Here is a 53,985-nt window from a genome sequence, read left to right on the forward strand (position 1 = left end):
TGGCTTCAGATCGTAGCGGCCAACGCGGGCGTCGGCGGGGGATTTTTCAACGGCCTGTTAAAGCCGCTGTTGTCCTACTGCGGTTTCGGTCCTCTCCGACCGGCTCGGTAGCCAGTGCTTTCTACAGTGGACCCCGTACCCACTGGAAGGAGATATGCCCATGACAACCCCTCTTTTTCGAGCGTCGCGCTGGACCGTTTTCGCCGCTGCTGCTGCGCTGGCCGCCGGGCTGAGTGCTTGTAACAAGGCCGAGGAACCCACGGCCGGGCAACGCCTGGATTCCGCCATCAACAAGACCGAGCAGGCGGCCCAGGATGCCAAGCAAAAAATGGAATCCGCGGCGCAGGAAGCCGGGCAGGCTTCACGCAACGCCACGGCCGACGCAGCCGCCCTTATGGACGATGCAGGCATCACCACCAAGGTGAACGCGGGCCTGGCGCAAGACCCGGACCTCAGCGCCATCAAGATCGACGTGGACACCCGTGCGGGCGTCGTCACGCTCAATGGCCCCGTGAAAAGCGAGCAGGCCCGTGATCGCGCCAGCCAGATCGCGCAGGCTGTACCGGGCGTGACCTCGGTGGTCAACAACCTCACCATCTCCAGCGGCGGCTGAGCCTGGGCGGGGGACAGGCTCTACCATCGGCGCATGAAGCAGCCCTCCACACCCGACCTGTCCACCCGCCTCATTCACCACGAGTACACACCGCCGCAGGGTTTCCATGCTCCGCAGCCAGCGGTGCACAAGGCGTCCACCGTCATCTTCCCCAACGTCGCCGCAATGCGCGCGCGCGAGTGGAAGGACAAGAGCAGCTACACCTACGGGCTGCACGGCACACCCACGACCTACCAGCTGGAAGAGCGCCTGGCCACGCTGGAAGGCGGGCTGCAGTGTCTGCTGGTGCCCAGCGGATTGGCCGCCATTTCCACCGTATCGCTGGCGCTGCTGCGCCAGGGTGACGAGGTGCTGATCCCGGACAACGCCTATGGTCCTAACAAGGCACTGGCCGAGGTAGAGCTGCGCCACTACGGCATCCGCCACCGTATCTATGACCCCTTGGACCCGGCGGACCTCGCATCCAAGATCACCGACGCCACGCGGCTGGTGTGGCTGGAGGCGCCGGGCTCCGTCACGCTGGAGTTTCCCGACCTGGTGGAGCAAGTGCGCATCTGCCGCGCACGCGGCGTGGCTACGGTGCTGGACAACACCTGGGGCGCGGGCCTGGCTTTCGCACCCTTCGACCTGCTGGGCCGTGGCGCGGGTGCCGAGGGCGCGCTGGGCGTGGACGTATCCGTGCATGCGCTCACCAAGTACCCCAGCGGCGGCGGCGACGTGCTGATGGGCAGCATCACCACCCGCGACGAGGGGCTGCACCTGCGCATCAAGCTCACGCACATGCGGCTCGGGCTGGGGGTGGGGGCGAACGACGTGGAAGCGGTCTTGCGGGCGCTGCCCAGCATGGCGCTGCGCTACCACGCGCACGATGCGGCCGCGCGCGACCTGGCCCGATGGATGGGCTTGCAGCCCGCGGTGGCCCAGGTGCTGCACCCGGCGCTGCCCGGATCGCCCGGCCATGCGCAGTGGAAGGCGCTGTGCGGCGCAGCCAATGGCGGGCAGGGCGCTGCCGCCGGCCTGTTCAGCGTGGTCATTGACGCACGCCACAGCCAGGCGCAGGTGGATGCCTTTTGCGACGACCTGCGCCTGTTCAAGCTGGGCTACAGCTGGGGCGGGCCGATGAGCCTGGTGGTGCCCTACGACCTGCCCAGTATGCGCACGGGCGCCACCGCGCATCTGCGGCCCGGCACCGTGGTGCGCTTCTCCGTGGGGCTGGAGGCCGTGGACGACCTGCGTGCCGACCTGGCGCAGGCTATGCACCAGGCCTTTGGAGCTGCCTGATGCGTTGGCGGCTGGCGCGGCGAGGGTGGTAGTTTCCTTGATGGTGGTCAGGCAGTCAGGTGGTTAAGGTGGCAGCAACGCCACTGCCGCAGCGATGCCGACCACCATGTCTGATTCTTCCGCGCCAGTCACCTCCGCGCCGGTGTCCGCACCGGTGACTCTCAACCCCTTGCGCTGGCCGGACCCGCTGCGTTGGCTCGTGCTGGGGGCGCGCGACATGATGGCCGCGCCCGGCGTGGCGCTGTTCTACGGTACGTGGTTCTGGGGCATGGCACTCCTGCTGGGCTGGGTGTTCCAGGCGCGGCCGGAATACACCATGTCGTTTGCCAGCGGCTGCCTGCTGGTGGGCCCCTTCCTGGCCATGGGGCTGTACGACACCAGCCGCCGGCGCGAACAGGGATTGGCACCCGATCTGGGCGAATCGCTGACCTGTTGGGACCGCCACCTGGGCAGCATGGGCATGCTGGTACTCGTACTTGTGGTGCTGGAACTGCTGTGGGGCCGCGCGTCGCTCGTGGTGTTTGCCGTGTTCTTCAACACCGGCATGCCGTCCACCACGGGGGTGGTGCAGGCGGTGTTCAACCCGGGCAACTGGCAGTTCGTCGCCGTGTACCTGTTGGTAGGCAGTGTGTTCGCGGCCCTGGTGTTCTCCAGCATGGTGGTGTCCATTCCGATGATTCTGGACCGCGACACCGATGCGCTCACGGCCGGCATTGCGAGCATGCGGGTGGTGGTGGAAAACCCCGGCGTGATGCTGCTGTGGGGCCTGCTCATCACGGCGCTGGTGGCGTTGTCGCTGTTCGCCTGGGGCGCGGGCTTGCTGGTGGTGGGGCCGGTGCTGGGGCATGCCAGTTGGCATGCCTACCGCGCGGCGGTGGCGGCGCCCACTGCGCCCCTTGCGTCCGCGCAGGCGCCGCAGAGCGCCGGCTGATTCTCTGACGGTGGTTTACAGCAACGCGCGCAGCGCGGGCCACACGTTGTCCAGCATGCGCGGGTGCGCCTGGGCCGTGGGGTGGATGCGGTCGGGCTGGAACAGCGCCGTGGGATCGGGCCCATCGGCCACGCCCTTGAGCAAGAAGGGCACGAGCGCTGCCTTGCGCTCCTGGGCCACGTTCTCGAAGACCTCGGCGAACTGCCGGGTGTAGTTGGCGCCGTAGTTGGGCGGCACCTGCACACCCACCAGCAGCACGCGCGCGCCCGCGGCCTGGGCCTGTTCGGTCATCCACGCCAGGTTGCCCTGGGTGCTGGCCAGCGGCAGGCCGCGCAAGGCGTCGTTGCCGCCGAGTTCGATCACCACATGCGTAGGCCGGTGCTGCTGGAGCAGTGCGGCCAGCCGCGCACGGCCGCCGGCGGTGGTGTCGCCGCTCACGCTGGCGTTGACCACCGTGGCGGGGATCTTCTCCTGCGCTAGCCGCTTGTCCAGCAGCGCCACCCAGCCGGTGCCGCGCGGAAGGCCGTATTCGGCGCTGAGCGAGTCGCCCACCACCAGGATCACGGGGGCGCGGGTGGGCTTCTTGCCACCGGATTGCGCAAGGGCGGGCGCCGCGCCCCACAGGGCCAGGGCGCCCGCCACGATAAAGTCACGCCGAACCATATGCTTCACTGCCGAGAACCTTTCATGTCCGAAACCTCCGCCGCCACGGCCCCTGCTGCCTCCAACGACCGCATGCCGCCCGAATCCATCATCGCGGTGGAGCATGTGTCCAAGTCCGTCACGGACTCCACGGGTACGCTGGAGATTTTGCGGGATATCGATTTCCGCCTGGCGCCGCGGGAGACTGCGGCCATCGTGGGCGCCTCGGGATCGGGCAAGAGCACGCTGCTGTCCATCATCGCCGGGCTGGACACACCCACGCGCGGCACGGTGCGGCTGGGTGGGCAGGACCTGTTCGCACTGGACGAGGACGACCGCGCCGCACTGCGCGCGCGGCAGGTGGGCTTCGTGTTCCAGAGCTTTCAGCTCATGGGCAACCTCACGGCGCTGGAGAACGTGATGCTGCCGCTGGAGTTGGCTGGCATCCGCGATGCACGCCGCCGCGCGACCGACATGCTGGAGCGCGTTGGCCTGGGCCAGCGCCTGACGCACTATCCCAAGGTGCTGTCGGGCGGCGAGCAGCAGCGCGTGGCGCTGGCGCGCGCCTTCGTGGTGGAGCCCGCCGTGCTGCTGGCCGACGAGCCCACTGGCAGCCTGGACTTCGCCACGGGCGAGACCATCATGGAACTGATGCTGGCCCTCAACCGCGAGCAGGGCACCACGCTGGTGCTGGTCACGCACGACCGCGGCATTGCCGCGCGCTGCGACCGGCGCATCACCATTGAGGCCGGACGGCTGGTCGATAACTCCTGAAAGAATAGCTGCCAGCGCTTGATGGTAGCTGGTTTTCAATGAATTTCATATTGAAACCCTTGCATAGCATGCGCTGACAGCTCTCGTATCGATAGCGAGCTGGTGGTGAATCAGAGCTGCGCCTTGCGCTCCTGTGCCAGGCAGGCGGCGGCGGTGAAGATCACGTCGGTGGAGGAATTCAGCGCCGTCTCGGCCGAATCCTGCAGGATGCCAATGATGAAGCCGATGGCCACCACCTGCATCGCCACGTCGTTGCCGATGCCGAACAGGCTGCACGCCAGCGGAATCAGGAGCAGCGAGCCGCCGGCCACGCCCGATGCGCCGCAGGCGCACAGCGACGCAACCACGCACAGCAGCAGCGCGGTCGGCAGGTCTACCTGGATGCCCAGGGTGTTGGCCGCGGCGAGCGACAGCACGCTGATGGTGATGGCCGCGCCGGCCATGTTGATGGTGGCGCCCAGCGGAATGGCAATGCTGTAGGTGTCCTCGTTCAGGCGCAGGCGCTTGGCCAGGGCCAGGTTGATCGGGATGTTGGCGGCAGAGCTGCGCGTGAAGAACGCCGTCACGCCGCTCTCGCGCAGGCACATCAGCACCAGGGGATAGGGGTTGCGGCGGATCGCCACGTACACGATCAGCGGGTTGACCACCAGCGCCACGAACAGCATGCAGCCCAGCAGCACGCCCAGCAGTTGGGCATAACCCCACAGCGCCTGGGCACCGGCTTCGGCGAACGTGCTGGCCACCAGGCCCAGGATACCCAGAGGCGCCAGGCGGATCACCAGCTGGATCACCTGCGTCACGGCCGTGGCGCCGTCCTGCAGCATGGCGCGCGTGCCCGCGCTGGCGTGGCGCAGCGCCAGGCCCAGCGCAATGGCCCAGGCCAAGATGCCGATGTAGTTGGCCTCCAGCAGCGCTTTGACCGGGTTTTCGACCACGCTCTTGAGCACGTTCATCAGCACCTCGGACACCGACCCCGGCCCCGCGGCGGCCTGTGCGGGCGCCTGCAGCGTGAGCGTGCTGGGAAACCACACGCTGGCCACCACACCCACGGTGGCCGCGGCCAGCGTGCCCACCGCGTACAGCACCAGTACCGGGCGGATGTGCGTCGTCTCGCCCGGTGTGTGGTTGCTGATGGCGGCCATCACCAGCACGAACACCAGCACCGGCGCCACCGCCTTCAGGGCCGAGATGAACAACGAGCCCAGAATGGACAGGTGGGGCGTTGCGGCGGGCCATACAGCCGCCAGCACAATGCCGACGACCAGCGCGATGGCGATCTGGGTGACCAGGCTCGTGCGCTGCACCCAGCGCAACAGGGGAGAGAGGATCATGATCTGAACAGAAGGAGGGCCTGAGCCGCTGCGCAGGCCGCGCAGCGCGGCGCCTTGTGGCAGGCGCGGCCGCCACAGGGACGGCCATGAAGGCGGTCAGGCAAGCGGCGCCGCTTGTGGCAGCGGCCCGTTTGTCAAGGGAAGAAACGCGGATTTTAGCGGCTGCCCGGCGGTGGCCTGCGCCGCGCCACGGTGCCAGTGGGGTCGCTGGCGGGATAATCGCCACCCATGTCCTCCCCCAAAGTCCTCTTCGGCTTTCACGCCGTGGGCGTGCGCCTGAAGACCGCGCCGCAAAGCATCATCGAGATCTATTACGAGCCCACGCGCCGCGACGCGCGCATGCGCCAGTTCCTGGAGCGCGCACGCGAGGCGGGGGCGCGCCTGATCGAAGCCGACGGCCTGCGCCTGGCCAAGCTGGCCGGCAGCCATGGCCACCAGGGCGTGGCTGCGCGGGTCGAGGCCGTGGCGCAGGTGCGCACGCTGGACGAGCTGCTGGACGAGCTGGAGGCCCGTGGCGTGAAAAATCCGCTGCTGCTGGTGCTGGACGGCGTGACCGACCCGCACAACCTGGGCGCCTGCTTGCGCGTGGCCGATGGCGCGGGCGCGCATGCGGTGATCGCCCCCAAGGACCATGCGGTGGGCATCAACGCCACCGTGGCCAAGGTGGCCAGCGGCGCGGCCGAGACGGTGCCGTACTTCATGGTCACGAACCTGGCGCGCACGCTGAACGAGCTCAAGGAGCGCAACATCTGGGTCATCGGCACCAGTGGCGATGCCGACAAGACGCTGTACCAGGTGGACCTGAAAGGCCCGGTCGCCCTGGTGCTGGGCGCCGAGGGCCCGGGCATGCGCCAACTCACGCGCAAGACCTGCGACGAACTGGTGGGCATCCCCATGCAGGGCGCTGTCGAGAGCCTGAACGTCTCGGTGGCCAGCGCGGTGTGCCTCTACGAGGCGCTGCGCCAGCGCGCCTGAACGCGGAAGGCGCCCGGCCCCTAGCCGCGGCGCGCCGCCTCGATGGCGGCAATGTCGATCTTGCGCATCTGGATCATCGCGTCGAACGCGCGCTTGGCGGCGGCGCGGTCGGGGTCGGTCACCGCGCGGGTCAGGGCCACGGGCGTGATCTGCCAGGACAGGCCCCATCGGTCCTTGCACCAGCCGCAGTCGCTTTCCTGGCCGCCGTTGTTCACGATGGCATTCCAGTAGCGGTCGGTTTCTGCCTGGTCGGCGGTCGCCACCTGGAACGAGAAAGCCTCGCTGTGCTTGAAGGCCGGGCCGCCATTGAGCCCCAGGCAGGGGATGCCCAGCACCGTGAACTCGACCATCAGCACATCGCCCTCGTGGCCTGACGGAAAGTCCCCCGGCGCGCGGTGCAGCGCGCTCACGGATGAGTCGGGAAAGGTTGTCGCGTAGAACCGCGCGGCTTCCTCGGCAGTGCCGTCGAACCACAGGCAGACGGTGTTTTTGGCGGGTTGCGTCATGGGGTGCTCCTGCTGAGTCGGGACTGCTGGGCCTTTAACCCGGGATGTCGGGCTCCACCAGTGCGGCCAGCTGGGTGAGAGATTCTTGCCAGCCCAGGTAGCACATTTCCAGCGGAATGGCCTGCGGAATGCCGGCCTGGGTGATGCTCAGCTCAGTGCCGCAGCTCACAGGCGTGAGCCGGATGGTGACCTCCAGCGTGCCGGGCAGGTTCGGGTCGTCGAACCGGTCGGTGTAGCGGATGAGCTCCCCCGGCACCAGCTCCAGGTACTCGCCGCCGAAGGCGTGCGACTGGCCCGAGCCGAAGTCGTGGAACGACATGCGGAAGGTACCTCCCACGCGGGCGTCGAGTTCTTGCACCCTGCAGGTAAAGCCGTGGGGTGGCAGCCATTTGGCCATGGCGTCGCCCTCCAGGAAGGCGCGATACAGCTTGTGCGGCGTGGTGCGCAGCACCCGGTGCAAACGAACGGTGCGGTCGGACATATGGCCTCCTTGGGTGTGGAGCATCAGGCCTGTGCCGTCACGTTGACCATCCACGGCGTGCCGAAGCGGTCGCGCGCCATGCCGAAGCCGGGCGACCAGAAGGTCGCGGCAAATGGCATGACGGTCTCGCCGCCGGCGCTGAGCGCATCGAACAGGCGGCGCCCCTCGGCCGCGTCGGCGGCCTGGATCGACACCCACAGGCCCTGCGGCAGTTGGTAGCCGCCACCACAGGCATTCGGGTCCTGCCCGGGAATGGCCGGCATGGCGTCCGATCCCATCAACGACTGGTCCTTGATCTGCAGTTGCACATGCATGATGCGGCTCTTGGCGGCCTCGGGCAGCGGGGGCATGTTTTCGGAGGGAGGTATCTCCCCAAAGGTGCTCTGGTGGACGATGGTGCCGCCGAACAGCTTGGCGTAGAAGGCAAATGCCTCGGCACAGTTGCCGTCGAAGTTGAGGTAGGGCGTGAAGTGCATGGTGTCTCCTTGGGGTGGTTTGAGTGGAGTAGAAGGGGAAGAGGTGCGCGCCGTTTACGCGTGTACCAGCACGCGAAACCCGCCATAAATCACACGCTGGCCGTCGAAAGGCATGTCCTTGGGGCAGAGCGGGTCGTCCATGACGGCCTGCATGCCGGCATCGCGCACCGCGCGCGAGGGCCACACGACCCAGGAAAAGACCACGGTCTCGTCGTCCTTGCGCTGCACGGCCAGGGGCATGGAGGTGAGCTTGCCCTCGGGCACGTCGTCGCCCCAGCATTCCACGATCTCCAGGGCGCCGTGCTTCTTGAAGATCTGCGCGGCCTCGCTGGCGTGCTGGCGAAATGTCTCCTTGTTGGCAGTGGGGACGGCAAGCACGAAGCCGTCGATGTAGCTGTCGGGTTCCATGGCGCAACTCCTTTGTGGACAATGTACACTTGCAGTGTATTCGGGCTGCGTCGATAAATGTGGACGGTGTATCTGTAAAAACTCGTAAATGCCGAATGAAGACCTGAGCCCCGCGCGTGCCACGTACCGCCATGGGGATTTGAAGCGCGCGCTGCTGGACGCGGGCGTGGCGCTGGCGCGCGAAGGCGGCCCTGCCGCGGTGGTGCTGCGCGAAGCCACGCGCCGTGCCGGTGTCGTGCCCAATGCGGCGTACCGGCACTTTCAGAACCACCAGGCGCTGCTGGAAGCCGTGCGCGCGGAGGCGCTGTCGGAACTGGCGCGCGCGATCGAGGCCGAGATCCATGCCACGCGCCGGCTGCGCGATCCGCGCCAGCGTGCACGCGCCGCGTTCCGCGGCGTGGGCCTGGGCTATCTGCGCTTTGCGCGGCACGAGCCGGGCCTGTTCCGCACCGCTTTCGTGGCGCGGCCCTTTGATGTGGACGAGCGCGCGCCGGACGATGATGCGGCGCGCGGGGCCAGCGGCATGGATCCGTTCGAACTGCTGGGGCACACACTCGACGGCATGGTGCAGGCCGGTCTGCTGCCACCCGCACGCCGCCCGGGCGCCGAGTTCATGGCCTGGTCCGCCGTGCATGGCATGGCGATGCTGATGCTGGACGGCCCCTTGCGCGGCCTGGACGAGGCCGGCTGCCAGGCGCTGGCCGAGCGGCTGGTCGCCATGGTCGAGCAGGGCCTGCTGGCCGAGGCCGCGGCATGACGGACGATGCCGGAACGTCCGGCCCCTGCACCCCGCTGGACGAGGTGCGAGCGTGGGTGCGCGATGCGCGCCGCATCGCGGTGCTGACAGGCGCAGGCATCAGCGCCGAGTCGGGCGTCCCCACGTTCCGGGATGCGCAGACGGGCTATTGGGCGCAGTTCAACCCCATGGAGATGGCCAGCGAGACCGGTTTCAGGGCCCAGCCCGCGCGGGTGTGGGACTGGTACGCCCACCGCCGCGGCTTGCTCGCGGGCGTGCAGCCCAACGCGGGCCACCGGGCGCTGGCGGCGTTTGCGCAGCACGGGCGCGGGCGGCTGACGCTCATCACCCAGAACGTGGACGGCCTGCACCAGCGCGCCGGCAGCCCGGATGTGCTGTGCCTGCATGGTGACCTGACGGCCGACCGCTGGCTCGACCGTCCGCGTGCCTGCTGCGATCTGGCCCACGCCGCGCCCGGCCACCCGCCGCGCTGTCCCACCTGCGGCAACCTGGTACGCCCTGGCGTGGTCTGGTTCGGCGAGGCCTTGCCGCTGCCGGTGCTGGCCGCGGCGCAGCAGGCGGCGCAGTCCTGCGAGCTGATGCTGGTGGTGGGCACCGCGGGCGCCGTGTACCCGGCCGCAGGGCTGGCGCACCAGGCGCGCCATGCCGGTGCGCGCGTGGTGGTGGTCAACACCGCGGCCAGCGAACTGGACGGTATCGCCCACGCCGTGCTGCGCGGCCCGGCGGCGCGTTTGCTGCCATTGCTGCTGGACGGGCCGCCGATGGTTGGGGCGCCATAATCGGCAGGTCTTCAGGGCGGGGTGGAATTCCCCACCGGCGGTAGGCGGCGCATGGAGGTTTTCTTGCACCGCGAGCCCGCGAGCGCCCCGGTTGCCATCAGTGCGGCCGGGGGTCAGCAGACCCGGTGCGGGGCGGCGCAGGCCACTCCCAGTCCGGGGCCGACGGTCATAGTCCGGATGAAAGAAGACGTGTCGCGACCGGGGCCCAGTGCCCTGGGCGCGGCCGTGTGCTTCGCGCGTGCCGGGCCCCGGGCCCATGGCGCGCGTGGGTGCTTCTTGCATGCCTTGAGGCGTTTCTTCATTTCAACCGAGGAGCGTTTCATGTCTTTTCCCGCCACTTTCTTGTCCGCCCCTGGCGATCTCCCACGGGAGGTCACGCTCGCGCCCCTGCCCGCGGTGATCGCCGCGATCGCGGCCGGCCGCCCGGTGCTGGTGCTCGATGACGCCGACCGCGAAAACGAGGCCGACCTGGTCTGCGCCGCCGCCAACATGACCGAGGCCACCATGGCACTCATGATCCGTGAGGGCAGCGGCATCGTTTGCCTGTGCCTGACGCCCGCGCATGCCAAGGCGCTGGGGCTGCGGCCCATGGTGGAGGTGAACCGCTCGGCGTTCTCCACCGCGTTCACCCAGTCCATCGAAGCCGCGCATGGCGTGAGTACCGGCGTGTCGGCGGCCGACCGTCTGCAGACCGTGCGGTGCGCCCTGCGCATTCCGGCGCCGGGGTGCGCGCCCGAGGTCGTAAGCCCGGGCCACGTGTTCCCACTGGTGGCACGCGCGGGCGGGGTGCTGGAGCGTGACGGCCATACCGAGTCGGCCGTGGACCTGGCCGTGCTGGCCGGCCTGCCGCCTGCGGGCGTGCTGTGCGAGCTCATGAACCCCGACGGCAGCATGGCGCGCGGCGCACAGGTGGCCCGCTTTGCCCGTGCGCATGGCTTGCTGTGCACCACGGTGCGGGCGCTGGCGGACTACCGTCGCGCGCGCCAGCCCTGACACCGCGCTAGACCCAGCCGAACGCGCCCAGCAACGCCCCCGCGCCCAGCAGCCATAACAGGTGGATGCGCGTGCGCCACACCAGCAGGGTGGTGGCCGCGCTCAGCAGCCACAGTGGCCAGTCTTGCGCGGGCTCGCCATGGGCGCTGCCCAGCACCCAGGCCGTGGCCAGCAGCAGGCCGATCACCAGTGGTGCCATGCCTTGCTTGAAGGCGCGCACCGAGCGGCGCTCGCGGTTGCGGTGTGCCCAGCGCGTGGCGGCCCAGGTCAGCAGGCTGCTGGGCAGCAGCACCCCCAGCATGCAGACCGCCACGCCCAGCGCGCCGAAGGCCCAGGCCGCATGCGTGCCGGTGCCGGCCGCGTTCAGGCCCACGTTCCAGCCCAGCAGGGCGATGAACAGTACGTTGGGCCCGGGAGCCGACTGTGCGATGACGATGGAGGTGTTGAACTGCACCTCGGTCAGCCAACCCTGGCGCTCCACCAGGAAGCGGTGCATGTCCGGTGCGGTGGCGATGGCGCCGCCCACGGCCAGCAGCGACAGCGACAGGTAGTACAGGAACAGGTTCAGCCAGTCCAGCGGCTGCAGGTGCAAGGTCAGCGGTGCGGCCATGGCTGCGTCAGTGCCCCGCGGGAGCGAGCTTGCGCCAGGTGAGGGCGCAGGCCGCGCCGCCCACGACGGGCAGCACCCAGGCCAGCGGCAGGCGCAGCACGCTCATGGCGACGAAGGTGGCGGCCGCGATCGCGCCGCAGGCCCAGGGCCCCAGCGGGTGCTTGCGCAGCGATGCGGCCAGGCGGCAGCCCACGCCCGCCACCAGGCCTGCGGCCACGGCGCCCATGCCGCGCAGAGCGCCGGCCACCATGGGCTGGTCGGCAAAGCCGGCGTAGACCACGGCCAGCACCACCACCAGCAGCATGGGCAGCAACAGCATGCCCGCCACGGCCACCAGCGCGCCGCGCAGGCCGAAGTAGCGGTCGCCCACCATGATGGACAGGTTCACCACATTCGGGCCCGGCAGGATCTGCGCGGCGGCCCAGTCCTCGACGAACTGCTCGTTGCTCATCCAGCGGCGGCGTTCCACCAGCTCGCGCTGCACCACGGCCAGCACGCCGCCAAAGCCCTGCAGCGCCAGCCAGGTGAAGGCCCAGAACAGCTCACGCAGGCTGTGCGGGCGTGGGTGGTCGTCCTCGGCGGTTCTGGCGGGTGATTCGGGGATGTGGGGGTGCATGGCGGGGCGGCGAAGCTGCGCATCGTACGCGTGCCGCGCGGCGGCCGTGCCGGCCTCGCCATCGCCAAACGCGATGCGGCCATCAGTCGATGCGATGGATGAACGGGATGGCATGCATAAGATCGTCCCGATCAAACCCACGGAGACACCCATGAAACTCGTCCGCCACGGACAACCCGGCGCGGAGCGCGCCGGCCTGATCGACGCCCAGGGCGTGCTGCGCGACCTGTCCATGCTGCTGCCGGACATCGGCCCCACGCAGCTGGCGCCGCGCACGTTGGCCGCGCTGGCCGCCATCGACGCCGCGCGCCTGCCCGCGGTGGAACCCGGCACACGCCTGGGCTGCCCCGTGGGCGGTGTCGGCAAGATCGTCTGCGTGGGCCTGAACTACGCCGACCATGCGGCCGAGGCCGGCTTGCCCGCGCCCGCCGAACCCGTGCTGTTCATGAAGGCGACCAGCGCGCTCAGCGGCCCCACGGATGCCGTGCGCATCCCGCCCGGCGCGCTCAAGACCGACTGGGAGGTGGAGCTGGGCATCGTCATCGGCACGCGCATGCAGCAGGTGGCCGAAGCCGATGCGCTGGCCCATGTGGCGGGCTACGTGCTGGCCAACGACGTGTCCGAGCGCAGCTACCAGATGGAGCGTGGCGGGCAGTGGGACAAGGGCAAGGGCTGCGACACCTTCGCGCCCGTGGGCCCCTGGCTGGTGACCACCGACGAGATTCCCGACCCGCACGCCATCGGGCTGTGGCTGGAGGTGAACGGCCAGCGCATGCAGGACGGCCACACGCGCAATTTCATCTTCGGCGTGCCCCGTGTGCTGGCCTACATCAGCCAGTTCATGACGCTGGAGCCGGGCGATCTGGTGCTCACCGGCACGCCCGCCGGCGTGGGCCTGGGACAGAAGCCCACGCCGCGCTTCTTGCGCGCGGGCGACGTGATGCGGCTGGGCGCGACGGGGCTGGGCGAGCAGCGGCTGGTCTGCACGGGCGGGTAGGGTGTAGCGTGGGAATTTCAAGCCAAATATGCCAGGAGCGCTTTCCCATCAAGCGCGAGCAGCTATCATTTTGATAAATCTCGCACGCACCGCACTTTCTTACCCATGCATCCGTACCTTCTGCTCGGCATCTCCATCGTGGCGGAGGTGGTGGCCACCTCGGCGCTCAAGTCCTCGCAGGGGCTCACGCGGCTGGGGCCCAGCGCGCTGGCGGTGCTGGGCTACTGCGTGGCGTTCTACCTCGTCTCCAAGGTGATGAACCACATGGCCACGGGCGTGGTGTACGCCGTGTGGTCGGGGCTGGGCATCGTGCTGATATCGCTGGTCGGCTGGCTGCTCTATGGGCAGAAGCTGGACCTGCCGGCCGTCGTCGGCATGGCCATGATCGTGGGCGGCGTGCTGGTGATCCAGCTGCTCTCCAAGGCCACGGGGCATTGACCCGTGCGGCCTGTCAAGCTATCGAAGCCATAGCGCAAATGCGCGGCGGGGCAGGGTGCCGGTTCCTACAATGGCTCACACCTCGACGCTGGAGAACCCCATGACCGCCACGCCCGAACGCCCCGCCCTGGATGAAGCCACCCTGGCCTTTGCCGAGAAGGTGTTCGACGCCGCGCGCCAGGGCGACGCCGCGCGTCTGGCGCTGTGGCTGGACAACGGCCTGCCGCCCGACCTGCGCAATGCCCAGGGCGACAGCCTGCTGATGCTGGCCAGCTACCACGGCCATGCCGAGGCCGCGCGGCTGTTGCTGGCGCGCGGAGCCGACGCGGGGCTGGTGAACGGCCGCGGGCAGACGCCGCTGGCCGGCGCCGCCTTCAAGGGCGACGTGGACATGGTGCGCCTGCTGCTGGACGGTGGTGCGGCCGTGGACGGGCCTTCGCCCGATGGCCGTACGCCGCTGATGTTCGCCGCCCTGTTCAACCACCCGGCCGTGGTCGAGCTGCTGCTGTCACGCGGCGCCAACCCGCGCGCGGCCGACCTGCAAGGCAACACCGCCTTGGGCTGCGCCCTCGCGATGAAAGCCGACGCGGCAGCCGCCCTGCTGCGCTCGGCAGGTGCCGAAAATTCTGAGTGGAAAGACGAGCTGGCGCGGGTTGGATAAGCGGTTGAAGCTACTTTATTGATAGCAAAATGGGTGGCATATGCCCGGCAGCGGATGCCACCGCTGGGGCAATGCGCTTTGGTGCCCAAGCCGTTAACCACCCCACAACTGCAACACCACCTGCGTATACAGCGGGATGCCCAGCAGGATGTTGAGCGGAAACGTCACACCCAGCGACAGGCTGACGTACAGCGAAGGATCTGCCTCGGGTATCGCATAGCGCACCACGGCGGGCACGGCGATATACGACGCACTGGCGGCCAGCACCATCAGCAGCACGGCGTCGCCCGCGGGCACCTGGGCAAGCCACGCCAGGCCGACCGCCACGCTGGCATGCACCAGCGGACCCCACACTGCGTAGGCCAACAGCCAGGGCGACTGTTTGCGCACGGCGGGCAGATTGCGCGCGGCAGACAGGCCCATGTCCAGCAGGAACAGGCAGAGCATGCCCTTGAACAGGTCACCCGAAAACGGCTGCATGGCAGCCTTGCCTGCCTCGCCCGTGACAAGGCCGATGAGCATGGCGCCCAGCAACAGCAGTTGGGTGCCATCGGTGAACGATTCGCGCAGGATCTTCCCCACCGACAAGGCCGGACCGCCCTTGCCCGCTGGGGTGGGGCCCGCGGCACCCAGCCCGCCGGGGCCGGCCAGGGCCGCGACGCCTGAAGGAGAAACGGCCAGCACGGGCGCAGCAGCTGCGGGCACCGCCTGGCGCTGGCGCAGCGCATTGGCCAGCATCACGGCCAGGAGGATGGCGGGCGACTCCATCAGCGCCATGGCCGCGGCCATGTAGCCGCCGTAGGAGATGGATTGCGATTCCAGGTACTGCGTGGCGGTCACGAATGTCACCGCGCTGACCGATCCGTACGTGGCCGCCACGGCCGCCGCGTTGAAGCCCGACAGCACCCGCCGCAGCAGCGCGTAACCCACCAGGGGCACCACCACGGCCAGCAGCACCGCCAGCCCCAGGCTGCTGGCCACGCTGGCCGTGAAGCCCGAGGCCGCCAGCGCAAAGCCGCCCTTCAGGCCCAGCGCCGTGAGCAGGTAAATCGACAAGAACTTCGAGATGGCCGCAGGCATCTCCAGGTTGGACCGCACCAGGCCCGCAAACGCGCCCAGTGCAAAAAAAAGGACCGCAGGGTCCAGCAAGCTTTGCATTCTTCAACTCCACATGGGTGATGGGAGGCGATGCTAGAGAGGGCAAGGGGTAAAGTAAAATCGATTCGAATGCGGTTATCTATAGATAAAAGTCTATGAATATCACTTTTCGCCAACTGCGCCTGTTTCTTGCGCTGGCCGAGACCGGCAGCGTGAGCGCCGCCGCCAAGCTCATGCACGTGACCCAGCCCACGGCTTCGATGCAGTTGCGCGAGGTAGCGCAAGCGGTGGGCGTGCCGCTGTACGAGGTGGTGTCGCGCCGCGTGTACCTGACCGAGGCGGGCCAGGCCCTGGCCCGCACCGCCCGCGCCATCGCCAGCGAGTGGGATGCGTTTGAGCAGGGCATTTCGGGCGCCAAGGGCCTGACCAGCGGCCGGCTCAAGGTGGCGGTGGTGAGCACCGCCAAGTACTTCGTTCCCCGCCTGCTGGGCAGCTTTTGCAAGCTGCACCCGCAGATCGATATTTCGCTGGAAGTTCTCAACCGCGACCATGTCATCACCCGTCTGCGTGCCAACCAGGACGACCTTTACGTGATGTCCATGCCGCCGGGCGATCTGCCGCTGGAGGACCACGTGCTCATGCCCAACCCGCTGGTGGTCATCGCTCCCGCGGGGCACCGGCTGGCCACCAAGAAACGGGTGGCCTTGCCGCAGTTGCAGAGCGAGCGGTTCATCCTGCGCGAGAAAGGCTCAGGCACACGAATGGCGACGGACGCCCATCTGCGCCAGTTGGGCTTTGCGCCCGCTGCGGTACTGGAGCTGGGCAGCAATGAGGCCATCAAGGAGTCGGTGCAAGGGCAACTGGGCGTTTCCATCGTTTCGCGGCACGCGCTGGGTCCGCACCTCGATGGCCTGGCCATTCTGAACGTGCAGGGTTTTCCCATCCAATCGCAGTGGCACCTGGTCTGGCCCAAGGGCAAGCGGCTGTCGCCCATTGCCGAAGTGTTTCGCGGGCATTTGATGGATGAGGCTGCTGGATGGATGCAGAGCCGCTGAGGGCTGCGGCGGCGCGCGGCTTATCCCTTGGCCAATGAAGGCGCGGTCGCCGCCGCCTCATGGCTGTGACTGACGATGGTGGCCAGACTCGGGGCAGGCACCGGTTTGCACGTCCATCTAGGCAGCACCCTGTGGCAAAGGCTGTCGGGCACCGAGCTGCTGCGGGGCGTGGCCCCACAGGCTTTTCACCGACGGGGGCGGCTGCCGCACCCGGCTGGACCGGGCCCGACTGTTATGGGTGCGTGAGTGCGACGCCACCCGCCAGCCGCGCCTGCACGGTGCGCTGCAGCGTGGAGGGGGCGTCAGCCAGCAGTGCGGGCCAGTCGGCCTGCGCGCGGCGTACCAGGTCCCGCAGCAGTGCCAGGTGGCGCGGTATGCGCAACAGGCCGGCGGTCTTGATGAGGGCCTGCAGTGCGTCCCAGTCCAGCGCGCGCATGCTGCGGTCGATGGCGCGGTTCACCGCGTACTGGTGCTCGGTCGCTCCCTCGAAGAACGCAGCCACGCACACCGGGTCGTACAGCGGCGCCAGGCGCGGCGTGTGCCCGTCGGGGTAGACCAGTGCCCAGTTCTTCAGGTGCGCGTCGGTGTTGCCCATGAGGATGAACGCCACCATGCGCGCCAGGAACTCGCGGGTGTCTTGCACCGGCTGGTCGCTCAGGCGATCGACCACGCGCAGCATGGTGGCCCAGTCCTGCAACAGGCCCTTGCCGTACTTCTGGCGCGGCGCGTAGCCCAGGGCCTGGTTGAACTCCTCCATGTGCACGCGGGTGCCGTCGGCCAGATGGTCGAAGCGTTGCACGGCCAGGATGTCGTCTAACGGCACGGCCTCGGGCAGCTCGGCCTCGGCGCGGGTGATGATGCGCGCCTGGGCGCAATGCAGGCCCAGGCTACCGGCCAGCTGGTAGCAGGTGAACTCGTTGGCCACCAGGTCCGGGTGGGCGGTGGTGGGCAGCTTGAGGATCACGCTGCCGGCGGCGCCGCGGCGCTTGACGAGGTAGCGGCGCCCGTCCTGCACGGCGCTGAACTTGGTGACCACACCGGGCAGTGAGGCGGCGTCTTCCACCGGGTATTCGACAAACCCGGGCTCCAGCACGTCCAGGCCCTGCGTGGTGTGCCAGTAGCGCACCACGTCGGGCACGCCCTCTTGGGCGGGCACGGGTTCGCCCTCCAGCGCGCCCATCAGGTCGTGGCCGGCGGCGGCCAGCAGCTCGAATTCGTCGTCGGGCGCGCAGCCGCGTTCGCGCGCCAGGCGGTCGCGGTTGTGGCCCTCGGGCAGCAGGTTCTGGAAGTACGCCGGCCAACGTCCGTCGGTGCGCACCAAGCGGGCGTCACGCGCCGAGCGCAGGATCCGCTGCGTGTCCGCCTCGTTCGCGCCGCGGTAGCTCAGCGACAGGGTGGGGCGCTGCGGGTCGGCGATGTAGTCCTCATCGAAGGACACGCGCAGGATGTCGCCGTACTGGGACAGGTAGCCGATGCCGCGCCGCCCGCCCCCCTGGGCCGCTGGGCGGTGCAGGTACAGGCGCAGGTAGCGGATGGCGGTGCTCATCGTGCGTCTTGATCAGCGACCCAGGCTCTCCACCACCGAGGGGGGCGCATCCGCCCCCGAGGGCTGGCCCAGGAACTTGCCCCCCGACTGGATGAAGGCCTGCAGCGCGGGGCCCAGTTCGGCCGGCACTGCAATCAGTTCCATGCCGAGCACGCGGGCCATCTCGGCCAGGGTGGAAAAGCGCGGGTCCACGTCCCCCGTCTCGGTGCGTTGCACGGCCATGCGCGACAGGCCGGCTTGTGCGGCCAGATCGGCCTGCGTGATGCGCCGGGCTTTGCGCACTTCTGCCAATGTGGTGATCAACGAATGCGTCATGCCATCCTTTATACGCTTTTTTATTAAAAAGCGCTTTATAAGTTCCTTTTTTCAAGCGGGAAACGGCAGCAGAGCCCCGCGCAACTCCGCAAAGCGCTGTGCCTGCAGCGCCAGCCATTCCTTGACCAGCAGCATCGGCGGGCTGGGATGCGCCGTGGTGACGAAAGAGTACGACGCCCGCGAGCGCACGCTGCACCCGAACAGCGGTACCAGCCGCCCGTGCCGTACGTCTTCCAGCACGAGGGCCGCGCGCCCGATGGCAATGCCTTGGCCCGCCAGGGCGGCGCTCAGCGCCAATTGCGACAGGTTGAACTGCTGCCCGGCGCCCCAGGCGGGCGGCGCTGTGTCCGTGCAGGCGCACCAGTGTTGCCATTCCTCGAACGGCTCGGCTCCCTCCCAGGCACTGCTGTCGTGCAGCAGCCATTCACCGCGCAATTGCGAGGGTGACTGCAGGTCAGGATGGGCGGCCAGGAAGGCGGGGCTGGCCACGGGAATCAGCCACTCATCCAGGAACACGCTGGCGCGCAGGTCGGTGTAGCCGCCCAGGTCGAAGCGCACTGCCGCCTCGACCCCGTCGCGCACCATGCGGGTGCGGTCCAGCCGGTGGAACTCGCCAAACACGCGCAGGCCCACGTCCGGGTGCTCACGAAAGAAATCCCCCAGCCGCGGCGTGAGCCACTGCATGGCAAACGAGGGGGAGCAGCTCAGCGTGGCCACCGGCGTATCGTCGGTCACACGCATCTGCGACAGGGCGTCCTCGATGGCGCCGAAGCTCTCGCGCAGCACCACGGCCAGCCATTTGCCCTCGGGCGTGGGCATGAGGGTGCGGGGCGTGCGCACGAAGAGGGGGCGCCCCAGCCAGGTTTCCAGCTGCTTGACCTGCTGGCTCACCGCGCCCTGGGTAATGCACAACTCCGCCGCCGCGCGCGTGAAGCTGCCGTGGCGTGCGGCCGCTTCAAAGCAGCGCAGCCACGCGAGCAGGGAAGGAAAAAGCCGTGAATTCATTATTCAAACTAATGCACTCGTCAATATAAATGCGTTGTATCGGTGCCGGGGCATGCCAAGAATGCCGTCGATACCCACCTTCCACCGACCGCAGCCCATGCCCTCCGTTGTTTCCCCCCAGGATTGCTTGCAGGACGACGCCCCGGGCGCACAACTGCGCCGCGCCGAGCCCTGCCTATGGCTCAACCCGCACAGGCAGCCCATACCCGCCGCACGGCAGGCCGTGGCCGGTGATCACATTAGTCTGGATGATACGGAGAAGGCAGCGGCACGCTTCGCGCGCTTTGCGCCGCTGCTGGAGGGCGTGTTCCCCGAGTTGCAGGCGACGGGTGGCGTGATCGAGTCGCCCCTGTTACCCGCATCCAGCCTGCATGCCGCGGCGGGGCTCGTCGCGGGCCAGGGCGCGCTGTGGATCAAGGCGGATCACCGGTTGCCCGTGGCTGGGTCCATCAAGGCACGCGGAGGCATCCATGAAGTGCTGGAGCTGGCCGAGCGCCTGGCACTGCAGCACGGCCTGCTGACGCCGCGGTCCGGTGCCGACGACTACCGCGCCCTGGCAAACCCCGCTGCGCGCGCCGTGTTTGCGCGCTACACCGTGGCCGTCGGCTCCACGGGCAACCTGGGCCTGAGCATCGGCGTGGCGGCATCGGCGCTGGGCTTTCGTGCCGTGGTGCACATGTCGGCCGATGCCAAGGAATGGAAGAAGCAGCGTCTGCGCCAGCGCGGCGTGCAGGTGGTGGAGCACGCGGGTGACTACGAGGGCGCCGTGGCCGCGGGGCGTGCGCAGGCGGCGCAGGACCCGTTCAGCCATTTCGTGGACGACGAACGCTCGCTGTCGCTGCTGCTGGGTTACAGCGCCGCGGCGCTGCACCTGCGCCAGCAGTTGCAGGACGCGGGCATCGCCGTGGACGCGCAGCACCCCCTGTTCGTCTACCTGCCCTGCGGGGTGGGGGGGGCGCCGGCGGGCATCACCTTCGGCCTGCGGCAGGTGCTGGGGGCGCATGTGCACTGCTTCTTCGCGGAGCCCGTGCAGTCGCCGTGTTTCATGGTGCAAATGATGGCCGGACAGGGCGCACACCCCTCGGTGTACGACTGGGGCCTCACCAACCGGACGGAAGCCGACGGCCTGGCCGTGCCACGCGCGTCCCTGCCCGCGGCCGAGCTGATGGCGCCGCTGCTGTCGGGCTGCTTCACCGTGCGCGACGACACCCTGTTTCGCCAATTGGTACAGGTGCTGGATGCCACGGGCGAGCGCATCGAGCCGTCCGCGGCGGCGGGCCTGAGCGGCCCCGGTTTCCTGACGGGCACCGAGACGGGCCGCACCTGGCTGCACGCGCAAGGGCTGTGGCCCCACCTGGCACATGCCACGCACCTGGTGTGGACCACCGGCGGGCTGTACGTGCCGCCCGAGGCCTACGCGCGCTTCGAGGAACGTGGCCGGGCCCTGGGTTGACGCGCCTTCGCCGAGTCCTGGCCCCGCGAAAGGATCTGTTTTTTTGACTGGCTTGACTGGAGAGACCGCCATGAACCGCAAGACGATGTTGTCCATGCTGGCCTGCGCCCTGGGTGCCGCCGCTTTCGCCCCCGCCCATGCGCAGGAGGCGTTTCCCTCCCGCCCCATCACGCTGGTGATTCCGTTCCCCGCGGGTGGAGCCACCGACGTGCTGGGCCGCTTGATCGGCAAGAAGCTCGGCGACAAGCTGGGGCAAAGCGTGGTCATCGACAACCGCGCCGGCGCGGGCACGGTGATTGGCGCGAGCTACGTGGCCAAGGCCGCGCCGGACGGCTACACGCTGCTGCTGAGTTCGGGCACCACCTTTACGGTGAACCCGGCAGTGCGGCCCCGGCTGCCGTATGACCCCGTCAAGAGCTTCGATCCCATCGGCATCACCGGGCGCACGGGGCTGATCCTGCTGGCCAGCAAGAGCGTGCCGGTTAACGATGTGAAGCAGTTCGTCAGTGCCGTGAAGGCCGCGCCCGATAAGTATTCCTACGGCTCCTTCGGCGCGGGCACGACCTCGCAGTTCGCGGGCGAGATGTTCTTTCATGCCGCGGGCCTGAAGATCCAGCACGTGCCCTACGAAGGCAGTGCGCCGGCCATGGTGGACCTGATCGGCGGGCAGATTCCGTTCACCGTGGACACGGTGTCGGCCGCGCTGCCCCAGCTCAAGGAGGGCAAGGTCAAGGCGATTGCCGTCACCACCGAGAAGCGCTCGACCCTGCTGCCCCAGGTACCCTCGCTGGCCGAGAGCGGCTACCCCGGCCTGAACATGGACACCTGGCTGGCCCTGGTGGCGCCCGCAGGCCTGCCCACTTCGGTGAAGGCGCGGCTGGAGAAGACGCTGGCCGAGGTGGTGGCCGACCCGGACACGCGCGAGCGCCTGCTCGCCCTGGGCTTTGAGCCCGCATTCGCCTCGTCGGCCGAGCTGGCTGCCCTGATCGAGCGGGAGCTGCCGCTGATGCGTGCCATTGCGCAGCGCGCGGGCATCACCGCCGACTGAGGCGCGGCTCATCCACAATGGCCCCTGGACCTTCTTCACGACCATGACTGCTGATCCCACGCTGGTGGAACTGTCCGCCAATGAGCTGCGCCACCGCATCGGCACGGGCGAAATCTCGCCCGTCGAGCTGCTGCAAGCCTGCATCGACCGCATCGAGGCGGTGAATCCGTATGTGAACGCCGTCACCGCCACCTGCTACGACCGCGCCCGCGCCGAGGCGCAGGCCGCCGAGCGGGCGGTGCGCGCTGGCGAGCCCCTCGGCCTGCTGCACGGGCTGCCCATGGGCGTGAAGGATCTGGAGGCCACCGCCGGCCTGCTGACCACCTACGGCTCGCCCATCTACCGCGAGAACATCCCTGCGCAGGACAACGTGTTGGTGGCGCGCCTGCGCGCGGCCGGCGCCATCGTCACGGGCAAGACCAATATTCCCGAGATGGGCGCGGGCGCCAATTCGCGCAACGTGGTCTGGGGCGCTACGGGCAACCCGTTCGATCCGCGCCTGAACGCGGGCGGCTCGTCCGGCGGGTCGGCCGCGGCGCTGGCCTGCGACATGTTGCCGGTGTGCACGGGCTCGGACACGGGTGGCTCGCTGCGCATCCCCGCGGCCAAGTGCGGCGTGGTGGGCTTTCGGCCGTCGCCCGGCGTGGTGCCCAGCTCGCGCAAGCTGCTGGGCTGGACGCCGATCTCCGTGGTCGGCCCCATGGGCCGCACGATGGCCGAGGCTTGCCTGCAGCTGGCCGCATCGGCCGGCCTGTCGGCGGGCGACCCGCTCACCTACCCGCTGGACCCCCACAGCTTCCTGCACCTGGAGCCGGCCGACCTGGGCGGCCTGCGCGTGGGCTACACCGAAGACTTCGGCGCCTGCGCGGTGGACGACGGCATCCGCGCCGTGTTCCGCGCCAAGATCGGCGCCATGCGCCACCTGTTCCGCTCCTGCGAGGAGATCTGGCTGGACCTGGGCGACGTGCACCGCTGCTTCGACGTGCTGCGGGCCGAGAGCTTCGTGGCCGGCATGCGCGAGGCCTACGAGCGCGACCCCGCCAGCCTGGGGCCCAACACGCGCGCCAACTACGAGATGGGTGCGGCCATGTCGCTGCTGGACAGCGCCTGGGCACAGGCCGAGCAGACGCGCATCCTGGCGCGCTCACAGGAGGCGTTTGCCAACTTCGACGTGATCCTGGCACCCACCACGCCGGTCTCGCCCTTCCCGTGGACCGCGCTGTACGCGAGTCACATCAACGGGGAACCCCAGGCCAACTATTACCGCTGGCTGGCGCTGACCTACGTGACCACGCTGACCACGCACCCCGCGCTCAGCGTGCCCTGCGGGCGCGACACGGCCGGCATGCCGTTCGGCCTGCAGGTGGTGGGGCGCTTTCGCGACGACCATCGCCTGCTGTCCATCGGCCTGGGGCTGGAGCAGGCCTTCGCCCGCATCGATGGCCTGCAGCGCCCGCGGCCCGACCTGGCCCGGCTGGGGCCGGTGCAGCCCGCGCTCACCTCCATCGTCACCCACGCGCCGGACCCCGATGACGCGCGCGGCGTGCCGCGCCTGGGCGCGCGCGGTGCCGCGGCGCAGGCGTCGGCGGTCTGACAGTGATTGGCGAGGGAACCCATGCAACCCTATGACTTTGTGATCATCGGCGCGGGCATTGCCGGCGCCTCCGCCGGTTGGGAACTGGCCGCGCACCGCCGCGTGCTGCTGCTGGAGCGGGAGGCCCAGCCCGGCTACCACACCACCGGCCGGTCGGCCGCGCTGTACTCGGCCACCTACGGCACGCCCAACATCTGCGCACTCACACGGGCCAGCCGCGCGTTCTACGATGCGCCGCCGCCCGAATTCGGCAGCGCCCCCATCCTCACGCCGCGCGGCGTGGTGTACCTGGCGGGGCCCGACCAGCTCGACCTGCTGGAAGCCGCGTACGCCGAGGCGCTGCCGCGCAACCCGCAGGTGCGCCGCCTGACGCGCGAGGAGCTGCTGGAGCAGGCCCCGTGCCTGCGCCCCGAGGCCGTGGCCGCGGGCATGAGCGAGCCCGGCGCCGCCGACATCGACGTGCATGCGCTGCACCAGGGCTACCTGCGCGGCTTGCGCCAGCGTGGTGGCGAGATCCGCACCCATGCCGAGGTGACGGCCCTGCAACGGGGCGAGGAGGGCTGGCACATCACCCTGGCCGATGGCGAGGTGCTGCACGCGCGCGCCGTGGTCAATGCCGCAGGCGCCTGGGCCGACGTGGTGGCAGCCCAGGCGGGCGTGCCGCCCATCGGGCTGGAGCCGCGCCGGCGCACGGCCTTCACCTTTCCCGTGCCGGCCGGCATGCAAGCGGCCCACTGGCCAGCCGTCATCGGCATTGCGGAGGACTACTACTTCAAGCCTGACGCGGGGCAGATGCTGGGCTCCCCCGCCAATGCCGATGCCGTGGCGCCGCACGACGTGGTGCCTGAGGAACTGGACGTGGCCCTGGGCATCCACCGCATCGAGCAGGTGACGTGCTTTCAGATCCGCCGCCCCTCGCATACCTGGGCGGGGCTGCGCTCGTTCGTGGCCGATGGCGACCTGGTCATTGGCTGGGACAACCATGTGCCCGGCTTCTTCTGGCTGGCCGCGCAAGGCGGCTATGGCATCCAGAGCGCGGCGGGCGCGGCGCTGCTGACGCGGCAGTTGGCACTGGGCGAGCCGCTGGCCCCGGAGCTGGCGCGCGAGGGTGTGGACGTGGCGGGCCTGTCGCCTGCGCGGCTGCGCTGAGCAAGGCCAGGGCTGAAGCCGGCCTGAGCCGGCGAAAAAAAGCCAGCGCGCCGTGCGCGTCAGGCGTAGGTGTTGAGCTGCGTGCCCAGCGGGCCCTCGGTCGCCAGCGGTGGCTGGGGCAGGGCGGCGAGCAGGGTGGCCGCGGCCGTTTCCTGCGTGTCCAGGGCCTTCTTCAGCACGGTGACCTGGACGGCATCGGCCGTCTCGCGGCTGGCGAGGGCGCTGGCGGTGCTGACGATGGATTGGGTGAGGGCGACGTCCATGGCGATCTCCGGTGTACCTCTTGTTATCGGCCAGTTCACCGCGGATTCAAGGGTGCTTCTATAAACATAGCTGTTGGCGCTTGATACGTAAGAATTTCAAGCTGTTTTGGTGCTGAAAATTCATCCTGGCAAGCGCAGCCAGCTATTGTTTTTGTATCAGTCCAGCGCGCTCGCGCCGTAGGCCTCGCAGGCGGCGAGGTCGGAATCGCTGGCCTTGGGCAGGCGCGAGGCCGCGTCGCGCAGCGCCGTGCGCAGGCCTTCCTCCAGCACCGGATGGTAGAAGGGCATGCGCAGCAGGTCGTGCACCGTCAGCCGCTGCTCGACGGCCAGCGCCAGCAGGTGGGCCATGTGTTCGCCCGCTGGCGCGCACAGCTCGGCGCCCAGCAGGCGGCCGCTGCCGTGTTCGGCGTACACGTTCAGGCGCCCGTGGTTGCACTGCGCCACGCGCGCGCGGCCCTGGCGCGCAAAGTCCACCGTGCCCCCCACCCATTGCCCCTCGGGCAGATCGGCATGGCGCTGCCCCACCACGGCGGCCTGAGGCTGGCTGAAGGTGATGGCCAGCGGCGTGCGCCGGGCGAAGCCGCGCGGCGTGGGCGCCAGGGCGTTCAACCCCGCAATGTGACCCTCATCCGCGGCCTCATGCAGCAGGGGGCGGTCGCCATCGGCATCGCCCGCGATGAAGACGGGCAGATCGCCCACCTGCAGGGTGCACGGATCGATGGGCGGGCGGCCCTTGTCGTCCAGCGCCACGCCCAGGGTGTCCAGTCCCAGGTGCTCAAGATTCGGGCGCCGGCCCATGGCGGCCACCACCTGGTCCACCACCACGGTCGCGCTGCCGTTGGTGACCTGTATGCCGCCGGCCACCTCGCGCAGCTCGGCCTTGTCGCCCACGTTGACGATGAATTCGTCCTTCAGCCGCGCCAGCAGCGCGTCGTTGATGGCGGGGTCGCTCAGGCCGGCCACGCTCTTGCCCGTCGCGAAGGCCATCACCTCCACCCCCAGCCGCGCGAGCGCCTGCGCGATTTCCACCCCCAGCGGCCCCAGCCCGATGACGGCCACGCGCGGGCCGAGCGTGGGCTGCTCGAACAGCGTGTCGGTGGTCAGGATGCGGTCACCAAAAGCCAGCCAGTCCTCCGGCACGATGGGGCGCGAGCCCGTGGCGATGATGATGCGCCGCGCGGTGTGCACCTGGCCGTTCACTTCCACACGTTGCGCGTCCAGCAGCCGGGCGTGGCCGCTGATGGCGCGCTCGCCCGCGTCGGTGGCGGCCAGCGTGCCGGCCACGAAGTCATCGCGCAGCGCGCGCACGCGGCGCAGCACGGCGGGCAGGTCCACCCGCAGCGCATCCGCGCCCTCGATGCCGAAGGTGTGCAGTGCGCGCCGCGCATGGTAGGCGTTGGCGGCCTCGATGAGCATCTTGGACGGCATGCACCCCACGCGCGCGCAGGTGGTGCCCCAGGGGCCGTCGTTCACGATGCGCCAGTGGTCGGTGCGTTTGCGCACCTCGCGCAGCGCCGCCAGTCCGGCGGACCCGGCGCCCAGGATGATCACGTCCAGCGGCTGGCTCATGGAGGGGGTTCCTTGTCAATGCGGGCCGCCAGTGTCGCCGCGCGCGCCGGCGCGGCATGTAGGCGCGCAGGCATTGTTGGGCTTGCGTGGGCGCGGCCCGCCCCCGGTCTTCAGTCCGTGGATTCGCCCCAGGCCACGCGGCCCTGGCCTGCTTCGTTCACCTGGTGGACGAAGGCCTCGGCCTCGGCCTCGGGCAGGCGCAGTTGCAGCGTGACCAGCGTGGCATGCTGCACCTGCAGCAACTGCGCGCCAGCACCGTCGATCATGCGGCGCAGCAGTCCTTCCAGGGCGTAGGGCACGCTGCATTCCAGGGTGCGCATGCGCTGCAGCGGCACCTTGTCGGCCTGCAGCAGCGCCTGGGCCACGGTATCGGTATAGGCGCGCACCAGGCCACCCGCGCCCAGCTTCACCCCGCCGAAATAGCGCACCACGGTGGCCAGCACGCCCTCCAGGTCCTGGTGGCGCAGCACATCCAGCATGGGCCGCCCGGCGGTGCCGCTGGGCTCGCCGTCGTCCACCGCGGCGGACTGGCCGCCCGCCAGCAGCGCCCAGCACACATGGGCCGCGCCCGGGTGTTCGCGCCACAGCGCATCCACCACGGCCTGCGCGCTCGCGCGGTCGGCCATGGGCTGCACGCAGCCGATGAAGCGGCTTTTCTTGATGATGAGTTCGCTGTGAACGGGGGCGCTGAGGGTGTAGGGCATGGGGGCGGCCGAGCTTACCCCATGGGCCGACGGCGACAAGGGCCATGCGGGGGCGGTTAGGCGCAAAGGGGGCATGGCTTCTAAAATGCCCGGCCCCCCCCTGCAGGCCCGCCCATGAACGCCCCGATCGATGTTTCCTTCTTCCCGCGCAACGCCAAGCCGTTGACCAGCTACCGCCCCTACTGGGCCAAGCGCTTTGGCGTGGCGCCGTACCTGCCCATGAGCCGTGCCGAGATGGAGCAGTTGGGCTGGGACAGCTGCGACGTGGTGCTGGTGACGGGCGATGCCTACGTGGACCACCCGAGCTTCGGCATGGCGGTGATCGGGCGGGTGCTGGAGGCGCAGGGCTTTCGCGTGGGGATCATCGCCCAGCCGGACTGGCAGAGCGCCGACGCGTTCAAGGTGCTGGGCAAGCCCAACCTGTTCTGGGGCGTGACCGCGGGCAACATGGATTCGATGATCAACCGCTACACGGCGGACCGCAAGATCCGCAGCGACGACGCTTATACGCCGGGCGACGTGGGCGGCAAGCGGCCCGACCGCGCCGCCGTGGTCTACAGCCAGCGCTGCCGCGAGGCGTACAAGGACGTGCCCATCGTGCTGGGCGGCATCGAAGGCTCCCTGCGCCGCATCGCCCACTATGACTACTGGAGCGACAAGGTGCGCCGCTCCATCGTGGTGGACAGCAAGTGCGACATCCTGCTGTTCGGCAACGCCGAGCGTGCCCTGGTTGAAGTGGCCCACCGCATTGCGCGGCGCGACCCGGTGGAGACCATCACCGACGTGCGCGGCACGGCCTTCGTGCGGCGCGCGTCCGAGCCCGGATGGTTCGAGATCGACTCCACCGAGGTGGACGAGCCCGGCCGCGTGGATGAGCTGATCAACCCCTACATGACCACCAGCGAGCAGGCTGCGGCCCAGGGCCAGACGTGTTCGCAGGAAGATGCTGCAAATTCAATAGCTGCCAGCGCTGACCCACAAAGCGCTGCAGGCCAAAAACCTTTGCAGACCGTGCAGATCGCGCCCAACCCGGCGCTGCCCTCCAAGGGGCGCAGCGGGCGGGCGCTGCCGCCGCGCGAGCGCACCGTGATCCGCCTGCCCAGCTATGAGCAGGTGAAGGCCGATCCGGTGCTCTACGCCCACGCCAACCGCGTGCTGCACCTGGAGACCAACCCCGGCAACGCCCGCGCGCTGGTGCAGGCGCATGGCGAGGGCGCGACGGCGCGCGACGTGTGGCTGAATCCGCCGCCCGTCCCGCTCACCACGGCCGAGATGGACTGGGTGTTCGGCCTGCCGTATGCGCGCAACCCGCACCCGCAGTACCTGGACGCGCAGGGCAGCTACGAGGGGCCGACCAAGATCCCGGCGTGGGAGATGATCCGCGCGTCGATCAACATCATGCGCGGCTGCTTTGGCGGCTGCACCTTCTGCTCCATCACCGAGCACGAGGGACGCATCATCCAGAGCCGCTCGGAAGATTCCATCATTGCCGAGGTGGAGGACATCCGGGACAAGGTCAAGGGCTTCACCGGCACCATCTCCGACCTGGGCGGCCCCACGGCCAACATGTACCGCCTGGGCTGCAAGAGCCCAGAGATCGAGGCCGCCTGCCGCAAGCCGAGCTGCGTGTTTCCCGGCATCTGCCAGAACCTGCACACGGACCATGCGCCGCTGGTCAACATCTACCGCCGTGCGCGCAAGCTGCCGGGCATCAAGAAGATCCTCATCGGCTCCGGCCTGCGCTACGACCTGGCGGTGAAGTCCCCCGAATACGTGAAGGAGCTGGTACAGCACCACGTGGGCGGGTACCTCAAGATCGCGCCCGAGCACACCGAGGCGGGGCCGCTGTCCAAGATGATGAAGCCAGGCATCGGCAACTATGACCGCTTCAAGCAGATGTTCGAGCAGTACACCGAAGAGGCGGGCAAGAAACAGTTCCTGATCCCGTACTTCATCGCCGCCCACCCCGGCACTACCGACGAGGACATGCTGAACCTGGCCATCTGGCTCAAGAAGAACGGCTTTCGCGCCGACCAGGTGCAGGCCTTCTACCCCAGCCCCATGGCCAGCGCCACGGCCATGTACCACTCGGGCCGCAACCCGCTCACGCGCGTGCGACGGCAGATGCGCGACGTGGCCGAGGAACAGGTGGACGTGGTGCGTGGCGAAAAGCGCCGCCGCCTGCACAAGGCCTTCCTGCGCTACCACGACCCCAACAACTGGCCGCTGCTGCGCGAGGCGCTGAAAAGCATGGGCCGGGCCGACCTGATCGGTAACGGCAAGCACCACCTGATCCCCACCTTCCAGCCGCTGGTCGACGGCAGCTACCAAAGTGCCCGCAAGAAAAACAGCACCGGGCCCAAGGGTGGCGGGGCCGGCGTGGGCTACACCATCAACAAGGACGGCAAGGCCGTGGCGCTGCGCCGCCGCCCGCAGGAGCCGGAGGAGCCGCAGGGAGACGTGCGTTTTCGTAGCAGCGCGCCGCAGCCGGGCCGCATGCTCACGCAGAACACCGGCCTGCCGCCACGTGCCGGCACCGGTGCCCGCACTGGCAGCCGTGGCAATGCCGGCGGCAACGCGGCGGGCGCCGCGGGGCGCCGCCAGGGCGGGGCCGGCACCCCGGCGTCGGGCAAGGGTACGGGCCGGCGGCGCTGACGGGGCGGCACCCGGCCGTCAGCGCGCGGGACCGGCGGGGGCGGACACCAGCTCCTCAATGACCAGGCGGCGGTAGTAGAACGCCGCCAGCGGGCCCAGCGGCTGCAGCAGGTCGCGCAGCGTCTCCGGAGCGTCGGAATCCGCAGCACGCAGCAACAGGCCGTGGGCGCCGTCGCTGGCCAGTTGCGCGATGCGGCGCACGATCACGCCCTCCGCACCGACCGAGGGCAGGGGTGCATCGGCATTGCCCAGCGTGCGCACCACATGTTCCAGGATCATCGGCGGCGTGGCGTGCGCCACGTCGTCGCGACCCTGGGCCTGCAGCGCCTGGCCTGCGGAGCGCGCCGCCTCCTCGTTCGCAAACAGCGCGAACACATGGCCCGTGGGGTAGAAAGTCCCGGTCGCCGTGGTCATGCTCGGGTCGAGGGCGAAAGGCTTCATGGCGTCGTTCTCCAATGCGGCAAGAAACTGGACCCATTGGAGGTGCCGCAGCGTCGCCTGGCTGTCGGGCGATGGAAGGCCGCGCTGTCGGACGTGGCCGCAGGGCATGCCGCAGATCCCGATTAAAACCGGCCTTGCCGCAATGCTGGTAAGCGCGAGCAGCTATAAAAAAGAAAGCACTTCGCGCAGCGTCTGCGGCCGCAGCGTCCACACCGCCAGTGCGGCGCAGTTCAACACCACCGTGCCCCAATACACCGCGCGGAAGTCCTGTTTACGCGATTTATGGCGCAGCCACTGCTGGGCCCACCATGCGGCAGGCCAGCCGCCCAGCAGGGCGAGCAGGTGCAGGTGGCTCTCCCGGGTGCGCCACGTGCCGCGTTGGGCGGCGCTCTTGTCCAGCGCGTAGGTGAAGAAGGTCAGCAGGTTCAGGGCCGCCGCCGCGCCCAGCCACCACAGCGGCAACCGCTGCGCCCAGGCGCCCCAGCCCCACAGGCCCAGCCAGAGCAGCATCAGCGCCACGGCGATGCCCGCGCCTGCGGGTGCCTGCGGTGCGCAGCGCGGGCGCGTGTGCCTGGCGGTGGCCGGCGTGGGGCGGGCGGTGGGTCGCGTGGATGGCGGGGCGGATGCTGCGCGGGCCGGAGACCGGTGGGCGGAAGGGGAGCCGCTCGGTTGGCTGCGTGGACGCACATCCATCGCGCGCGGTCCCTTGCCGCCCACGTGGATCTCTTCATACTCCACCGGCATCCCGTGGGAGGGCGGCGCCGTGCCCCGGAAGTCCCGTACATGAAAGAACACCTGGGTGCTGCCAGCGCCCTGGATGAAGCCAAAGCCTTTGTCCGCGTTCCATTGCCGGACGATGCCGTGTGTGCGCATGTTCAAACATCCGCCGCGCTGGACGGCGGAAGTGTGGCCATGGGCTGGCCGTCAGGGGGCAGGGTGGTGGCCTGTGGTCCAGGACATGCGCGGACACTGAGCCGGCGGCATGCCAGCGGGGCAGGGGGATCGAGCGCGAGAGGCATGGGTGGAAAGCGGAGGCGGTGAACGGAGGGCCGCGGCTGGAACTTCGGCGCCCGTGCGCGCCCCGATCCCGGCTGACCGCCAAAATCATATCGTGCCCTCTCACGCCTTCCTCTTGCCGCAGCGCCGCAGCACCATGGCCGCGCTGGCGGGCCTCGCCACCCTTCCCGGAGTCTTCATGAGCCCCCTGTCCGAAGCCGCCCCGTTGCTGGAGGCGCTGCGCCCCTCGCCGCGCATGCCGGTGCTGTTCGTGGGCCATGGCAGCCCCATGAACGCCATCGAAGACAACGCCTGGCGCCGCACCTGGCAGGACATGGGGGCGGAACTGCTGGCGCGCGGGCAGCGGCCGCAGCTCATCCTGTGCGTGTCGGCCCATTGGCTCACGCGCGGCGGCTGGCAGCTGACGGGCATGGCTGCGCCCCGCACCATCCACGACTTCGGCGGTTTCCCGCGCGAGCTGTTCGAGCAGCAGTACCCGGCGCCGGGCGCGCCGCAGGTGGCGCGCAGCCTGGCGCAGGAGCTGCGCTCACCCGCGACGGCGCGCGCCCTGGAGGTGGACGGGGGGGAGTGGGGCCTGGACCACGGCACATGGTCGGTGCTCAAGCCCATGTTCCCGGCGGCGGACATTCCGGTGCTGCAGCTCAGCATGGACTACGCGCGCCCGGCGGCTGAGCATTACGCCCTGGGCCAGCAGCTGCGTGCGTTGCGCGAGCGTGGAGTGCTCATCGTGGGCAGTGGCAACGTGGTGCACAACCTGCGCGCCGCGCGGCGCGGCACAGGTATCAATGCAGCCTACGAGTGGGCGAACGAATTCGACGTCAAGGTGCAGGAACTGGTGAAGGCGGGCCGCCTGGACGCGCTGGTGGCCTTCCAGCAGTGGGGCCCGATGGCGCCGCTGGCGCATCCCACGCATGAGCATTACCTGCCACTGCTGTATGCCGCAGGCGCCGCGCTGCCCACGGAGATGCCGCGCTTTTTCAACACGGGTTTTCAGTCGGCCTCGATCTCCATGCGCTCCATGCTTTGGGGTTGATCTATCTAAATTGATAGCTGCTAGCGCTTGCTGGATGGGTGTTAGAGCCCGAAAACACATGAAAAACCGCCCGAAGGCGGTTGCTTTTTTTTGGGGCGTCGCCGTGGCTCAGATCACCTTGGCGATGGCCTGGCAGACGTAGTCGATGTTCTTGCTGTTGAGCGCGGCCACGCACATGCGGCCGGTGTCGGTGCCGTACACGCCGAACTCGTTGCGCAGGCGCACCATCTGGTCTTTGGACAGGCCGGAGTAGCTGAACATGCCGATCTGCGTGGTGATGAAGCCCATGTCCTGCTTCACACCGGCGGCCTTCAGGCCGTCCACCAGCTTCTGGCGCATTTCCTTGATGCGCACGCGCATTTCGCCCAGCTCCTTTTCCCACAGGGCGCGCAGCTCGGGGTTGTTCAGCACCGCGGCCACCACGGCGCCGCCGTGCGTGGGCGGGTTGCTGTAGTTGGTGCGGATCACGATCTTGAGCTGCGAGAGCACGCGCGCGGCCTCGTCCTTGTCGTTGGCCACCACGGACAGCGCGCCCACGCGCTCGCCGTACAGGCTGAAGCTCTTGGAGAACGAGGTGGACACAAAAATGTTCAGGCCGGCCGCGACGAACTTGCCGATCACGGCGCCGTCCTCGGCAATACCGTAGCCGAAGCCCTGGTAGGCCATGTCGAGGAAAGCCACCAGGCCCTTGGCCTTCACGGCGGCGATCACCTGCTCCCACTGCGCGGCGGTGATGTCGTAGCCCGTGGGGTTGTGGCAGCAGGCATGCAGCACCACGATGGTGCCGGGTGCGGCGGCGTTCAGGTCGGCCAGCATGCCGTCGAAGTCCACCTTGCGGTTGGAGGCGTCGTAGTAGCGGTAGCTGCCCACCTCGAAGCCGGCATTGGTGAAGATGGCACGGTGGTTTTCCCAGCTCGGGTCGGAGATCAGCACCTTCGCGTTCGGGCTGAACTTCTTGAGGAAGTCGGCGCCGATCTTCAGGCCGCCCGTGCCGCCAATGGCCTGCACCGTGGCCACGCGGCCGGCCTTGACGACGTCGGACTCCGCGCCGAACACCAGGGCCTTGACCGCGTTGTCATAGGCGGCGATGCCGTCGATGGGCAGGTAGCCGCGCGCAGCGGGCTTGTCCATCATGGCCTTTTCGGCTGCCTGCACGCACTGCAGCAGGGGCAGCTTGCCGTTGTCGTCGAAGTACACGCCCACGCCCAGGTTGACCTTGGCTGGATTGGGGTCGGCGGCGTATTGTTCGTTGAGACCCAGGATCGGGTCGCGGGGAGCCATTTCGACGGCGCTGAACAGAGACATGAAAAGTCCTTGAGGGGATGGAAATCTGACGACGGGACCTCACCTACGGTAGGCTTTCGGTCCACTCTTGATTTTAACGGCCGCCCCCGCGCGCCGTTTACCTCCGCCATGCATGAAGTCACCTCTGAGCCGGCCGCTGGCGCGGCGGACGGGCAGTTCGTCCAGTTTCCAGGTTCGCCCTTTTCGTTGTACCAGCCATACCCGCCCGCCGGTGATCAGCCCGAGGCCATCGCCAAGCTGGTGGAGGGCGTGCAGGACGGCGAGGTGTTCCAGACCCTGCTGGGGGTGACGGGCTCGGGCAAGACCTTCACCATGGCGAACGTGATCGCCCGCCTGGGACGGCCGGCCATCATCTTCGCGCCCAACAAGACGCTGGCCGCACAGCTGTACAGCGAGTTCCGCGAGTTCTTCCCCAAGAACGCCGTGGAGTACTTCGTGAGCTATTACGACTACTACCAGCCCGAGGCCTATGTGCCTCAGCGCGACCTGTTCATCGAGAAGGACAGCGCTATCAACGAGCACATCGAGCAGATGCGCCTGTCGTGCACCAAGAGCTTGCTGGAGCGGCGCGATGTGGTCATCGTGGCCACGGTGTCGGCCATCTACGGCATTGGCGAGCCCGAGAGCTACCACCGCATGATCATGACGCTGCGCGTGGGTGACCAGCTGAGCCAGCGTGACGCGATCGCGCAGCTGATCCGCATGCAGTACCAGCGCAACGAGCAGGACTTCAGCCGGGGCAAGTTCCGTGTGCGTGGCGACACCATCGATGTGTTCCCTGCCGAGCATTCCGAGCTGGCGGTGCGCATCGAACTGTTCGACGACGAGGTGGAAAGCCTGCAGCTTTTCGACCCGCTCACGGGGCGTATCCAGCAAAAAATCCCGCGCTTCACGGTGTACCCCAGCAGCCATTACGTCACGCCGCGCGACAAGGTGCTGGCGGCCGTGGAGACCATCAAGCAGGAACTGGACGAGCGGCTCAAGTTCTTCGTGGCCGAGGGCAAGTTGGTGGAGGCGCAACGGCTGGAGCAGCGCACGCGCTTCGACCTGGAAATGCTCAGCGAAGTGGGGCACTGCAAGGGCATCGAGAACTACACGCGCCACCTGTCGGGTTCTGCGCCTGGCGAGCCGCCGAGCACGCTGACCGACTACCTCCCGCCCGATGCGCTGATGTTCCTGGATGAGAGCCACCAGATGATCGGGCAACTCAACGCCATGTACAACGGCGACCGCGCGCGTAAGACTACGCTGGTCGAGTACGGCTTTCGCCTGCCGTCGGCATTGGACAACCGGCCGCTCAAGTTCGAGGAGTTCGAGAAGCGCATGCGGCAGGTGGTGTTTGTATCGGCCACTCCGGCTGATTATGAGAAGGAGCACTCGGGCCAGGTGGTGGACCAGGTGGTACGGCCCACCGGCTTGGTGGACCCGGAGGTGGAGGTGCGTCCCGCTACCCATCAGGTGGATGATGTGCTGCAAGAAATACGCATTTGCACGCAAAAGAATCAACGCGTACTCATTACGACGCTGACGAAGCGCATGGCGGAGCAACTGACCGATTACCTGAGCGACAACGGGGTCAAGGTGCGCTATCTGCACTCCGATATCGACACCGTGGAGCGTGTGGAAATCATTCGCGACCTGCGCCTGGGAGCCTTCGATGTCCTGGTGGGGATCAACCTGCTGCGTGAGGGGCTGGACATTCCTGAGGTCTCCCTGGTGGCCATCCTGGATGCCGACAAGGAGGGTTTCCTGCGCGCCGAACGCAGCCTGATCCAGACCATCGGCCGGGCGGCGCGCAACCTGCACGGCAAGGCCATCCTGTATGCCGACCGGATCACCGACTCAATGCGCAAGGCGATCAGCGAAACGGAACGCCGCCGCGCCAAACAGATCGCATACAACGAGGCCCGGGGTATTACGCCGCGCAGCATCGTCAAGCAGGTGCGAGACCTGATTGACGGCGTGTACAGCGAGAAGGCAGGCCAGGAAGCCCAGCGACTCCGCGAAGATGCGGCGCGGCAGGCCGAACTGGAGGAGATGTCCGAAAAGGACATTGCCCGCGAAATCAAGCGGCTGGAAAAGCTCATGCTGGAACACGCCCGCAACCTGGAGTTTGAGCAGGCTGCTCGGGTGCGCGATCAATTGACCCGTCTCAAGGACCGGGTGTTTGGAGCGCATGGCGGCGATCAAATCCCTGCCGCATGACCAGGCTTTGCGACCCTGCAGGAGAAAACGCGACTGTTTAGTCTAGTTACCCGACAAAATTAATAGGGATTTGTGCTATACTTGTCTCAAACACTCAAGAAAGAGCCCCACAACAAACAAGGGCCTTGGAGGCTGCAGCCGTAGCGCTTCAGGGAAAGGGTGGAGACGGTGCCCGGTTGGCTATACGCATGCCGCGGCGTTTCTATAACGATCAAGCCTAGACAAGGAGCTTGCGATGCGTCTCACAACCAAAGGCCGTTTTGCGGTCACCGCCATGATCGATTTGGCCCTGCGCCAGAACAACGGGCCCGTCACCTTGGCGGCCATCAGCCAGCGCCAACAGATTTCGCTGTCCTATCTGGAGCAATTGTTCGGAAAGCTGCGCCGCCACGAACTGGTGGAATCCACGCGCGGCCCTGGCGGCGGTTATACGCTCGCCCGCAAGGCGGGCGATATTACCGTGGCAGACATCATCGTCTCCGTGGACGAGCCCATTGATGCCACGCAGTGCGGTGGCAAGGAAAACTGCCTGGGCGAGGCGGGCCGTTGCATGACGCACGAGCTGTGGGCCTCTCTGAACCAGCGCATGGTGGAATTCCTGGATTCCGTCACGTTGCAGAAACTGGTGGACGACCAGCTCGCCAAGGGCGTGCAAATCGAAGACAAGCCGGTCACGCGCCGCGCGATCTCCACCACGCCGGTGGTCAAGCCGATCCGTGTGAACGCACCCAATTCGGTGTTTGCCCTCGGCAACGCGTTCGCCAAATCTTGAGTTGCAGGCTGACCTGCGCCGGCCACGGGCTGCGCGCGGGGCGGGCTCGCCACCTCAATCCTATTGCTTTTTGATGCCAGCCAGAACCTTTCACTGAGCCAGCCATGGACATGACTCCGCATTTCCCTATCTATCTTGACTACGGCGCCACGACCCCCGTGGACGGCCGGGTCGTCGACGCGATGATTCCCTGGTTGCGCGAACACTTCGGCAACCCGGCGTCGCGCAGCCACGCCTGGGGCTGGGAGGCCGAAGAGGCCGTGGAGCAAGCCCGCGGCCATGTGGCCGATCTGATCGGCGCCGACCCGCGCGAGATCGTGTGGACCTCGGGCGCCACTGAATCCAACAACCTCGCCATCAAGGGCGCTGCCCATTTCTACCAAGGCAAGGGCAAGCATCTCATCACCGTGAAGACGGAGCACAAGGCCGTCCTTGATGTGATGCGTGAACTGGAGCGCCAAGGCTTCGAGGTGACCTACCTCGATGTGCAGGAGAACGGCCTGCTCGACATCGAGAAGTTCAAGGCCGCCATCCGCCCTGACACGATCCTGGCCAGTGTCATGTTCGTGAACAACGAAATCGGCGTGATCCAGGACATTCCCCAGCTGGGTGCCCTCTGCCGCGAGAAGGGCATCATTTTTCATGTGGATGCCGCGCAGGCCACCGGCAAGGTCGAAATCGACCTGAACCAATTGCCCGTGGATTTGATGAGCCTGGCTTCGCACAAGACTTACGGACCCAAGGGCATCGGAGCCCTCTACGTGCGCCGCAAGCCGCGCGTGCGCCTGGAAGCGCAGATGCATGGTGGCGGCCACGAGCGCGGCATGCGTTCGGGCACGTTGCCCACCCACCAGATTGTGGGCATGGGCGAGGCCTTCCGCCTGGCCAAGCTGGAAATGGCCCAGGATTTGGAAAAGGTCCAAGCGCTGCAAAAGCGTCTGCTGGACGGTCTGAAGGATGTGGAGCAGGTCTTTATCAACGGCGACCTGGAGCGGCGCGTACCCCACAACCTGAACATGAGCTTCAACTTCGTGGAAGGCGAATCCCTGATCATGGGCATCAAGGGACTGGCGGTGTCTTCCGGGTCGGCTTGCACTTCGGCGAGCCTGGAACCCAGCTATGTGCTGCGCGCCCTGGGCCGCAGCGATGAGCTGGCCCACAGCAGCCTGCGCATGACCATTGGCCGTTTCACGACGGAAGAAGAAATTGACTACGCGATCAGCACCATCCGGCACAACGTCGCCAAGCTGCGTGAGTTGAGCCCCCTCTGGGAGATGTACCAGGATGGGGTGGACCTGAGCACCATCCAATGGGCGGCTCACTGACCACACGCGGAACGACGGAATACAGGAGAAACACACCATGGCTTACTCGGACAAAGTGATTGACCATTACGAGAACCCCCGCAATGTGGGTTCCTTCGACAAGGGTGACGACTCGGTGGGCACCGGCATGGTCGGTGCGCCGGCTTGCGGCGACGTGATGAAGCTGCAGATCAAGGTGAACCCCGATACGGGCGTGATTGAGGATGCGCGCTTCAAGACCTACGGCTGCGGCTCCGCCATTGCGTCCTCGTCGCTGGTGACGGAATGGGTCAAGGGCAAGACGCTGGATGAGGCTGCCTCGCTCAAGAACAGCCAGATCGCCGAAGAGCTGGCGCTGCCGCCGGTGAAGATCCACTGCTCCATCCTGGCGGAAGACGCCATCAAGGCCGCCGTCAACGATTACAAGGCCAAGCACGGAGCGGCTGTCGAGGCCGCCTGAAGACCATGGCGATCACGCTGACCGAAGCTGCCGCGCGCCATGTGACGCGCTACCTCGCCCGGCGGGGAAAGGGCTTGGGCGTGCGCCTGGGTGTCAAGACCACCGGGTGCTCAGGCCTGGCTTACAAGCTTGAATATGTCGATGAGCAGGCACCCGAAGACGTTGTGTTTGAAAATCACGGCGTCAAGGTGCTGATCGATCCCAAGAGCCTTGCTTATATCGACGGGACCGAGCTGGATTTTGTGCGCGAGGGCCTCAATGAAGGCTTTCGCTTCAATAACCCGAACGAGCGCGACCGCTGTGGTTGTGGAGAGAGCTTCCGCGTGTGAGCACGCCGTAGGCCGCTTATTGCACAGGACCGCCATCGCCCGCCGCGCTGGCGGTTTTTTTTATTGCCATGAACCTCCAATCCGACGATTTCGAACTTTTTGGCGTGCCACGCCGCTTTGCGCAGGACCGCGACGCTCTGGACGCGCGGTGGAAGGACCTGCAGCGCGAAGCCCATCCCGACCGGTTTGCGGCGCAGGGCGCCGCCGCCCAGCGTGTGGCGATGCAATGGTCGGTGCGCATCAACGAGGCATACCAACGCCTGAAGGATCCTTTGAAGCGGGCGGCTTACCTTTGCGAACTGGGCGGCTCGCCCATCCGCGCCGAGGACAACACCGCCATGCCCGCGGCCTTCCTGATGCAGCAGATGGAGTGGCGCGAAGCCCTGGATGAGGCCCGCAGTGCTGCGGAGCTTGACGCGCTGGACGACACCACCCATATGGCGCGGCAAGTGGCGTTGGCCCGTTGTGCGGAACTGCTGGACCAGCAGCAGGACTATGCCGGCGCAGCCCGCGAGGTCAGAGCCCTCATGTTCATTGCGCGATTTGCGCACGACATCGATTTGCGCCGAGAGCAACTGGGACAATAGGCGCTTTATTCGGTCACTCCTGCCTGGGCGTGCGCTCGCGGGCCCCGGCTTTTCCACACTCATTTCATGGCGCTTCTGCAGATTTCTGAACCAGGGCAATCGCCCGATCCTCACCAGCGGCGCGTTGCCATCGGCATTGATCTGGGCACCACGCATTCGCTGGTGGCGGCGGTGCGCAACGGGGTCGCCGAGTGCTTGCCCGATGCGCAGGGCAGGGTGCTTTTGCCTTCCGTCGTTCGCTACCTGGGCGGGGGCGGGCGGCAGATCGGCTACGAGGCCGCTGCAGCGCAGATGCAGGACCCGGCCAACACGGTGTCATCCGTCAAGCGATTCATGGGCCGGGGCCTGGGCGACATCACGGGGCGCGAGAAGCTGCCTTACAACTTCATTGCAGCGACCGACAGTGGCGGAATGCTCTCGCTGTCCACCGCGGCAGGCGTGAAATCGCCGGTGGAAGTCAGTGCCGAGATCCTCGCCACGCTGCGCTACCGTGCCGAAGACAGTTTCGACAGTGACCTTTACGGCGCCGTGATCACGGTGCCCGCATATTTCGACGACGCGCAGCGCCAGGCGACCAAGGATGCCGCCCATCTCGCGGGCCTGAATCTGCTGCGCCTGATCAACGAGCCGACGGCCGCCGCGATTGCCTACGGGCTGGACAACGGAGCCGAAGGCGTCTATGCCGTGTACGACCTGGGCGGTGGCACGTTCGATATCTCCGTGTTGCGCCTGGCGCAAGGGGTGTTCGAAGTCATTGCCACCGGGGGGGACTCGGCCCTGGGCGGCGACGATTACGACGCGGCTCTGGCCGAGTGGGTGATGCAGCAGACAGGTGTTCGGGCGAGTACGCCCGAGGACAAGACGGCGGTGCGCTTGGCCGCGCGCGCCTGCAAGGAAGCGCTGACTGCTACTGATAATGTAGCTTTTACCGCAGATGTGGCGGGCGCTACAGTGCAATTTGATGTCAAGCGTGAAGATTTTGCAGCAGTGACGGCGGAGCTCACCCAGCGCTCCCTGGCGGCGGTGCGCCGCACCCTGCGCGATGCGCAGATCGAGCGCGACGAGGTCAAGGGCGTGGTGCTGGTCGGCGGCTCCACGCGCATGCCGGTCGTGCGCGCCGCGGTGGCCGAATTCTTCGGCCGTGAACCGCTGACCAACCTCAACCCGGACGAAGTGGTGGCCATCGGCGCGGCCATCCAGGCCAACCAACTGGCCGGCAACGATGCGGCCGGCGATCTGCTGCTGCTGGACGTGATTCCGCTGTCGCTGGGCATCGAAACCATGGGTGGGCTGGTCGAACGCATCATCGGCCGCAACGAGACCATTCCCACGGCCAAGGCGCAGGACTTCACCACCTACAAGGACGGCCAAACCGCTCTTGCCATCCACGTGGTGCAGGGCGAGCGCGACCTGGTGCAGGACTGCCGCAGCCTAGCGCGCTTTGAGCTGCGGGGCATTCCCCCCATGGCAGCGGGCGCGGCGCGCATCCGCGTCACGTTCACGGTCGATGCGGATGGTCTGCTCAGCGTGGCTGCGCGCGAGCAGGCCAGCGGTGTGGAGGCGCGTATTGACGTCAAGCCATCCTACGGGCTCAGCGACGAGCAGATCGCGCGCATGCTGCAAGAGGGCTTTGCGACCGCGCAGCAGGACATGCAGACGCGCGCATTGGTTGAAGCCCGTGTGGATGCCGACCGCCTGCTGATCGCCACGCAGAGCGCACTGGACGTGGACGGCGATGTACTAGCGGCTGCGGAGCGCACGGCGATCGACGACCTGATGCATGCACTGCGCGCCACGCTGGAGACCAGCACCGACGCGGCGGCTGTCGAGGCCGCGGCGCAGGCCCTGGCCAAGGGCACCGAGGCATTTGCCGCGCAGCGCATGAACCGCGGTATCCGCCAAGCCCTGGCAGGCAAGAACGTCAGCGCCCTCTGAGCGCACAAACCTCATCCATTGATTTAATAAACACCCATGCCCGTCATCAAGATCCTGCCTCATCACGAATACTGTCCCGAGGGCGCGGAAATCACCGCGCCGGCCGGCACCTCAATTTGTGAGGCATTGCTGGACAACGGCATCAAGATCGAGCACGCCTGCGATATGAGCTGCGCCTGCACGACCTGCCATGTGGTCGTGCGCAAAGGATTCGAATCGCTCAATGATGCGGAAGAGGAGGAGGAAGACCTGCTGGACCGCGCGTGGGGCCTGGAGCCGCAATCGCGCCTGTCGTGCCAGGCCATCCTGGCGCAGAGCGATGTGACGGTGGAGATTCCCAAGTACTCGATCAACCACGCCAAGGAGAACCACTGATGTCCCGACAGATTGTTCTGGACACGGAGACCACCGGCCTGTCGGCGGAAGGGGGCGACCGCATCATCGAGCTGGGCTGCGTGGAACTCGTCAACCGCAAGCTCACCGGCAACAATCTGCATCTGTATCTGAACCCCGAGCGCGACAGCCATGAGGACGCGCTGAAGGTGCACGGCATCAGCAATGAATTCCTGCGCGACAAGCCCAAGTTTGCCGAGCGGGTGCAAGACATCCTGCAATACCTGCAGGGCGCGGAACTCATCATCCACAACGCGAGCTTCGACGTGGGCTTCCTGGACAAGGAGCTGGAACTGGTCGGCCTGGCGCCGCTGTCCGCGCATGTCGGGGGCGTGATCGACACCCTGGCCATGGCCAAGGAGATGTTCCCGGGCAAGCGCAACTCGCTGGACTCGCTGTGCGACCGGCTGGGCGTGGACAATTCCAGCCGTACGCTGCACGGCGCCTTGCTGGACGCGGAGTTGCTGGCGGATGTCTACATCAACATGACCCGCGGGCAGGATGCCCTGCTGATCATGGATGAGGCCACCGCCGGGGCAGGAGGCACCACCGTGGCCGCGGTAGATCTGAGCCGCATTGCACTGACGGTGCTGACCGCCAGTGCGCAGGAGCTTGCCGAGCATGAGGAAGTACTCGTGCAGATCGACAAGTCCAGCAGCGGTAAAACAATTTGGCGGACTTTGTCTGAGGCGTGAGAAAGCTATGCCATAATCGTGGGCTGTCGCAGCAACGACACGGGTGATTAGCTCAGCGGTAGAGCACTGCCTTCACACGGCAGGGGTCACATGTTCGATCCATGTATCACCCACCAGTTTTGTCAGGGCCTGTACTCGCAAAAATACAGTCTTTNCAGCGGTAGAGCACTGCCTTCACACGGCAGGGGTCACATGTTCGATCCATGTATCACCCACCAATCCGAACCCCTTGCAGCCCGTATGGCCGCAAGGGGTTTTTTCTTGGCGCTGAGGTCGTGGGGGACTGCCGGCGTCGATGACAATCCGGCAGTCGCGATTGACTTGGCCGCCGTCGATGATCACCTTCCATAACCCGCTGCAACACACCCACGCTCCCGAGCACGAATTTTTCCGCGGCGAGCGTGTACCGTGTTTCGAGAACCCGACGCGCGCGGCCTATGTGGAAGCCGCTTTGACTGCGCGGGGTCATGTACTGCACCCTCCGGATGTGGATTGCGCTGAGATCCTGGCAAAGATCCATGCGCCGCGCTACCTGGCTTTTCTGGCTTCGGCGTGGCAGCAGTGGCTGTCGCTGGGTGAAGGGCAGGACCGTGTGCAGCCGTTTCCGGCGGTATGGCCGGTACGCACATTGCGCTCGGATGTAGAGCCCGACAATTTCATTGCCAAGCTGGGGCTGTACTCCATGGACAACGGCTCGCCGCTTGCAGCGGGCACCTGGACGGCAGCCAAAGCAGGCGCCGACGCGGCGGCCAGTGCCGCGGCGCGCCTGGCGGCTGGCGAGCGCGCCGCGTTCTGCAGCACACGCCCGCCGGGGCACCATGCAGGCCCCGATTTCATGGGCGGGTACTGCTTCTTGAACAACGCGGCCGTGGCGGCCCAATGGCTGCGCGACCACGGCGCAGCCCGTGTGGCCGTGTTGGACGTGGATTACCACCACGGCAATGGCACGCAGAGCATCTTCTATGACCGTGCGGACGTGCTCTTCGTCAGCATCCATGGCGATCCCCGCACCGAATACCCCTTCTATCTGGGACATGCCGATGAAACCGGCGCAGGCCTCGGTACGGGCGGCAACCTGAACCTGCCTCTGCCGGCCGGCACCGATGCTGCCACTTGGTTTGCGGCCTTGGAGCAGGCCTGCGCGCGCATCGCCGCTTTTGGAGCGGATGCCCTGGTGGTCTCGCTGGGACTGGATACCTATGAGGGCGATCCGATCTCGCGCTTTCGGCTGGCGACGACGGATTTTCTGCGGCTGGGTGCGCGGCTGCGTGGTGTGGGACTGCCCACTGTGCTGGTGCTGGAAGGCGGCTACGCAGCGGCGGAGCTGGGAACGAATGCGGTGAATGTGCTCGAGGGTTTCGAGCAGGCATGACAACGGAGGCATGAGCGATGAGTGAGATGGTCGATTGCGTCGTGGTGGGCGCGGGGGTGGTGGGGCTGGCGGTGGCGCGCGCATTGGCGCTGCAAGGGCGCGAGGTCTGGCTGCTGGAGGCGGCCAATGCCATTGGCACCGAGACGAGTTCGCGCAACAGCGAGGTGATCCACGCCGGCATCTATTACCCGCAGGGTTCGCTCAAGGCGCGCTTGTGCGTACAAGGCAAGGCCATGCTGTACGACTACTGCAGCGAGCGCGGCGTGCCTCACAGTCGCTGCGGCAAGCTCATCGTCGCCACGTCGACCGAACAGCAGAACGCGCTGACGGGCATCAGGGCGCGCGCGCAGGCCAATGGCGTGGATGACCTGCAATGGCTCTCGCGGGAGGAAGCGCGTGCGCTGGAGCCCGAACTGGAATGTGTGGCAGCGCTGCTCTCGCCCAGTACCGGCATCGTGGACAGCCATGCCCTCATGCTGGCGTTGCTGGGCGACCTGGAGAACGCGGGGGGTGTTCTGGCATTGAATTCGCCTCTGGCCAAGGCCCATTGCACGCCACAAGCTATCCATTTGGAAGCAATGGATGGCACGTGCATCAGTGCGCGCACCGTGGTCAACGCGGCCGGTTTGCATGCGCCAGTCCTCGCGCGCCAGTTCGAGGGGTTGTCCGCGGTGCATGTACCGCAGGCGGCCTATGCCAAAGGCAACTATTTCACGTTGTCCGGCCGGGCACCCTTCAGCCATCTCATCTATCCCGTACCGGAGGCGGCGGGGCTGGGCGTGCACCTGACGCTCGACCTGGGGGGGCAGGCCAAGTTCGGCCCCGACGTGCAATGGGTGGAAGGCCCCGAGGACCTGGTGGTGGATGCGAGCCGCTCCGAGGCCTTTTACGCCGAGGTGCGCAAGTACTGGCCTGGCCTGCGCGACGGTGCACTGGCGGCGGGCTACGCCGGCATACGCCCTAAGATCCACGGCCCCCATGAGCCTGCGGCGGACTTCCTGATCCAGGGGCCGCGCGATCACGGAGTCTCGGGGCTGGTCAACCTGTTTGGCATCGAATCACCTGGGCTGACCAGCGCGTTGGCAATCGGTGCGCACGTGGCCGGTCTGCTGCACCAAGACGCCGTGTCATGATGCAACGCGGTCATTTTGTGATAGCGGCCATGCCCTGCGGCGCGAGCACTGGGCTAAGATGAGATACCCGCCTACATGGTTTGCCATGCACGGCGTATTACCATTGTTTCCTGCTATGAAAGGCTCCCGTATGACCACCGTATCCGAAACCATTTCCTCCACCCAGGCAGAACTCGAAAAGCTGGTAGGCGACCTGCGCGGTCTGCTGGCCAGCAAGGATCTGGACGGTATTCCCGAGATCAAGCAACTGCGCCAGCGTCTGGATGACGGCATCCATTCGGTGCGCGATTCCGCCGTGCGTGCCGCTCAGGAGGCAGCCCTGCAGGCCAAAGATGCCGCGCGCGCCGCCGACCGTTATGCCCACGATGAGCCCTGGCGCGTTGCCGGCGCTGCGCTGGCCGTAGGGGCGCTGGTGGGCTTCATGCTGGCCCGCCGCTGACCGGTAGCGCAATGGCAGGGCGAATCGTCAACGCTGCGGCGCGCTCCAGCGCCTGGGAGGGGCTTGCATGAACTGGTTGTCCCTGCTCGGCCTGGAAGGCTGGGTTGCACGCTGGCGGGCCGCCATCATCGAAGGCGCGATCGCGGTGGAAGACCGTATCGAGCTCGCACGGCTCGAATGGGCCGACCAGAAGCGCCGCATGGCCCAGCTGGTGGTGCTGCTAGTTCTCTTTGGGTGCGTGGCCGTGATCGCCCTGCTGCTGTTGTCACTGGCTGTGCTGGTCCAGTTCTGGGATTCACCGCAGCGCGTGCTGGTGGCATGGTTGCTGGCAGGCGGCTGGTTGCTGGCCTGGGTGGCAGTGGCGGTGGCCCTGGTGTCCATCGGCCGACAGGCGGGTAATGCCTTTGCCCTTACGCGGCGGGAGTTGCAGCAGGACTGGCGCACCATCAAGGAGCAGTTATGAGCCCCTCTTCCCTGAACTCTGGGCAGCCGGCGCGCGTGCCCACCCCGCAGCAGCAGAAGGTGCTGGACCGCATTCTGGTGCAGCGCGAGCGGCTGCGTGCTCGGCGCGCGGCCCTGCGCCAGGCGCGCGCCGTGGCCGCAGGCGCGGAAGTTCGGGTGGAACCCGATGCGCCGCTGGCGGCACGGCTGGTGGCGTTTGCGCGCCTGCATCCCGTTGCGGTGGCAGCGGTGGTGGGCGCTGCGGTGCTGGCGGGGCCTCAACGGCTGGTGCGCTGGGCCACCCTGGTGATGCCGCTGGTCATGCGCATGCGGCGCGGCTAAGGCCCTTTTCCACAGTCTCTATCAGGCCGCATCGCGGCCTTTTTTCTTGGCCCGTTTTTAACGCAGATCGCGGATCGCCTTGGCCGCACGGCCCACGAGGGCAGGGCCTTCATAGATCAGGCCGGTGTAGATCTGCACGACATCGGCGCCTGCGCGGATTTTGCTCACAGCATCTTCGGCGCTCAGAATGCCGCCCACACCGATGATCGGGAAAGCCGGGCCCAGCGCGGCACGCAACTGGCGGATCACGGCGTTGCTGGCTTCCAGCACGGGTGCACCGCTCAGGCCTCCAGTCTCGCCGGCATGGCGCAGGCCCTGCACGGCGTCCCGGCGGATGGTGGTGTTGGTGGCAACCACGCCATCCATGCCGTGGCGCTGAAGTGTGGTGGCAATCACGGCCACTTGGGCCTCGTCCAAATCCGGCGCAATTTTCACGAAGATGGGCACGCGGCGGCCCTGGGCGGCGGCGAGCTGTTCGCGGTGCTCGGCAATGGCGCCCAGCAGGCCGTCAAGCGCCGCATCGCTCTGCAGAGCGCGCAGGTTCTGCGTGTTGGGCGAACTGATATTCACCGTAACGTAGTCGGCATGCGGGTACACGCCCTCCAGGCAGGTGAGGTAGTCGCGCGTGGCGTCTTCGATGGGCGTGGTGGCGTTCTTGCCGATGTTCAGACCCAGCAGCAGTTTGCTCTGGCCGCGGCCCTGTGTGCGGACCTGCGAGCGCTGCACGTTGGCCACGAAGGCATCCAGCCCTTCATTGTTGAAGCCCAGGCGATTGATGAGCGCACGCGCCTCGGGCAGGCGGAACATGCGCGGCTTGGGGTTGCCGGGCTGCGCACGGGGCGTGACGGTGCCAACCTCCACGAAGCCGAAGCCCATGGCGGCCAGCGCGTCGATACAGCGGGCGTTCTTGTCGAGCCCCGCCGCGAGGCCCACGCGGTTGGGGAAGCGCAGGCCTGCCAGTTCGATGGGGTCGCTCACGGTTTCGTTGCACCAGGCCCATTGCAGCGGCGTGCGCTGGCCGCGCGCCAGCATGTCCATGGTGAGTTCGTGGGCGGCTTCGGCGTCCATGCCGAAGAGAAAGGAGCGGGCGAGGGCGTAGGGCAGCAGAGACATGGGGATAATTCAATGATCTTTCCGGATTTTCCCCCATGACTGCACCCACATCCCTTTCCCAAGACGAACTCAAGACCCTGGTCGGCCAAGCTGCACTGCAATATGTGGTGCCGGGCGAACTGCTGGGCGTGGGGACCGGCTCTACCGTCAACAAGTTCATTGACGCGCTGGCATCTATCAAGGACACCATCCGCGGCGCGGTTTCCAGCTCCGAAGCCAGCACGGCGCGGCTGAAGGCGCTGGGCATCCCCGTGCTGGACGCCAACGACGTGCGCTCGCTGTCGGTGTACATCGATGGCGCCGACGAGATCGACGGCAACGGCTACATGGTCAAGGGCGGAGGGGCGGCCCTCACGCGCGAGAAGATCGTCGCCGCGCTGGCACGGCGCTTTGTGTGCATAGCGGACGAGTCCAAGCTGGTGAACGTGCTGGGCGCGTTCCCGCTGCCGGTGGAGGTCATTCCGATGGCCGCCGCGTACATCGCGCGGCGCTTCGAGTCGCTGGGGGGGCAGGCGACGCTGCGTCTCAAGGATGGCCAACCGCTCGTGACCGACAACGGCCAACACATACTGGATGTGCGCGGCCTCACCATCAGCGATCCGCTGGCGTTCGAGACCGAGGTGAATCAATGGCCGGGGGTGGTGACGGTGGGCGTGTTTGCGCTGCAGAAGGCCAACGTCTGCCTGCTGGGCACGGCACAGGGCGTGCGTACGCTGTCCCTGTAAGACGGTGGACGGCAGTGGCGCGGCAATGCCGCACCGAGCATCCCCTCGCTTTTAGAAAATGATGCCGGCCGGATTGGAGGGAGACGGCCCCGTGGGCGCTGCCGGTGGCGCTGAGGGGCGTCGTGCGGGAGCAGCGGACGCCTTGTCCGCAGCCGGTGCTGCAGGCTGCCCAGGCACCGCAACGAGCGGGGCTGCCGCAGGACGGCGGTAGTTCGGCGGCAATTGCGACTGCTTGGGGTAGCCGGCGGCGTCCAGGTACTGCGTCCACTCGGTGTCGGAAAAGCCCCGCAGCTGCTGTGCGCCAATGGTGCCGAAGGGCAGGCTGGATTCACCGCTCATGCGCTTGAGCGCGTCGATGTCCTCGTTGGTGCTGACGGTGCGCTCGGTGAAAGGAATGCCACGGTTGATGAGCAGATTGCGCGCGCTGTTGCAGGGCACACAGTCGCTGCTGGTGTACAGCGTCACGGGAAAGCGCGTGGCCACCTGGCGCAGAGCGTAGGGCAGGGCCTCGGCGCCGCTGCCGCCGCTGCGTGGTCCGGCGCCGACCGCTGTGCCCTCGGCGTTTGCGGCAGGAGCGCGGTCGGAGAAGGTCACCTTGCCATCCGGCCCGACGATGCGGTACACCTGCTGGGCCAGCGCGGCCGTGGACAGCAGGGCGGCCGTGGCGCATGTGGTGGCCAACACGGCAGCGTTGCGAATGATGGACATGGGTTCCTCTCCTCTTGGTTTCTTAAAAATAATAGCTGGTCGCGCTTGCTGCAAGCCATTTTCCAGTAGAAAGCAGGCGCAAACGCCCGGCAGACAAGCGCGAACCGCTCACTTTTATGCTGCCATGCCCTGGTGGCGCAGCAGCGCGTCCAGTGTGGGTTCGCGCCCGCGGAAGGCCTTGAAGGAGTCCATGGCGGGGCGGCTGCCGCCCGCTTCCAGGATGGCCTGGCGGTAGCGCCGGCCGGTCTCCGCGCTGGGCTCCCCGCCCGCGCCGGCAGTTTCCTCGAACGCGGCATACGCGTCGGCGCTGAGTACCTCGGCCCACTTGTAGCTGTAATACCCCGCCGCGTAGCCGCCCGCGAAGATATGGCTGAACGTGTGGGCCGAGCGGCTGAAGGCGGGAGGTTTGAGCACGGCCACTTCGTCGCGCACGCGGTCCAGCAGCGCCAGCACGTCGCCTTGGGGGTCGTGCTCGGTGTGCAGCAGCATGTCGAACAACGCGAACTCGATTTGGCGCAGCGTGGCCATGCCGGCCTGGAAGTTCTTGGCCGCGATCATCTTGTCGTACAGCGGGCGCGGCAGCGGCTCGCCCGTGTCCACATGGGCGGTCATGTGGCGCAACACTTCCCATTCCCAGCAGAAGTTCTCCATGAACTGGCTGGGCAGTTCCACGGCGTCCCATTCCACGCCGCTGATGCCTGACACGTCGCGCTCGTTCACCTGGGTGAGCATGTGGTGCAGGCCATGGCCGAATTCATGGAACAGGGTGATCACGTCGTCGTGCGTGAGCAGGGGTGGGCGCCCGTCCACCCCATCGGCGAAGTTGCACACCAGATGCGCCACCGGTGTCTGCAGCAGGCCCGTGTCCGGGCGCAGCCAGCGGGCGCGCGCATCGTCCATCCAGGCCCCGCCGCGCTTGCCCTGGCGGGCAGGCTGGTCCAGGTAGAACTGACCCACCAGCTCGCCGCCGCGCTCGATGCGGTAGAACTCCACGGCGCTGTTCCATACGGGCGCAACGTCGCGGCGGATGGCCACCTCGAACAGCGTCTCGACGATCTTGAACAGCCCGGCCAGCACCTTGGGCGCCGTGAAGTACTGCTTGACCTCCTGCTCACTGAAGGCGTAGCGCGCTTCCTTGAGTTTCTCGGAGATGTAGGGCCAGTCCCAGGACTGGGGGTTGGCCAAGCCCAAATGCTCAGCGGCAAAGGCGCGCAGGTCGGCTACGTCCTTCTCCGCAAAGGGCCGGGCGCGGTGCGCCAGGTCCCGCAGGAAGTGGATGACTTGTTCGGGCGATTGCGCCATCTTGGGCACCAGCGACACCTGGCCGAAGTTGCCATAGCCCAGTAGCTGCGCCTCTTCCTTGCGCAGCGCGAGGATATCGGCCATCACGGCGGTGTTGTCGAAACGCGCGGCGTCGCCGCTGGCCTGGTCCGATGCGCGTGTGACGTAGGCGTGGTAGAGCTTCTCGCGCAGGGCACTGCTGGTGGCGAACTGCATCACCGGCAGGTAGCACGGCATCTTCAGCGTGAGCTTGTAACCGTCCTTGCCCTCGGCCTGGGCCGCGGCGCGGGCGGCGTTCTGCACGTCGGCCGGCACACCGTCCAGCTCCTCGGCCGTGGCGTAGTAGGCGTAGGCGTCGGTGGCGTCCAGCGCGTTCTCGCTGAACTTTTGCTGCAACTCGGCCTGGCGTTCCTGGATGGCGGCAAAGCGCTCCTTGGCTGCGCCCTGCAGCTCGGCGCCCGACAGCACGAAGTTGCGGATCGCATTGCTGTGCGCCTGCCGCTGTTCCGGGTTGAGCGTGGCGGGGTCGATCGCCTTGTATTTGGCGTACAGGCGCTCGTCGGCGCCCAGGCGGGTCCAGAACTCGGTGACCTTGGGCAGCGCCTCGTTGTAGGCGGCGCGCAGCTCGGGCGTGTCCGCCACGCTGTTGAGGTGGCTGACGGCGCCCCATGCGCGGCCCAGCTCCTCGGTGGCGACATCCAGTACCTGCGCAATCGCATCCCAGCGGGCCGGGTAGTCCGGCTGGGTGACGGTTTCCAGTGCGGCGTCTGCGCGTTGCAGCAGCACATCCACCGCAGGGGCTACGTCGGCGGGGGTGATGCGGTCGAAGGGAATGTGGCCCGAGAAGTCGAGGAGGGGATTGCTCATGCTGGCTTAGATGGCGTTGCCGTGAGTGGGTTCAAGCCGTTGGCGCAAACGCGCGTCCACCGGCACTCGGGTCAGGGGTGCCTCGCGTCAGAGGCGCTCAGCCGCTTCCAGGGTGTTCACCAGGAGCATGGTAATTGTCATCGGGCCCACGCCGCCGGGCACTGGCGTGATGTAACCCGCCACCTGCTTGACGCCCTCGAAGTCCACGTCGCCGCAGAGCTTGCCTTCGTCATTGCGGTTCATGCCCACGTCGATCACCACGGCGCCGGGTTTGACCATATCGGCCGTGAGCACGTTGCGCTTGCCCACGGCAGCCACCACCACATCGGCCTGGCGCGTCATGGCGGCAAGATCCGCTGTGCCGCTATGGCAGACCGTGACGGTGGCGTTGGCTGCCAGCAGCATCATGGCCATGGGTTTTCCCACGATGTTGGAGCGACCGATGACCACGGCGTGCTTGCCGCGCAGATCCTTCATACCGATGGATTCGAGCATCTTCATGCAGCCGTAAGGCGTGCAGGCCTTGAAGCCCACCTGGCCCACCATCAGTGCCCCGGCGCTGGCGACGTGAAAGCCGTCCACATCCTTGAGGGGCGAGATCGCTTCGATGACCTTGTGGTCGTCGATGTGCTTGGGCAGCGGCAGTTGCACCAGGATGCCGTGGATGCTGGGGTCGTTGTTCAGCGCCTGCACGCGCGCCAGCAGCTGTTCTTCGGTCATGCTGGCGTCGTACTTTTCCAGCACCGAGTGAAAGCCCACGTCCTCGCAAGCCTTGACCTTGTTGCGCACGTAGACCTGGCTGGCAGGGTTGTCGCCCACCAGCACCACTGCGAGGCCAGGGCTGATGCCGCGGTCTTTCAGCGCGGCCGTGCGCGCGGCGACTTCAGTGCGCAGTTGGCGGGAGAGGGCGTTGCCGTCGATCAGTTGGGCTGTCATTGATGAATCCACGATACAAATGAAAAAGCTGCCTGGCGCTTGTCTGGTATGCGCAGGCAGCTATTAAAAACGGAGCAATTAGGCCTTGGCGCTACCTGGCCCCAGGGCAATCTTGAGCAGGTCGGCCACGGTGTTGGCGTTGAGCTTTTCCATGATGTTGGCGCGGTGCGCCTCCACCGTCTTGATGCTGATGCCCAGGTCGTCGGCGATCTGCTTGTTCAGGCGGCCGGCAACGATGCGCTCCAGCACCTGCGCCTCGCGGCTGGTGAGCTTGGACAGCAGCGCGTCGCGGCTGGCGGCCTGTTGGTAGTCGGCAAAGGCTTCGCGTGCATGGTCCAGCATGCGCTCAACCAGGCCCAGCAACTCTTCTTCGTTGAAAGGTTTCTGGATGAAGTCCAGCGCGCCTTTCTTCATGGTGTTCACGGCCATAGGGACGTCGCCGTGACCGGTGATGAAGACGATGGGCAGGGGCGACTTGCGTTCGACCAGGCGGTCCTGCAGCTCCAGGCCCGTCATGCCGCCCATGCGGATGTCCACGATCAGGCAGGCGACTTCGCGCGGGTCATAGCGTGCGAGGAACGATTCCGCCGAATCAAAGCAGCGTACACGGTAGTCCTTGCCCTCCAGCAGCCACTGGAGCGAGTCGCGGACGGCTTCGTCGTCGTCGACGACATAGACGGTGCCTTTTTTCGGAATCAAACTCATGCAATAGTCCTTGGGGTTGACGTTGCTGCGGAATTGATAGTGGCATCCGCAGCAGTGGCGAGCGGAAGCCAGAAGGAGAACCGGCAGCCGGTGACCTCCGATCCATTGTAGAGGTTCTCCGCGTGCATCCGGCCCTGGTGCGACTCGACGATGCTGCGGCACAGGTTCAGGCCCATGCCCATGCCTTCGCTCTTGGTGGAGAAGAATGCCTCGAACAGGTGCGCCAGCACTTCCGGGGCCAGGCCCTTGCCCGTGTCCTGCACCGAAAACTCGATCACCCCGCGGCCATCCACATGGCGCGGCACCACGCGCAGCTCCACGCTGCGCCCGGATGGGGGGCGGTGGGCCTGGGCGATGGACTCGGCGCCGTTCTTCATCAGGTTGATAAGCACCTGCTCGATCAGGATCGTGTCGGCCATCACCTGGGGCAGGCGGGCGGCGACGTAGTGCGTCAGGTGCACGTTGTGGCGCCGCAGCTCGATGTCGGCCAGTTCCACCGCTTCGCTCACCATCTCGTGCACGTCGGCCAGCGTGCGGTTGGGTTCGCTTTTTTTCACGAAGGCGCGGATGCGCTGGATGATCTGGCCGGCGCGCTGCGCCTGGTGGGCGGTCTTTTGCAGCGCCGTGAGCAGTGCCTCCTCGCTGATCTGGCCGCCCTGGATGCGCGAGACCATGCCGCTGCAATAGTTGTTGATGGCGGTGAGCGGCTGGTTGAGTTCGTGGGCTACGCTGGAGGCCATCTCGCCCATGGTGATGAGGCGGCTGACCGACTGGGCGCGTTCGGCCTGGCGCGCGGCCTGCTCCTCGGCCTGGCGGCGCGGCGTGATGTCGGTGGCAATGACCATTTGCGCCAAACGGCCGTCCACCCAGTTCAGGTAGCGCGAGCGCACCTCCAGCCACTTGCCCAGATCGGGCAGATAGATCTCGGCGTTCTCCGAACGGGCGCTGGTCAGCGAGTCGGTGGGCAGGCCCATCAGGCCATCTTCGTCGTCCATGCCGCCAGAACTGTAGGAGGTGGGCAGCACGCCCGCCTGCGCCACCAGTTGCAGGTGGCCGCTGGTCTGCGAGCCGAACCATTGGCGGTACAGGCGGTTGGCAAACAGCAGCTCCTCGCTCCCCAGCGGCGCCACGGAGACGGAGGCGTCCAGCGCCTCCAGCACGATGGTGAAGCGCTCATGCGAGGCGGTGAGTTGCTCGCGCACGCGGTTGGGCTCGGTGATATCGGTCATCGAGGTCATCCAGCCCGTTTGGTGACCGCGTGCGTCGATCAGCGGCGAGACGTACAGGCGCGCATCGAACAGCGTGCCGCTCTTGCGCCGCACGCGTACCTGGAATCCACCGGGCACGGTCTTGCCCGAGAGTTCGTCGCGCAGATTGGCGTGCAGCGACTCATATTCGCCCTCGGGCCAGTAGCTGTAGGGCGGGGTCTGCCCGACCAGCTCGGCCTCGGTCCAGCCTGTCATCTGGCAGAACGCGGCGTTCACATAGGTGATGCGGCCCTCCAGGTCCAGCGCGCGCATGCCGGTGAGGATGGAGTTCTCCATCGCCCGGCGGAAGTTGGTTTCTGCCACCAGTGCTTCCTGGGCCTGCAGCCGCCTGCGCGTGTGCCGCCAGGTGGCGATGAGCATCCACGCCGTCATCACGCTGAGCGTGCCCACGAGCCAGAACAGCCCGCTGCCCACCACGCCCAGCGACGTACGGTACGCCTGCGCCCGCATCACGAG

General features: G+C 67.3%; 57 protein-coding genes, 1 tRNA gene and 1 riboswitch (1 of these 59 only partly in view). Of the genes, 34 read left to right on the forward strand and 24 right to left on the reverse strand.

What is annotated here, in order from left to right:
• The first annotated feature begins 160 nt into the window (after positions 1-160).
• From BV908_RS16465 to BV908_RS16475, 3 genes are all read left to right on the forward strand, one after another.
• A complete protein-coding gene (locus tag BV908_RS16465) occupies positions 161-613 on the forward strand; it encodes a BON domain-containing protein (protein WP_011805482.1) in 453 nt (150 codons plus the stop codon).
• 33 nt (positions 614-646) lie between these two features.
• Positions 647-1,894, forward strand: coding sequence for a PLP-dependent transferase (locus tag BV908_RS16470; RefSeq protein WP_103738679.1), 1,248 nt, complete (start codon positions 647-649; stop codon positions 1,892-1,894).
• A 106-nt stretch (positions 1,895-2,000) separates the two neighbouring features.
• The gene (locus tag BV908_RS16475; protein ID WP_246867531.1) at positions 2,001-2,825 is read left to right on the forward strand and encodes a DUF2189 domain-containing protein; all 825 of its coding nucleotides are present in this window, start codon (positions 2,001-2,003) and stop codon (positions 2,823-2,825) included.
• A 15-nt stretch (positions 2,826-2,840) separates the two neighbouring features.
• On the opposite strand, the gene BV908_RS16480 is transcribed toward BV908_RS16475, so the two are convergent.
• The gene (locus tag BV908_RS16480) at positions 2,841-3,488 is read right to left on the reverse strand and encodes an arylesterase (protein ID WP_011805479.1); all 648 of its coding nucleotides are present in this window, start codon (positions 3,486-3,488) and stop codon (positions 2,841-2,843) included.
• Between the two features lie 72 nt (positions 3,489-3,560).
• On the opposite strand from BV908_RS16480, the gene BV908_RS16485 reads away from it, so the two are divergent.
• Positions 3,561-4,241: an ABC transporter ATP-binding protein gene (locus BV908_RS16485; protein ID WP_041836309.1), complete on the forward strand. Its 681-nt coding sequence runs from the start codon at positions 3,561-3,563 to the stop codon at positions 4,239-4,241.
• Positions 4,242-4,351: 110 nt separating this feature from the next.
• Here the strand turns inward: BV908_RS16485 and sstT are convergent, their stop codons facing one another.
• Positions 4,352-5,572 carry a serine/threonine transporter SstT gene (sstT, locus tag BV908_RS16490; protein ID WP_103738681.1) on the reverse strand — a complete coding sequence of 407 codons (1,221 nt, stop codon included), beginning with the start codon at positions 5,570-5,572 and terminating at the stop codon, positions 4,352-4,354.
• Positions 5,573-5,800: 228 nt separating this feature from the next.
• Between sstT and rlmB the strand changes: the two genes are divergently transcribed.
• Complete coding sequence (gene rlmB / locus BV908_RS16495) at positions 5,801-6,547, forward strand: 23S rRNA (guanosine(2251)-2'-O)-methyltransferase RlmB (RefSeq protein ID WP_015913162.1); 747 nt, start codon at positions 5,801-5,803, stop codon at positions 6,545-6,547.
• 20 nt (positions 6,548-6,567) lie between these two features.
• On the opposite strand, the gene BV908_RS16500 is transcribed toward rlmB, so the two are convergent.
• From BV908_RS16500 to BV908_RS16515, 4 genes are read right to left on the reverse strand one after another with little or no spacing between them, the layout of a single operon-like run.
• On the reverse strand, positions 6,568-7,053 hold the full coding sequence (locus BV908_RS16500) for a VOC family protein (protein ID WP_103738682.1): 486 nt from the start codon (positions 7,051-7,053) through the stop codon (positions 6,568-6,570).
• A gap of 34 nt (positions 7,054-7,087) precedes the next feature.
• Positions 7,088-7,534, reverse strand: coding sequence for an SRPBCC family protein (locus tag BV908_RS16505; protein WP_103738683.1), 447 nt, complete (start codon positions 7,532-7,534; stop codon positions 7,088-7,090).
• A gap of 23 nt (positions 7,535-7,557) precedes the next feature.
• The gene (locus BV908_RS16510; protein ID WP_103738684.1) at positions 7,558-8,010 is read right to left on the reverse strand and encodes a VOC family protein; all 453 of its coding nucleotides are present in this window, start codon (positions 8,008-8,010) and stop codon (positions 7,558-7,560) included.
• 54 nt (positions 8,011-8,064) lie between these two features.
• The gene (locus BV908_RS16515; RefSeq protein ID WP_011805472.1) at positions 8,065-8,418 is read right to left on the reverse strand and encodes a DUF1428 domain-containing protein; all 354 of its coding nucleotides are present in this window, start codon (positions 8,416-8,418) and stop codon (positions 8,065-8,067) included.
• Positions 8,419-8,506: 88 nt separating this feature from the next.
• On the opposite strand from BV908_RS16515, the gene BV908_RS16520 reads away from it, so the two are divergent.
• The 3 genes from BV908_RS16520 (at position 8,507) to ribB (ending at position 10,947) form a co-directional block, all read left to right on the forward strand.
• Positions 8,507-9,175 (forward strand): TetR/AcrR family transcriptional regulator, encoded by a 669-nt coding sequence (locus BV908_RS16520; protein WP_103738685.1) that lies wholly within the window; start codon positions 8,507-8,509, stop codon positions 9,173-9,175.
• On the forward strand, positions 9,172-9,954 hold the full coding sequence (locus tag BV908_RS16525) for an NAD-dependent protein deacylase (protein WP_103738686.1): 783 nt from the start codon (positions 9,172-9,174) through the stop codon (positions 9,952-9,954). The genes BV908_RS16520 and BV908_RS16525 overlap by 4 nt, the downstream gene beginning before the upstream one ends.
• A 3-nt stretch (positions 9,955-9,957) precedes the next feature.
• A riboswitch (FMN riboswitch) is annotated at positions 9,958-10,147 on the forward strand.
• A 128-nt stretch (positions 10,148-10,275) separates the two neighbouring features.
• Entirely contained in the window at positions 10,276-10,947 is a 672-nt protein-coding gene (ribB, locus tag BV908_RS16530) for a 3,4-dihydroxy-2-butanone-4-phosphate synthase (RefSeq protein ID WP_103738687.1), read from the forward strand.
• A 7-nt stretch (positions 10,948-10,954) separates the two neighbouring features.
• Here ribB and BV908_RS16535 read toward each other — a convergent pair whose 3' ends face one another.
• Both BV908_RS16535 and BV908_RS16540 read right to left on the reverse strand, forming a co-directional pair.
• Positions 10,955-11,557, reverse strand: coding sequence for a chromate transporter (locus BV908_RS16535; protein WP_015913169.1), 603 nt, complete (start codon positions 11,555-11,557; stop codon positions 10,955-10,957).
• Positions 11,558-11,564: 7 nt separating this feature from the next.
• A complete protein-coding gene (locus BV908_RS16540; RefSeq protein ID WP_103738715.1) occupies positions 11,565-12,173 on the reverse strand; it encodes a chromate transporter in 609 nt (202 codons plus the stop codon).
• A gap of 151 nt (positions 12,174-12,324) precedes the next feature.
• Between BV908_RS16540 and BV908_RS16545 the strand changes: the two genes are divergently transcribed.
• The 3 genes from BV908_RS16545 (at position 12,325) to BV908_RS16555 (ending at position 14,269) form a co-directional block, all read left to right on the forward strand.
• Entirely contained in the window at positions 12,325-13,170 is an 846-nt protein-coding gene (locus tag BV908_RS16545) for a fumarylacetoacetate hydrolase family protein (RefSeq protein ID WP_088886906.1), read from the forward strand.
• 105 nt (positions 13,171-13,275) lie between these two features.
• Positions 13,276-13,608 carry an SMR family transporter gene (locus BV908_RS16550; RefSeq protein WP_047350324.1) on the forward strand — a complete coding sequence of 111 codons (333 nt, stop codon included), beginning with the start codon at positions 13,276-13,278 and terminating at the stop codon, positions 13,606-13,608.
• A 100-nt stretch (positions 13,609-13,708) separates the two neighbouring features.
• Positions 13,709-14,269: an ankyrin repeat domain-containing protein gene (locus BV908_RS16555; protein ID WP_246867532.1), complete on the forward strand. Its 561-nt coding sequence runs from the start codon at positions 13,709-13,711 to the stop codon at positions 14,267-14,269.
• A gap of 93 nt (positions 14,270-14,362) precedes the next feature.
• On the opposite strand, the gene BV908_RS16560 is transcribed toward BV908_RS16555, so the two are convergent.
• Complete coding sequence (locus tag BV908_RS16560; protein ID WP_103738689.1) at positions 14,363-15,427, reverse strand: sodium-dependent bicarbonate transport family permease; 1,065 nt, start codon at positions 15,425-15,427, stop codon at positions 14,363-14,365.
• Positions 15,428-15,522: 95 nt separating this feature from the next.
• Between BV908_RS16560 and BV908_RS16565 the strand changes: the two genes are divergently transcribed.
• Positions 15,523-16,422: a LysR family transcriptional regulator gene (locus BV908_RS16565; RefSeq protein ID WP_011805462.1), complete on the forward strand. Its 900-nt coding sequence runs from the start codon at positions 15,523-15,525 to the stop codon at positions 16,420-16,422.
• Positions 16,423-16,654: 232 nt separating this feature from the next.
• On the opposite strand, the gene BV908_RS16570 is transcribed toward BV908_RS16565, so the two are convergent.
• From BV908_RS16570 to BV908_RS16580, 3 genes are read right to left on the reverse strand one after another with little or no spacing between them, the layout of a single operon-like run.
• Positions 16,655-17,968 (reverse strand): HipA domain-containing protein, encoded by a 1,314-nt coding sequence (locus tag BV908_RS16570; RefSeq protein ID WP_103738690.1) that lies wholly within the window; start codon positions 17,966-17,968, stop codon positions 16,655-16,657.
• 12 nt (positions 17,969-17,980) lie between these two features.
• Complete coding sequence (locus tag BV908_RS16575; protein WP_348639067.1) at positions 17,981-18,322, reverse strand: helix-turn-helix transcriptional regulator; 342 nt, start codon at positions 18,320-18,322, stop codon at positions 17,981-17,983.
• Between the two features lie 12 nt (positions 18,323-18,334).
• Positions 18,335-19,288, reverse strand: a complete 954-nt coding sequence (locus tag BV908_RS16580) for a LysR family transcriptional regulator (protein WP_047350328.1) — start codon at positions 19,286-19,288, stop codon at positions 18,335-18,337.
• 97 nt (positions 19,289-19,385) lie between these two features.
• Here BV908_RS16580 and BV908_RS16585 point away from each other — a divergent pair, with 97 nt between their 5' ends.
• From BV908_RS16585 to BV908_RS16600, 4 genes are all read left to right on the forward strand, one after another.
• Positions 19,386-20,741 carry a D-serine ammonia-lyase gene (locus BV908_RS16585; protein WP_103738691.1) on the forward strand — a complete coding sequence of 452 codons (1,356 nt, stop codon included), beginning with the start codon at positions 19,386-19,388 and terminating at the stop codon, positions 20,739-20,741.
• A gap of 70 nt (positions 20,742-20,811) precedes the next feature.
• Complete coding sequence (locus BV908_RS16590) at positions 20,812-21,789, forward strand: tripartite tricarboxylate transporter substrate binding protein (RefSeq protein WP_103738692.1); 978 nt, start codon at positions 20,812-20,814, stop codon at positions 21,787-21,789.
• 43 nt (positions 21,790-21,832) lie between these two features.
• A complete protein-coding gene (locus BV908_RS16595; protein WP_103738693.1) occupies positions 21,833-23,383 on the forward strand; it encodes an amidase family protein in 1,551 nt (516 codons plus the stop codon).
• A gap of 21 nt (positions 23,384-23,404) precedes the next feature.
• Positions 23,405-24,532 carry an FAD-dependent oxidoreductase gene (locus BV908_RS16600; protein ID WP_103738694.1) on the forward strand — a complete coding sequence of 376 codons (1,128 nt, stop codon included), beginning with the start codon at positions 23,405-23,407 and terminating at the stop codon, positions 24,530-24,532.
• Positions 24,533-24,591: 59 nt separating this feature from the next.
• Here BV908_RS16600 and BV908_RS16605 read toward each other — a convergent pair whose 3' ends face one another.
• The 3 genes from BV908_RS16605 to BV908_RS16615 all read right to left on the reverse strand — a co-directional run bounded on the left by BV908_RS16605 (position 24,592) and on the right by BV908_RS16615 (position 27,068).
• The gene (locus BV908_RS16605; protein WP_047350331.1) at positions 24,592-24,795 is read right to left on the reverse strand and encodes a YjfB family protein; all 204 of its coding nucleotides are present in this window, start codon (positions 24,793-24,795) and stop codon (positions 24,592-24,594) included.
• A 156-nt stretch (positions 24,796-24,951) separates the two neighbouring features.
• Positions 24,952-26,364 (reverse strand): dihydrolipoyl dehydrogenase, encoded by a 1,413-nt coding sequence (locus BV908_RS16610; protein ID WP_103738695.1) that lies wholly within the window; start codon positions 26,362-26,364, stop codon positions 24,952-24,954.
• A 110-nt stretch (positions 26,365-26,474) separates the two neighbouring features.
• The gene (locus BV908_RS16615) at positions 26,475-27,068 is read right to left on the reverse strand and encodes a YigZ family protein (protein ID WP_041835999.1); all 594 of its coding nucleotides are present in this window, start codon (positions 27,066-27,068) and stop codon (positions 26,475-26,477) included.
• Positions 27,069-27,182: 114 nt separating this feature from the next.
• Here BV908_RS16615 and BV908_RS16620 point away from each other — a divergent pair, with 114 nt between their 5' ends.
• Complete coding sequence (locus tag BV908_RS16620; RefSeq protein ID WP_103738696.1) at positions 27,183-29,723, forward strand: YgiQ family radical SAM protein; 2,541 nt, start codon at positions 27,183-27,185, stop codon at positions 29,721-29,723.
• 18 nt (positions 29,724-29,741) lie between these two features.
• On the opposite strand, the gene BV908_RS16625 is transcribed toward BV908_RS16620, so the two are convergent.
• Entirely contained in the window at positions 29,742-30,164 is a 423-nt protein-coding gene (locus BV908_RS16625) for a hypothetical protein (protein ID WP_088888527.1), read from the reverse strand.
• 162 nt (positions 30,165-30,326) lie between these two features.
• Positions 30,327-31,037 (reverse strand): cold shock and DUF1294 domain-containing protein, encoded by a 711-nt coding sequence (locus BV908_RS16630; RefSeq protein WP_103738697.1) that lies wholly within the window; start codon positions 31,035-31,037, stop codon positions 30,327-30,329.
• 322 nt (positions 31,038-31,359) lie between these two features.
• On the opposite strand from BV908_RS16630, the gene ygiD reads away from it, so the two are divergent.
• On the forward strand, positions 31,360-32,214 hold the full coding sequence (ygiD, locus tag BV908_RS16635; protein ID WP_246867533.1) for a 4,5-DOPA dioxygenase extradiol: 855 nt from the start codon (positions 31,360-31,362) through the stop codon (positions 32,212-32,214).
• Between the two features lie 108 nt (positions 32,215-32,322).
• Here the strand turns inward: ygiD and BV908_RS16640 are convergent, their stop codons facing one another.
• A complete protein-coding gene (locus BV908_RS16640; RefSeq protein WP_103738698.1) occupies positions 32,323-33,519 on the reverse strand; it encodes an amino acid aminotransferase in 1,197 nt (398 codons plus the stop codon).
• Positions 33,520-33,627: 108 nt separating this feature from the next.
• Between BV908_RS16640 and uvrB the strand changes: the two genes are divergently transcribed.
• The 15 genes from uvrB to BV908_RS16715 all read left to right on the forward strand — a co-directional run bounded on the left by uvrB (position 33,628) and on the right by BV908_RS16715 (position 45,926).
• Positions 33,628-35,724 (forward strand): excinuclease ABC subunit UvrB, encoded by a 2,097-nt coding sequence (gene uvrB / locus BV908_RS16645; protein ID WP_103738699.1) that lies wholly within the window; start codon positions 33,628-33,630, stop codon positions 35,722-35,724.
• Between the two features lie 235 nt (positions 35,725-35,959).
• Positions 35,960-36,496 carry a Fe-S cluster assembly transcriptional regulator IscR gene (gene iscR, locus BV908_RS16650; protein ID WP_011805376.1) on the forward strand — a complete coding sequence of 179 codons (537 nt, stop codon included), beginning with the start codon at positions 35,960-35,962 and terminating at the stop codon, positions 36,494-36,496.
• Between the two features lie 104 nt (positions 36,497-36,600).
• Positions 36,601-37,821, forward strand: coding sequence for an IscS subfamily cysteine desulfurase (locus tag BV908_RS16655; RefSeq protein ID WP_103738700.1), 1,221 nt, complete (start codon positions 36,601-36,603; stop codon positions 37,819-37,821).
• A 37-nt stretch (positions 37,822-37,858) separates the two neighbouring features.
• Positions 37,859-38,260, forward strand: coding sequence for a Fe-S cluster assembly scaffold IscU (gene iscU / locus BV908_RS16660; RefSeq protein WP_011805374.1), 402 nt, complete (start codon positions 37,859-37,861; stop codon positions 38,258-38,260).
• A 5-nt stretch (positions 38,261-38,265) separates the two neighbouring features.
• Complete coding sequence (gene iscA, locus BV908_RS16665; RefSeq protein ID WP_103738701.1) at positions 38,266-38,589, forward strand: iron-sulfur cluster assembly protein IscA; 324 nt, start codon at positions 38,266-38,268, stop codon at positions 38,587-38,589.
• A gap of 68 nt (positions 38,590-38,657) precedes the next feature.
• Positions 38,658-39,176, forward strand: coding sequence for a Fe-S protein assembly co-chaperone HscB (gene hscB, locus BV908_RS16670; protein ID WP_011805372.1), 519 nt, complete (start codon positions 38,658-38,660; stop codon positions 39,174-39,176).
• A gap of 66 nt (positions 39,177-39,242) precedes the next feature.
• On the forward strand, positions 39,243-41,111 hold the full coding sequence (gene hscA, locus BV908_RS16675; protein ID WP_103738702.1) for a Fe-S protein assembly chaperone HscA: 1,869 nt from the start codon (positions 39,243-39,245) through the stop codon (positions 41,109-41,111).
• A 36-nt stretch (positions 41,112-41,147) separates the two neighbouring features.
• The gene (gene fdx, locus BV908_RS16680; RefSeq protein WP_011805370.1) at positions 41,148-41,486 is read left to right on the forward strand and encodes an ISC system 2Fe-2S type ferredoxin; all 339 of its coding nucleotides are present in this window, start codon (positions 41,148-41,150) and stop codon (positions 41,484-41,486) included.
• The gene (dnaQ, locus tag BV908_RS16685; RefSeq protein ID WP_011805369.1) at positions 41,486-42,199 is read left to right on the forward strand and encodes a DNA polymerase III subunit epsilon; all 714 of its coding nucleotides are present in this window, start codon (positions 41,486-41,488) and stop codon (positions 42,197-42,199) included. The genes fdx and dnaQ overlap by 1 nt, the downstream gene beginning before the upstream one ends.
• A gap of 41 nt (positions 42,200-42,240) precedes the next feature.
• A tRNA-Val gene (locus BV908_RS16690) sits at positions 42,241-42,315 on the forward strand.
• Between the two features lie 218 nt (positions 42,316-42,533).
• Positions 42,534-43,571, forward strand: a complete 1,038-nt coding sequence (locus tag BV908_RS16695) for a histone deacetylase family protein (protein ID WP_103738703.1) — start codon at positions 42,534-42,536, stop codon at positions 43,569-43,571.
• A 17-nt stretch (positions 43,572-43,588) separates the two neighbouring features.
• On the forward strand, positions 43,589-44,704 hold the full coding sequence (locus BV908_RS16700) for an NAD(P)/FAD-dependent oxidoreductase (RefSeq protein ID WP_103738704.1): 1,116 nt from the start codon (positions 43,589-43,591) through the stop codon (positions 44,702-44,704).
• Between the two features lie 130 nt (positions 44,705-44,834).
• The gene (locus BV908_RS16705; protein WP_015913196.1) at positions 44,835-45,143 is read left to right on the forward strand and encodes a DUF883 domain-containing protein; all 309 of its coding nucleotides are present in this window, start codon (positions 44,835-44,837) and stop codon (positions 45,141-45,143) included.
• A 67-nt stretch (positions 45,144-45,210) separates the two neighbouring features.
• The gene (locus BV908_RS16710; RefSeq protein WP_103738705.1) at positions 45,211-45,606 is read left to right on the forward strand and encodes a phage holin family protein; all 396 of its coding nucleotides are present in this window, start codon (positions 45,211-45,213) and stop codon (positions 45,604-45,606) included.
• Positions 45,603-45,926, forward strand: coding sequence for a hypothetical protein (locus BV908_RS16715; RefSeq protein ID WP_103738706.1), 324 nt, complete (start codon positions 45,603-45,605; stop codon positions 45,924-45,926). Before BV908_RS16710 ends, BV908_RS16715 begins: the two co-directional genes overlap by 4 nt.
• A 57-nt stretch (positions 45,927-45,983) precedes the next feature.
• On the opposite strand, the gene BV908_RS16720 is transcribed toward BV908_RS16715, so the two are convergent.
• The gene (locus BV908_RS16720) at positions 45,984-47,039 is read right to left on the reverse strand and encodes a quinone-dependent dihydroorotate dehydrogenase (RefSeq protein ID WP_103738707.1); all 1,056 of its coding nucleotides are present in this window, start codon (positions 47,037-47,039) and stop codon (positions 45,984-45,986) included.
• Positions 47,040-47,074: 35 nt separating this feature from the next.
• Between BV908_RS16720 and rpiA the strand changes: the two genes are divergently transcribed.
• A complete protein-coding gene (rpiA, locus tag BV908_RS16725; protein WP_047350345.1) occupies positions 47,075-47,764 on the forward strand; it encodes a ribose-5-phosphate isomerase RpiA in 690 nt (229 codons plus the stop codon).
• A gap of 51 nt (positions 47,765-47,815) precedes the next feature.
• On the opposite strand, the gene BV908_RS16730 is transcribed toward rpiA, so the two are convergent.
• From BV908_RS16730 to BV908_RS16750, 5 genes are all read right to left on the reverse strand, one after another.
• Positions 47,816-48,472: a glutaredoxin family protein gene (locus BV908_RS16730; RefSeq protein ID WP_103738708.1), complete on the reverse strand. Its 657-nt coding sequence runs from the start codon at positions 48,470-48,472 to the stop codon at positions 47,816-47,818.
• Between the two features lie 114 nt (positions 48,473-48,586).
• Positions 48,587-50,620: a M3 family metallopeptidase gene (locus BV908_RS16735; RefSeq protein WP_103738709.1), complete on the reverse strand. Its 2,034-nt coding sequence runs from the start codon at positions 50,618-50,620 to the stop codon at positions 48,587-48,589.
• A gap of 87 nt (positions 50,621-50,707) precedes the next feature.
• Positions 50,708-51,556: a bifunctional methylenetetrahydrofolate dehydrogenase/methenyltetrahydrofolate cyclohydrolase FolD gene (folD, locus tag BV908_RS16740; RefSeq protein ID WP_103738710.1), complete on the reverse strand. Its 849-nt coding sequence runs from the start codon at positions 51,554-51,556 to the stop codon at positions 50,708-50,710.
• A 78-nt stretch (positions 51,557-51,634) separates the two neighbouring features.
• Positions 51,635-52,261 carry a response regulator transcription factor gene (locus BV908_RS16745; protein ID WP_011805358.1) on the reverse strand — a complete coding sequence of 209 codons (627 nt, stop codon included), beginning with the start codon at positions 52,259-52,261 and terminating at the stop codon, positions 51,635-51,637.
• Positions 52,258-53,985, reverse strand: partial view of a PAS domain S-box protein gene (locus BV908_RS16750; protein ID WP_103738711.1) — the 3' portion only. It continues 819 nt past the right edge of the window; only the last 1,728 of its 2,547 coding nucleotides appear in the window; its start codon lies beyond the right edge, outside the window; it ends in the stop codon at positions 52,258-52,260. Before BV908_RS16750 ends, BV908_RS16745 begins: the two co-directional genes overlap by 4 nt.

It is taken from the genome of Diaphorobacter sp. LR2014-1, assembly GCF_002916785.1.
Classification (GTDB): domain Bacteria; phylum Pseudomonadota; class Gammaproteobacteria; order Burkholderiales; family Burkholderiaceae_C; genus Diaphorobacter; species Diaphorobacter nitroreducens.

What these genes read in the sequence shown, in the direction of transcription:
- BV908_RS16500 (WP_103738682.1), bottom strand. Translation starts at nt 7,053, where the DNA reads ATGACGCAACCCGCCAAAAACACCGTCTGCCTGTGGTTCGACGGCACT.
- BV908_RS16630 (WP_103738697.1), bottom strand. Translation starts at nt 31,037, where the DNA reads ATGCGCACACACGGCATCGTCCGGCAATGGAACGCGGACAAAGGCTTT.
- iscU (WP_011805374.1), top strand. Translation starts at nt 37,859, where the DNA reads ATGGCTTACTCGGACAAAGTGATTGACCATTACGAGAACCCCCGCAAT.
- ygiD (WP_246867533.1), top strand. Translation starts at nt 31,360, where the DNA reads ATGAGCCCCCTGTCCGAAGCCGCCCCGTTGCTGGAGGCGCTGCGCCCC.
- BV908_RS16535 (WP_015913169.1), bottom strand. Translation starts at nt 11,557, where the DNA reads ATGGCCGCACCGCTGACCTTGCACCTGCAGCCGCTGGACTGGCTGAAC.
- dnaQ (WP_011805369.1), top strand. Translation starts at nt 41,486, where the DNA reads ATGTCCCGACAGATTGTTCTGGACACGGAGACCACCGGCCTGTCGGCG.
- BV908_RS16735 (WP_103738709.1), bottom strand. Translation starts at nt 50,620, where the DNA reads ATGAGCAATCCCCTCCTCGACTTCTCGGGCCACATTCCCTTCGACCGC.
- BV908_RS16550 (WP_047350324.1), top strand. Translation starts at nt 13,276, where the DNA reads ATGCATCCGTACCTTCTGCTCGGCATCTCCATCGTGGCGGAGGTGGTG.
- BV908_RS16520 (WP_103738685.1), top strand. Translation starts at nt 8,507, where the DNA reads ATGCCGAATGAAGACCTGAGCCCCGCGCGTGCCACGTACCGCCATGGG.
- iscA (WP_103738701.1), top strand. Translation starts at nt 38,266, where the DNA reads ATGGCGATCACGCTGACCGAAGCTGCCGCGCGCCATGTGACGCGCTAC.
- BV908_RS16565 (WP_011805462.1), top strand. Translation starts at nt 15,523, where the DNA reads ATGAATATCACTTTTCGCCAACTGCGCCTGTTTCTTGCGCTGGCCGAG.
- BV908_RS16595 (WP_103738693.1), top strand. Translation starts at nt 21,833, where the DNA reads ATGACTGCTGATCCCACGCTGGTGGAACTGTCCGCCAATGAGCTGCGC.
- folD (WP_103738710.1), bottom strand. Translation starts at nt 51,556, where the DNA reads ATGACAGCCCAACTGATCGACGGCAACGCCCTCTCCCGCCAACTGCGC.
- rlmB (WP_015913162.1), top strand. Translation starts at nt 5,801, where the DNA reads ATGTCCTCCCCCAAAGTCCTCTTCGGCTTTCACGCCGTGGGCGTGCGC.
- BV908_RS16555 (WP_246867532.1), top strand. Translation starts at nt 13,709, where the DNA reads ATGACCGCCACGCCCGAACGCCCCGCCCTGGATGAAGCCACCCTGGCC.
- rpiA (WP_047350345.1), top strand. Translation starts at nt 47,075, where the DNA reads ATGACTGCACCCACATCCCTTTCCCAAGACGAACTCAAGACCCTGGTC.
- iscR (WP_011805376.1), top strand. Translation starts at nt 35,960, where the DNA reads ATGCGTCTCACAACCAAAGGCCGTTTTGCGGTCACCGCCATGATCGAT.
- BV908_RS16730 (WP_103738708.1), bottom strand. Translation starts at nt 48,472, where the DNA reads ATGTCCATCATTCGCAACGCTGCCGTGTTGGCCACCACATGCGCCACG.
- sstT (WP_103738681.1), bottom strand. Translation starts at nt 5,572, where the DNA reads ATGATCCTCTCTCCCCTGTTGCGCTGGGTGCAGCGCACGAGCCTGGTC.
- uvrB (WP_103738699.1), top strand. Translation starts at nt 33,628, where the DNA reads ATGCATGAAGTCACCTCTGAGCCGGCCGCTGGCGCGGCGGACGGGCAG.
- hscA (WP_103738702.1), top strand. Translation starts at nt 39,243, where the DNA reads ATGGCGCTTCTGCAGATTTCTGAACCAGGGCAATCGCCCGATCCTCAC.
- BV908_RS16715 (WP_103738706.1), top strand. Translation starts at nt 45,603, where the DNA reads ATGAGCCCCTCTTCCCTGAACTCTGGGCAGCCGGCGCGCGTGCCCACC.
- BV908_RS16480 (WP_011805479.1), bottom strand. Translation starts at nt 3,488, where the DNA reads ATGGTTCGGCGTGACTTTATCGTGGCGGGCGCCCTGGCCCTGTGGGGC.
- BV908_RS16615 (WP_041835999.1), bottom strand. Translation starts at nt 27,068, where the DNA reads ATGCCCTACACCCTCAGCGCCCCCGTTCACAGCGAACTCATCATCAAG.
- BV908_RS16695 (WP_103738703.1), top strand. Translation starts at nt 42,534, where the DNA reads ATGATCACCTTCCATAACCCGCTGCAACACACCCACGCTCCCGAGCAC.
- BV908_RS16745 (WP_011805358.1), bottom strand. Translation starts at nt 52,261, where the DNA reads ATGAGTTTGATTCCGAAAAAAGGCACCGTCTATGTCGTCGACGACGAC.
- BV908_RS16710 (WP_103738705.1), top strand. Translation starts at nt 45,211, where the DNA reads ATGAACTGGTTGTCCCTGCTCGGCCTGGAAGGCTGGGTTGCACGCTGG.
- BV908_RS16510 (WP_103738684.1), bottom strand. Translation starts at nt 8,010, where the DNA reads ATGCACTTCACGCCCTACCTCAACTTCGACGGCAACTGTGCCGAGGCA.
- BV908_RS16580 (WP_047350328.1), bottom strand. Translation starts at nt 19,288, where the DNA reads ATGAATTCACGGCTTTTTCCTTCCCTGCTCGCGTGGCTGCGCTGCTTT.
- BV908_RS16610 (WP_103738695.1), bottom strand. Translation starts at nt 26,364, where the DNA reads ATGAGCCAGCCGCTGGACGTGATCATCCTGGGCGCCGGGTCCGCCGGA.
- BV908_RS16620 (WP_103738696.1), top strand. Translation starts at nt 27,183, where the DNA reads ATGAACGCCCCGATCGATGTTTCCTTCTTCCCGCGCAACGCCAAGCCG.
- BV908_RS16705 (WP_015913196.1), top strand. Translation starts at nt 44,835, where the DNA reads ATGACCACCGTATCCGAAACCATTTCCTCCACCCAGGCAGAACTCGAA.
- BV908_RS16700 (WP_103738704.1), top strand. Translation starts at nt 43,589, where the DNA reads ATGAGTGAGATGGTCGATTGCGTCGTGGTGGGCGCGGGGGTGGTGGGG.
- fdx (WP_011805370.1), top strand. Translation starts at nt 41,148, where the DNA reads ATGCCCGTCATCAAGATCCTGCCTCATCACGAATACTGTCCCGAGGGC.
- ribB (WP_103738687.1), top strand. Translation starts at nt 10,276, where the DNA reads ATGTCTTTTCCCGCCACTTTCTTGTCCGCCCCTGGCGATCTCCCACGG.
- BV908_RS16585 (WP_103738691.1), top strand. Translation starts at nt 19,386, where the DNA reads ATGCCCTCCGTTGTTTCCCCCCAGGATTGCTTGCAGGACGACGCCCCG.
- BV908_RS16560 (WP_103738689.1), bottom strand. Translation starts at nt 15,427, where the DNA reads ATGCAAAGCTTGCTGGACCCTGCGGTCCTTTTTTTTGCACTGGGCGCG.
- BV908_RS16475 (WP_246867531.1), top strand. Translation starts at nt 2,001, where the DNA reads ATGTCTGATTCTTCCGCGCCAGTCACCTCCGCGCCGGTGTCCGCACCG.
- BV908_RS16720 (WP_103738707.1), bottom strand. Translation starts at nt 47,039, where the DNA reads ATGTCTCTGCTGCCCTACGCCCTCGCCCGCTCCTTTCTCTTCGGCATG.
- BV908_RS16505 (WP_103738683.1), bottom strand. Translation starts at nt 7,534, where the DNA reads ATGTCCGACCGCACCGTTCGTTTGCACCGGGTGCTGCGCACCACGCCG.
- BV908_RS16605 (WP_047350331.1), bottom strand. Translation starts at nt 24,795, where the DNA reads ATGGACGTCGCCCTCACCCAATCCATCGTCAGCACCGCCAGCGCCCTC.
- BV908_RS16545 (WP_088886906.1), top strand. Translation starts at nt 12,325, where the DNA reads ATGAAACTCGTCCGCCACGGACAACCCGGCGCGGAGCGCGCCGGCCTG.
- BV908_RS16515 (WP_011805472.1), bottom strand. Translation starts at nt 8,418, where the DNA reads ATGGAACCCGACAGCTACATCGACGGCTTCGTGCTTGCCGTCCCCACT.
- BV908_RS16600 (WP_103738694.1), top strand. Translation starts at nt 23,405, where the DNA reads ATGCAACCCTATGACTTTGTGATCATCGGCGCGGGCATTGCCGGCGCC.
- hscB (WP_011805372.1), top strand. Translation starts at nt 38,658, where the DNA reads ATGAACCTCCAATCCGACGATTTCGAACTTTTTGGCGTGCCACGCCGC.
- BV908_RS16640 (WP_103738698.1), bottom strand. Translation starts at nt 33,519, where the DNA reads ATGTCTCTGTTCAGCGCCGTCGAAATGGCTCCCCGCGACCCGATCCTG.
- BV908_RS16465 (WP_011805482.1), top strand. Translation starts at nt 161, where the DNA reads ATGACAACCCCTCTTTTTCGAGCGTCGCGCTGGACCGTTTTCGCCGCT.
- BV908_RS16590 (WP_103738692.1), top strand. Translation starts at nt 20,812, where the DNA reads ATGAACCGCAAGACGATGTTGTCCATGCTGGCCTGCGCCCTGGGTGCC.
- BV908_RS16655 (WP_103738700.1), top strand. Translation starts at nt 36,601, where the DNA reads ATGGACATGACTCCGCATTTCCCTATCTATCTTGACTACGGCGCCACG.
- BV908_RS16540 (WP_103738715.1), bottom strand. Translation starts at nt 12,173, where the DNA reads ATGCACCCCCACATCCCCGAATCACCCGCCAGAACCGCCGAGGACGAC.
- BV908_RS16625 (WP_088888527.1), bottom strand. Translation starts at nt 30,164, where the DNA reads ATGAAGCCTTTCGCCCTCGACCCGAGCATGACCACGGCGACCGGGACT.
- BV908_RS16570 (WP_103738690.1), bottom strand. Translation starts at nt 17,968, where the DNA reads ATGAGCACCGCCATCCGCTACCTGCGCCTGTACCTGCACCGCCCAGCG.
- BV908_RS16485 (WP_041836309.1), top strand. Translation starts at nt 3,561, where the DNA reads ATGCCGCCCGAATCCATCATCGCGGTGGAGCATGTGTCCAAGTCCGTC.
- BV908_RS16470 (WP_103738679.1), top strand. Translation starts at nt 647, where the DNA reads ATGAAGCAGCCCTCCACACCCGACCTGTCCACCCGCCTCATTCACCAC.
- BV908_RS16525 (WP_103738686.1), top strand. Translation starts at nt 9,172, where the DNA reads ATGACGGACGATGCCGGAACGTCCGGCCCCTGCACCCCGCTGGACGAG.